The sequence below is a fragment of the Microbacterium sp. PI-1 genome, assembly GCF_004337555.1.
Lineage (GTDB): Bacteria > Actinomycetota > Actinomycetes > Actinomycetales > Microbacteriaceae > Microbacterium > Microbacterium aurugineum.
In genome coordinates this window covers 1-43,920 of sequence record NZ_SJYZ01000016.1, presented here as the reverse complement: position 1 = coordinate 43,920, position 43,920 = coordinate 1, and the positions used below count along the sequence as shown (strand labels likewise).

36 protein-coding genes and 1 pseudogene are annotated in these 43,920 nt (G+C 67.8%); 14 read left to right on the top strand and 23 right to left on the bottom strand.

The features are described from left to right. Positions 1–1,486, bottom strand: a pseudogene (locus tag E0W80_RS19205) (DUF11 domain-containing protein); the annotation flags it as partial. Positions 1,487–2,028: 542 nt separating this feature from the next. Here E0W80_RS19205 and E0W80_RS13595 point away from each other — a divergent pair. Then, entirely contained in the window at positions 2,029–2,664 is a 636-nt protein-coding gene (locus tag E0W80_RS13595) for a LuxR C-terminal-related transcriptional regulator (RefSeq protein ID WP_131493221.1), read from the top strand. A 370-nt stretch (positions 2,665–3,034) separates the two neighbouring features. Here E0W80_RS13595 and E0W80_RS13590 read toward each other — a convergent pair whose 3' ends face one another. Then, entirely contained in the window at positions 3,035–6,586 is a 3,552-nt protein-coding gene (locus E0W80_RS13590) for a hypothetical protein (protein WP_165875466.1), read from the bottom strand. Positions 6,587–7,439: 853 nt separating this feature from the next. Here E0W80_RS13590 and E0W80_RS13585 point away from each other — a divergent pair. The 4 genes from E0W80_RS13585 (at position 7,440) to E0W80_RS13570 (ending at position 12,582) form a co-directional block, all read left to right on the top strand. Further along, a complete protein-coding gene (locus E0W80_RS13585) occupies positions 7,440–10,037 on the top strand; it encodes a helix-turn-helix transcriptional regulator (RefSeq protein WP_131493217.1) in 2,598 nt (865 codons plus the stop codon). A 254-nt stretch (positions 10,038–10,291) separates the two neighbouring features. Further along, positions 10,292–10,762 (top strand): hypothetical protein, encoded by a 471-nt coding sequence (locus E0W80_RS13580; RefSeq protein WP_131493215.1) that lies wholly within the window; start codon positions 10,292–10,294, stop codon positions 10,760–10,762. A 223-nt stretch (positions 10,763–10,985) separates the two neighbouring features. Further along, positions 10,986–11,294, top strand: a complete 309-nt coding sequence (locus E0W80_RS13575) for a hypothetical protein (RefSeq protein WP_227991869.1) — start codon at positions 10,986–10,988, stop codon at positions 11,292–11,294. 268 nt (positions 11,295–11,562) lie between these two features. Further along, positions 11,563–12,582, top strand: coding sequence for an NADP-dependent oxidoreductase (locus tag E0W80_RS13570; protein ID WP_205802351.1), 1,020 nt, complete (start codon positions 11,563–11,565; stop codon positions 12,580–12,582). 18 nt (positions 12,583–12,600) lie between these two features. Here E0W80_RS13570 and E0W80_RS13565 read toward each other — a convergent pair whose 3' ends face one another. Together E0W80_RS13565 and E0W80_RS13560 are read right to left on the bottom strand one after the other, a co-directional pair. Next, complete coding sequence (locus tag E0W80_RS13565; RefSeq protein WP_276320542.1) at positions 12,601–13,914, bottom strand: MFS transporter; 1,314 nt, start codon at positions 13,912–13,914, stop codon at positions 12,601–12,603. A 73-nt stretch (positions 13,915–13,987) separates the two neighbouring features. Further along, entirely contained in the window at positions 13,988–14,893 is a 906-nt protein-coding gene (locus tag E0W80_RS13560; RefSeq protein WP_131493213.1) for a shikimate dehydrogenase, read from the bottom strand. 101 nt (positions 14,894–14,994) lie between these two features. Between E0W80_RS13560 and E0W80_RS13555 the strand changes: the two genes are divergently transcribed. From E0W80_RS13555 to E0W80_RS13545, 3 genes are read left to right on the top strand one after another with little or no spacing between them, the layout of a single operon-like run. Next, positions 14,995–16,782, top strand: coding sequence for a sugar phosphate isomerase/epimerase and 4-hydroxyphenylpyruvate domain-containing protein (locus tag E0W80_RS13555; RefSeq protein ID WP_131493211.1), 1,788 nt, complete (start codon positions 14,995–14,997; stop codon positions 16,780–16,782). A gap of 4 nt (positions 16,783–16,786) precedes the next feature. Then, positions 16,787–17,428 (top strand): TetR/AcrR family transcriptional regulator, encoded by a 642-nt coding sequence (locus tag E0W80_RS13550; RefSeq protein ID WP_240740535.1) that lies wholly within the window; start codon positions 16,787–16,789, stop codon positions 17,426–17,428. A 6-nt stretch (positions 17,429–17,434) separates the two neighbouring features. Next, entirely contained in the window at positions 17,435–17,896 is a 462-nt protein-coding gene (locus tag E0W80_RS13545) for a type II 3-dehydroquinate dehydratase (protein WP_131493210.1), read from the top strand. Between the two features lie 49 nt (positions 17,897–17,945). Here the strand turns inward: E0W80_RS13545 and dnaB are convergent, their stop codons facing one another. Then, positions 17,946–19,289 (bottom strand): replicative DNA helicase, encoded by a 1,344-nt coding sequence (dnaB, locus tag E0W80_RS13540; protein ID WP_165875465.1) that lies wholly within the window; start codon positions 19,287–19,289, stop codon positions 17,946–17,948. A gap of 561 nt (positions 19,290–19,850) precedes the next feature. On the opposite strand from dnaB, the gene E0W80_RS13535 reads away from it, so the two are divergent. Together E0W80_RS13535 and E0W80_RS13530 are read left to right on the top strand one after the other, a co-directional pair. Then, entirely contained in the window at positions 19,851–20,909 is a 1,059-nt protein-coding gene (locus tag E0W80_RS13535; RefSeq protein WP_240740534.1) for a hypothetical protein, read from the top strand. 105 nt (positions 20,910–21,014) lie between these two features. Next, entirely contained in the window at positions 21,015–22,505 is a 1,491-nt protein-coding gene (locus tag E0W80_RS13530; protein ID WP_131493206.1) for a chaplin family protein, read from the top strand. Between the two features lie 314 nt (positions 22,506–22,819). On the opposite strand, the gene E0W80_RS13525 is transcribed toward E0W80_RS13530, so the two are convergent. The 5 genes from E0W80_RS13525 to E0W80_RS13505 are packed head-to-tail and all read right to left on the bottom strand — an operon-like array spanning position 22,820 to position 27,125. Then, positions 22,820–23,155 (bottom strand): hypothetical protein, encoded by a 336-nt coding sequence (locus E0W80_RS13525; protein WP_131493204.1) that lies wholly within the window; start codon positions 23,153–23,155, stop codon positions 22,820–22,822. Positions 23,156–23,163: 8 nt separating this feature from the next. After that, positions 23,164–24,006, bottom strand: a complete 843-nt coding sequence (locus E0W80_RS13520; RefSeq protein ID WP_131493202.1) for a hypothetical protein — start codon at positions 24,004–24,006, stop codon at positions 23,164–23,166. Between the two features lie 21 nt (positions 24,007–24,027). Next, positions 24,028–24,891: an amidohydrolase family protein gene (locus tag E0W80_RS13515; RefSeq protein WP_131493200.1), complete on the bottom strand. Its 864-nt coding sequence runs from the start codon at positions 24,889–24,891 to the stop codon at positions 24,028–24,030. After that, entirely contained in the window at positions 24,891–26,087 is a 1,197-nt protein-coding gene (locus tag E0W80_RS13510) for a CoA transferase (protein WP_131493198.1), read from the bottom strand. Before E0W80_RS13510 ends, E0W80_RS13515 begins: the two co-directional genes overlap by 1 nt. Positions 26,088–26,120: 33 nt before the next feature. After that, complete coding sequence (locus E0W80_RS13505; RefSeq protein ID WP_131493196.1) at positions 26,121–27,125, bottom strand: alcohol dehydrogenase catalytic domain-containing protein; 1,005 nt, start codon at positions 27,123–27,125, stop codon at positions 26,121–26,123. 193 nt (positions 27,126–27,318) lie between these two features. Here E0W80_RS13505 and E0W80_RS13500 point away from each other — a divergent pair, with 193 nt between their 5' ends. Then, complete coding sequence (locus E0W80_RS13500; protein WP_131493194.1) at positions 27,319–28,395, top strand: ABC transporter substrate-binding protein; 1,077 nt, start codon at positions 27,319–27,321, stop codon at positions 28,393–28,395. Positions 28,396–28,704: 309 nt separating this feature from the next. Here E0W80_RS13500 and E0W80_RS13495 read toward each other — a convergent pair whose 3' ends face one another. The 6 genes from E0W80_RS13495 to E0W80_RS13470 are packed head-to-tail and all read right to left on the bottom strand — an operon-like array spanning position 28,705 to position 34,655. Further along, the gene (locus E0W80_RS13495) at positions 28,705–29,538 is read right to left on the bottom strand and encodes an ABC transporter permease subunit (RefSeq protein ID WP_131493192.1); all 834 of its coding nucleotides are present in this window, start codon (positions 29,536–29,538) and stop codon (positions 28,705–28,707) included. Then, complete coding sequence (locus E0W80_RS13490) at positions 29,535–30,368, bottom strand: ABC transporter permease (RefSeq protein ID WP_131493190.1); 834 nt, start codon at positions 30,366–30,368, stop codon at positions 29,535–29,537. Before E0W80_RS13490 ends, E0W80_RS13495 begins: the two co-directional genes overlap by 4 nt. Further along, positions 30,365–31,192 carry an ABC transporter ATP-binding protein gene (locus E0W80_RS13485; RefSeq protein WP_131493188.1) on the bottom strand — a complete coding sequence of 276 codons (828 nt, stop codon included), beginning with the start codon at positions 31,190–31,192 and terminating at the stop codon, positions 30,365–30,367. Before E0W80_RS13485 ends, E0W80_RS13490 begins: the two co-directional genes overlap by 4 nt. A 40-nt stretch (positions 31,193–31,232) precedes the next feature. After that, positions 31,233–32,207 carry an LLM class flavin-dependent oxidoreductase gene (locus E0W80_RS13480; RefSeq protein WP_131493186.1) on the bottom strand — a complete coding sequence of 325 codons (975 nt, stop codon included), beginning with the start codon at positions 32,205–32,207 and terminating at the stop codon, positions 31,233–31,235. A gap of 1 nt (position 32,208) precedes the next feature. Further along, a complete protein-coding gene (locus E0W80_RS13475; RefSeq protein WP_131493184.1) occupies positions 32,209–33,615 on the bottom strand; it encodes a dihydroorotase family protein in 1,407 nt (468 codons plus the stop codon). Further along, positions 33,612–34,655: a CocE/NonD family hydrolase gene (locus E0W80_RS13470; RefSeq protein ID WP_205802350.1), complete on the bottom strand. Its 1,044-nt coding sequence runs from the start codon at positions 34,653–34,655 to the stop codon at positions 33,612–33,614. The genes E0W80_RS13475 and E0W80_RS13470 overlap by 4 nt, the downstream gene beginning before the upstream one ends. Before the next feature lie 152 nt (positions 34,656–34,807). Between E0W80_RS13470 and E0W80_RS13465 the strand changes: the two genes are divergently transcribed. The 3 genes from E0W80_RS13465 (at position 34,808) to E0W80_RS13455 (ending at position 37,667) form a co-directional block, all read left to right on the top strand. Next, on the top strand, positions 34,808–35,788 hold the full coding sequence (locus E0W80_RS13465; RefSeq protein ID WP_131493181.1) for a putative F420-0 ABC transporter substrate-binding protein: 981 nt from the start codon (positions 34,808–34,810) through the stop codon (positions 35,786–35,788). A gap of 83 nt (positions 35,789–35,871) precedes the next feature. Beyond that, positions 35,872–36,858 (top strand): putative F420-0 ABC transporter permease subunit, encoded by a 987-nt coding sequence (locus E0W80_RS13460; RefSeq protein WP_240740539.1) that lies wholly within the window; start codon positions 35,872–35,874, stop codon positions 36,856–36,858. Beyond that, a complete protein-coding gene (locus E0W80_RS13455; protein ID WP_131493179.1) occupies positions 36,855–37,667 on the top strand; it encodes an ATP-binding cassette domain-containing protein in 813 nt (270 codons plus the stop codon). Before E0W80_RS13460 ends, E0W80_RS13455 begins: the two co-directional genes overlap by 4 nt. Positions 37,668–37,679: 12 nt before the next feature. On the opposite strand, the gene E0W80_RS13450 is transcribed toward E0W80_RS13455, so the two are convergent. The 7 genes from E0W80_RS13450 to E0W80_RS13420 form a co-directional block, all read right to left on the bottom strand. Further along, positions 37,680–38,123 (bottom strand): hypothetical protein, encoded by a 444-nt coding sequence (locus E0W80_RS13450; RefSeq protein ID WP_131493177.1) that lies wholly within the window; start codon positions 38,121–38,123, stop codon positions 37,680–37,682. A 354-nt stretch (positions 38,124–38,477) separates the two neighbouring features. Further along, positions 38,478–38,996, bottom strand: a complete 519-nt coding sequence (locus tag E0W80_RS13445; protein WP_131493175.1) for a hypothetical protein — start codon at positions 38,994–38,996, stop codon at positions 38,478–38,480. A gap of 288 nt (positions 38,997–39,284) precedes the next feature. Then, on the bottom strand, positions 39,285–40,298 hold the full coding sequence (gene cofD / locus E0W80_RS13440) for a 2-phospho-L-lactate transferase (protein WP_131493173.1): 1,014 nt from the start codon (positions 40,296–40,298) through the stop codon (positions 39,285–39,287). Continuing rightward, positions 40,295–40,966: a 2-phospho-L-lactate guanylyltransferase gene (gene cofC, locus E0W80_RS13435; protein ID WP_131493171.1), complete on the bottom strand. Its 672-nt coding sequence runs from the start codon at positions 40,964–40,966 to the stop codon at positions 40,295–40,297. Before cofC ends, cofD begins: the two co-directional genes overlap by 4 nt. Positions 40,967–40,976: 10 nt before the next feature. Beyond that, on the bottom strand, positions 40,977–41,990 hold the full coding sequence (gene fgd, locus E0W80_RS13430) for a glucose-6-phosphate dehydrogenase (coenzyme-F420) (protein WP_047524719.1): 1,014 nt from the start codon (positions 41,988–41,990) through the stop codon (positions 40,977–40,979). Continuing rightward, positions 41,987–42,817, bottom strand: a complete 831-nt coding sequence (gene cofE, locus E0W80_RS13425; protein WP_131493170.1) for a coenzyme F420-0:L-glutamate ligase — start codon at positions 42,815–42,817, stop codon at positions 41,987–41,989. Before cofE ends, fgd begins: the two co-directional genes overlap by 4 nt. Further along, positions 42,814–43,806 carry a TIGR03557 family F420-dependent LLM class oxidoreductase gene (locus tag E0W80_RS13420; RefSeq protein WP_131493168.1) on the bottom strand — a complete coding sequence of 331 codons (993 nt, stop codon included), beginning with the start codon at positions 43,804–43,806 and terminating at the stop codon, positions 42,814–42,816. The genes cofE and E0W80_RS13420 overlap by 4 nt, the downstream gene beginning before the upstream one ends. Between the last annotated feature and the right edge of the window lie 114 nt (positions 43,807–43,920).

Genomic DNA, 43,920 nt, shown 5'->3' with positions numbered 1-43,920 from the left:
CCACCAGCGGATCATCCACCACCGGATCCGTCACCGTCACCGTCCCCGTATTCGTCACCGCGAACGAATACGTGACCGTCTCCCCCGGCTCCGCCAAGCCATTCCCATTCCCCTCATTCAGAACAGCGATCTTCGTCAAGGCGAGCGAGGCATGAGCGATCGTGATGTCGACCGTCGCCGAGGATTCATCGGTGACCTGCTCCCCGACGCTGTTCTGGGCGACCACGGTCGCCGTGTTGACGAAGCTGGTCTGCTGCGCATCCGCCGCGGTGACCGTATAGCTGCCGGTGCACACCATCGACGAGTCCGCCCCGCCGGCCGGGCCCAACACGGTGGACGGACAGCTGACGTCCGCGATCAACGGGTCGTCGACCACGACCCCGGTGAGCTGCTCGACTCCGGTGTTGGTGACGACGAACTGGTAGGGAATCGTGTCGCCGAGCCCGTATGCCGCCGGCTGAGGATCGGTGCGGTCGACCTGCTTGACGAGGCTGATGTCGCCGAGTGGATTCACCGACATCACCTGCACATTGCGGATGAGGTGCACGTCCGTCTCTGCACCCGTCGATGCGGCGAAGCCGAACTTGTACGTCGCCGGCGGGCGCTCGTCCATGACGTAGGAGAGGACCGTCTGGTACGCCGTCCGGGTTCCTGTGAAGTCGATCTCGACGGTCACGACAGGGAACTCATCCGGCGAGACCGTCACGCGGACGTTGCGAACCGCCTCATCGGGCCCCACGGCATTGCGAATCTCTCCCGGCAGCGTGGAGGCACCGCCGGGAGGGCCCAGTCGTGTCGACGCCAGGAAGCAATATCCTTCGTAGCCATCGCCGGGCCCACGCAGGGTGACGGTGTTGCCGACGCGTGGCGGGGAGAGGTAGCCCGACAGGGCCGGACACCCGACGCCACGGCCTTGATCGTCGTTGGTGTTGTACCCCCAGGCGTCGAAGGCGACACCGAGGTATCCCCCCGCTACCCCCTCTTGCGATGTACCCCCGAAGACGAACGGCGCGTAACCCAGAGATGCTCCGATGCCACCGGTGCTCGTGAGCGACCGCGAACCGTCCGAGAGGAAGAAGGAGATTCCGTCCGCACCGCTGCCGCCGTACTGCGCCTGATCGAACTCGATCGCCAGTCCGGCGTTCGCCGGGAGTGCGCGATCGAACACCATCCCGCCGTTCCGGTTCTGACTCTCATCGTTGAGTTGGAGCCATCCCGGAAGGAGCCCCGGCGTCGGGGAACCGTTCGTGAACGTGCACGGGCCCAGGTTGGAGGCCCCGGGTGGCGGCGCAGCGGTGGCCCCGGTGATGCATGCCCCATCCAGCCCGATCGCTCGGACATCGGGAACGGTTTCACCTCCGAACGTCTCGTCCAACAGCACCGAGCCCGCAGCATACGCGGGGGACGCGAAGATCAGAGAAGCGGCGACGACGCTGACCGCGGCGAGCAAGGCGGCCACGCCTCGCGCACGTGATCGGGCTTTCACGACTCGCATCTTCACCACCGCACCAATCTCGTGTGAACAGCAGATGAGATCGACCATCCACGCGAATGCCGGTACTGCCACGACGAGACCCGCGGGTGGGTGGCCCGTGTGTCTGTGTCTCGGACAGTAGCGCGGGGAAGGGCCGCCCACAAGGCATGGTTGTCGACAGGCGTCGGATGCCACGGCACGGAGGCACCGGGTCGCTCCTACGCAACGCCTCCGGACAGCACGCAAAGCCGCTCGACGCACGATGCCGCCGCCAGGTTCTCCATGCCGGGGGAGACTCCCTGCGTATCCCCACAACTGGGGATTTACCTTCCGCGGGAAGCGCCATAGGTTGTGACCATCTCATGGTCCGGGCTGGACGACCGCCCATCTCCCCTCCCCCATGGTCGTCCAGCTCCGGCACGCGCGGGTCGACGTCGTCACACCGGCGACGACTACGCAACGGCTGGAACCGACTACGCAATTCTCGGCCCGCGGTGTACCCCTTTCGACGCAGGCGACCACCGCGGTCACGGTTCGGCATCGAATCTTGATCCGTGCCGATTCGCGTGGGGATCATCGACAACCAGCCGGCGCTCGTGCTGGGCATCACGGTCCTGATCAACGCGCAACCGGACATGACTTTCGTCTGCTCGGCACGCAGCGTCCGCGAACTGCTCTCGGCCGGGAAGACCCTCGACGTGGTGCTGGTCGACCCCGCGATCGGGGGGCCCCTTTCGCAGCCACCTCCCTGGGAAGCACTCGTGTCGCGCGGCATCGGAGTCCTGGTCTTCTCCGGCGTCTCACCGATGCTCTCCGCTGCACAGGTGCCGGGATCCGCCGGTGTGGAGAGCATGCGGAAGACCGATCCTCTCCACCGGGTCATCGCCGGTATCCGTGCGACCCAGCGGAACCGTTCAGCAGCGCGGGAGCTCGACTCGAGCACGAGGACTCCGCTCTTCGCACCCGAGGTCGCGTTGTCTCCCCGGGAACGTGAGGTGCTGGAGCTGTACGCCACCGGATACACGGCGGCGCAGGTGGGTGAGGCGCTGGGCATCAGTCGGAACACGGTCGTGGATCACATCAAAGGCATCCGCCGGAAATACGTGACCGCAGGTCGACCGGCCTTCACGAAGGTGGATCTCTTCCGGCGCGCCGTCGAAGACGGCCTCGTACCAGACGGCAGCGTCTGACGACCCCTTCCGGCCGCAGTGCGCCCGGGAGAAGAGCGGCGACGGTGGCTGGTGGCCTTGCTCCCCACGGCAAGGCCACCACACCGAGGCGCCTCCCCACGGCGCCACTCCGACGGCGGCCCCCCAGCCGCGCGTCGGAGCACTGACGGGCGTCCCCGTCTCCCCCAGTCACAACATCACCAGATCGAGCGCGACCTTGTTCCAAGAACCGTTCGACTTAAGTAGAACGTGCTACGGAATTCCGCATAGGAGCAGAAACTCGTCCCCTCAGTGAGTACCGACGGCTCCGGAGAGTCCGTTTGAGAGACGACAGAGCGGCGTGCCGCGTCGGTAGACATGGCACGCCGCTCTGTGACGTGATCAGCGGTTGTTACGCCTCGATCACCGGGCGCTTCATCCGTCGCGCGAGGAGGAGCACTCCTCCCGCGACCACGAGCAGCGCAGCCGCGCCGCCGATGATGCCCAGGCTGCTTCCGCCCGTCGACGCGAGGTACGTAGCCTCGTCAGCGGGGGTGGTCACATCGCTCTCGGGCGGATCGATCGGCTCGACGTTGTCGGGGACCTCGGCGTAGCCGGTCGCGGCGTTGTACACCTGACCGTCCTCCGCGTCCTGCTCCGTGACGGTGTACCCCTTCACGGCGTGACAGGTCATGGACTCGCCGGGCGCGAGCGTCGTCTGCGGGCACTCGACCGCGATACCGGCGTCCGTCAGCATCGGGTCGTCGACGTAGACATCCGTCAACTCAGCAGTACCGGTACTGGTGAGGTCGAAGGAGTAGTCGATCGTCTCACCGGCGTCAGCCCAGCCGTTGCCGTTGGTGTCGTTGAGCTGCGCCGACTTGACGAGCTCCAGGCCGGCCACGAGCGGCTCGAGCGGGATGACGACCTCGTCGGGCGGGCTCACCGGGTCTTCCGGGTCGCCCGGGGTCTCCGGAGGAACCGCGCCCGTCGCCGTCGCGATGTTGTGGATCTCGCCGGCAAGGGCGTCGACCTGCGTGATCGTGTAGTTCTCCGACTCGCACACCGCGGACTCACCAGCGGCCAGGGAGGTCGGATCACACGTGATCGCGACACCCAGCTCGTCCAGCAGCGGGTCCAGGACACGGACATCGTCCAGCGGCACGTTGCCGGTGTTGGTGACGGCGAAGGTCCACTTCACGACGTCGCCGGGATCGTTGATCCCGTTGTCGTTCGCGTCGTCGACGAGGACGTAGTCCTTGTCGAGCGAGAGCCCGGGAGCCGGAGTCGGCTCGGTCGGGACGATGACCTCATCGGGCGGGCTCACCGGGTCTTCCGGGTCACCCGGGGTCTCCGGAGGAACCGTTCCGGTCGCGGTGGCCACGTTCAGGATCTCTCCCGCTTCAGCGTCGGCCTCCGTGATGGTGTAGTTCTCCGAACGGCACGTCGCGGACTCGCCGGCGGCCAGGGACGTCGGATCGCAGGTGATCGCGAGACCCAGCTCGTCGAGCAGCGGGTCCTGGACACGGACATCGTCCAGCGGCACGTTGCCGGTGTTGGTGACTTCGAACGTCCAGGCGATCACGTCGCCCGGGTCGTTGATCCCGTTGCCGTTCGCGTCATCGACGACGACGTAGTCCTTGTCGAGCGAGAGCCCCGGGGCCGGGGTCGGCTCGGTCGGGATGATGACCTCGTCGGGCGGGCTCACCGGGTCTTCCGGGTCGCCCGGGGTCTCCGGAGGAACCATTCCGGTCGCGGTGGCGACGTTGTGGATCTCTCCTGCTTCGGCGTCGGCCTGCGTGATCGTGTAGTTCTCCGACTCGCACTCCGCGGACTCACCGACAGCCAGGGAGGTCGGATCACACGTGATCGCGACACCCAGCTCGTCCAGCAGCGGGTCCACGACACGGACATCGTCCAGTGGCACGTTGCCAGTGTTGGTGACGGCGAAGGTCCACTTCACGACGTCGCCGGCATCGTTGATCCCGTTGCCGTTCGCGTCGTCGACCAGGACGTAGTCCTTCTCCAGCGCGATGGCCGGAGTCGGGGTCGGCTCGGTCGGGACGATGACCTCGTCCGGCGGGCTCACCGGGTCTTCCGGGTCACCCGGAGTACCCGGCGTCACGTTACCGGTCGCGGTAGCCACGTTGTGGATCTCTCCCGCTTCCACGTCCGCATCGGTGATGGTGTAGTCACCCGAGCGGCACAGCACCGACTCACCAGGAGCCAGAGGAGCCGGGTCGCAGATCACGTCGATGCCGAGATCCTGCAGGAGAGGGTCATCCACGACGACGTTCTCCAACGCGACGTTACCGGTGTTGGTGACATCGAACGTCCACGCGATCACATCGCCCGAGTCGTTGATCCCGTTGCCGTTCGCGTCGTCGACCAGGACGTAGTCCTTCTCCAGCGCGATTCCCGGAGCCGGGGTCGGCTCGATCGGGACGATGACCTCGTCGGGCGGGCTGACCGGGTCTTCGGGGTCACCCGGGGTGCCCGGCGGAACGGTACCGGTCGCAGTAGCCACGTTGTGGATCTCGCCGGCTTCGGCGTCCGCCTCCGTGATCGTGTAGTCCTCCGAACGGCACGTCGCGGACTCGCCGGCGGCCAGGGACGTCGGGTCACACGTGATCGTGAGACCCAGGTCGTCGAGCAGCGGGTCATCCACGACGACGTTCTCCAACGCGACATTGCCGGTGTTGGTGACGTCGAACGTCCAGGCGATCACGTCGCCCGGGTCGTTAATCCCGTTATCGTTCGCGTCATCGACGACGACGTAGTCCTTGTCGAGCGCGATCCCCGGGGCCGGGGTGTCGAGGACGACGAGGTCGAACGAGACACTGGCCATCTTCACGAGGGAGATGTTATCCACGGCGAAGTCGTTACCGAAGCCGCCGGCTGCGTAGTTGCGCAGTCCGATCGTCGCCGTACCGAGCGAGTCGGCGACGAACGTGCCGACGTTCTGTCCCCAGACGACATCCTGGGTCAGGCAGGAGCTCTGCTTCGCGATCGGGAGGGACGAACCGATGTTCTTGGTCTCTTCACTGTCGGTCACGTAGAACGCAGACTGCACCGGCAGCACATTGCCCGCGCTGTAGCTGATGTTCGTCACGTGACCCTTGACCGTGTACGTGGCGCCGGGTTCCAGGCCGTTGACCGTCGTGGAGATGAGGTCGTGGGGCGTGGGGAACGACATCGAACCGTTCATCATCAGCACCTTGCCTGAAGCGGCTGACTGCTCGGTGGTGACCTGAGTGAGGTTCGCGGCCGGGCTCCTCATCGGATCCGCACTGCAGATCACCTCGCTGGAGGTGGCACCGGCGTTGGGGAGTGCGTCGTCGATCGAACGGACATCCGCCCAGAGCACGTTGTAGCGATCCGCGTCGGGACCACCGAAGTTGGTCGTCGGCCAGATCGTGTACTGCCCGTCGCAAGGTCCGTAGTACGGCGTCGAAGGGTTGCATCCCTCCGTCTCGTGGACCGTCGAGGGGTCGTCCCAGGCGTAGATCGTGTTCGCCGCGATCTGAGGCATCGACTCGCCGAGGTAGTCGAAGGTCCCGTTGTCGAAGTCGGTGACGAGGTTCGGTCCGTTGGTGTCTCGCGCGATCTTCACACCGGACAGGGTGCCGACGTAGTCGGCGGGTGCGACGACGCGCAGCTCGCTGTGCGCGCGCGGAATGGAATAGATCAGTGGATCGGGCGAGACCAGCTCAGCCGCTCCGCCGTCGACGACGAGCGACCATCCGGTCGGGATTCCCGACACCTGGTACGAGTCGAAGTCCGCGCCACTGAGATTGTCGTCCGTGATCGTCAGCGTGAAGCCGTCGGCATCCGCTTCGACGACCTGGTTCGGGGAGACGTCGACCGTCAGGCCGTCCTCACCCACGACCGTGGCGGCGAAACTCGGAGGGACGACCACGAGACTCGTGAGCACGGCGATCGTGCCCGCGAGAATCGTCGACAATAAGTATCGGGTTCGTGGTTTTCGTGATCCCATGGAGAAGGTACCTTTCGTACAGGGAAGCTTTTCGGCGCGCGGGAAAGAGAGCACGCCAGGTCTCGGCGGGCTGGAACAGACAACGCCGCATGCAAGTAGATGGGGCAACTCGCTGGGCGCTCGACGATCGGGTTCGATACCAGTACCCGAATGAGGACGGCTCCGTGCCCGGCTCCCCGCTATCCGTACGCGACTCCGTGGCTCTACGCGCCGTACCCGTAGTCAGACGGCATACGGTCCGCGTTCACCGGACGAGAGCATGACACGGGCGGGGAACCGTCAGGATGGGCCGCGGAAGACCGCCCGTGTCACATCACCTCGGCGAGCGCCGACGGCGATCCAACGGTGTTGGGCATCTCCAAGGTAGGCCCGGAGGGAGGCCGCGGCCGGTGCCGTACCGAGAGTGCCGTAGCCCCGCGCACAGGTTGCGTAGGTCGCGGCGAGGAGGCCGTAGTCGCTCCAGAACCTGAATCGGAAGCGCTCTCCCACCGTCTCGAGATCGCGGTACCGAGTGGACACGAAAAACGCACCTAAGTCGTCGGCGTGGTACGCAAAACACCAAGTTCCACCGCGCACGGACTGCGTGCGCGCCCAGACAGGTCCCTCTCGTACTGAAAGGTGTCCCTGGGTCAGCTCCCCCCGTGCGTGATCGCTCAACGACGATCGCGAACCCGCATGGAAACAGAATCCGACTCGGTAGCGCCGTTGTCATCTCATCCTGATCCGCGCGCGTCGCGGACGGCTGCGCGGCCGAACCCCACAGGAACACGGACTTCCGTCGCGCAGGGATCAGGTCTAGTTTTCGGTTAGGAGTGTCCGCGTGAGGAAGCGGGGTCGTGCCATGGTCATCGGTCGGGAGCAGAGCCTGGCCGCCGCGCTGGATCTGGTGCATGCCGGCGTCAGCGTGGACGTCGTCGGCGGACGAGGCAGCGGCCGCAGCGCCTTCCTGAGGGCGCTCCGCGCTCGGCTGGAAGAGGGCGAGTGGAAGGTCATCCAGGTTCGGGGCGTCGCCTCGCTGCGTCAGCATCCGCTCGCCGCACTGCACCTCGCCGGCATTCCCCCCACGGGGACGCAGCGCTCGACGAGTGGGCTCCACGAGACGGCCGAAGCTCTGCGACATGCTCTGCGGTTACCCCGCTCCGTGCTGTTCCTCGACGATTGGGACGACCTGGATGAGTCGTCCTGGGGCGTCGCCGAGGCCGTTCGTCGCTCGAGCGGCATCCCCATCGTCCTCTCCCGGCTGCAGGGGCTGCGTGCGCGCCACACCCCGACCGGCCTCGCCGCCTCCACCCTGGAACCCTCCTATGTGATCGACATGTCTCCTCTGCGCTTCGAGGAGATGGAGAAGGCGCTGGAGCATTACCTCAAGGGGCCCATCGAGGCGGCGACCATGAGCCGGATCTTCGCGAAGTCCGGGGGCAACATCGGGCTGGCATTGAGCCTGGTCGACGCCTGTATCCGCGAGCAGAGGATCGCGCTCCGCGGAGGGAAGGAGTGGGTCGCCACCCGCGACCTGTGGAGCTCGGGCCTGCGCGCGGTGCTCGAAGCGCACCTCGAGGATCTGGACGATGCCGCCCGGGACGCGATCGAGATCATCGCCATCGTCGGCGTGGCCGACATCGAGACCGTGCGCAAGCTCATCGACTGGGGCACGCTGGAGCTGCTCGAGGAACGTCGCATGATCACGTTCATCTCCAGTGGCGCGCGGCAGCTCGTGACCGTCGTGCCCCCGCTCATCGTGGAGTTCTTCCGCCACGAGCCACTGACCGCGCGACGCACCCGACTCACCGCCCTGATCGTCGAGCGCCTCGGCACGGCCGGATCCGCCTCGGCGATCCTCGCCGAACGTGAGAATCGCCAGCCGACTTTCGGGACGCAGGAGGCGCTGTTCGTCCGCTTGCTCCAAGAGCGCGCCCGGGCGCGCAGGATCGTGACGGCTTCCGAATGGGAGGCGAACCCCTCGGCGAGCAGCGCCGTGCGGTATCTGCGTGCACTGATGCACACGCACACCCCGACCGTCACCGAGACCGTCCGACACGTCTTCGACACCACCGACGCGAGCAACGGAGACGTTGCCGGACGCGCTGACTTCGAGAGCCTGCGGGCGGAGTGGACCGCCTACGTCGACCACGATCTGGACGGTGCTCAGCGGCGTCTGAGCGAGGCTTCGATCACGCTCGGTCCCTACGCCCGGATGCTCGACGCCGTCGACGTCCGCCTCCAGGCCAACCTCACACGCATCCCGGACGACTTCGGCGCACGGCTCGAGGTCACCGACGACCTGCCCGACGATGTGAAGCTGCAGCTGTGGGAGACGCAGATGCTGGTGCTCGTCTCCACGGGTCGGTTCAGCGACGCGCTCAGGGTGCACACTGCCACGGAGACGGTCGAGCGCCCACGAGACGCTTACATGATCCGCGTCCTGCACGGCCTCGCCCTGCTCGGGATCGGATCGCATCGTGCCGCGCTCGAGACCCTCCAGCAAGGGTTCGACGAGGCGCACGGGTATCTCGACATCGATGCACTCCGCGCGTTCGGCGCCGCGGTGATCCTCGTGCAGCTCCTCGCGGGTGACTACGCCGCCGTGGACGAGATCGTGGAGACGGTGTTCGCCGCCGGTGAGCCCTCGCCTCTGCCTCCCGGCGTTCAACTCTCGCTCTTGACCATCGCGTCCGTCGTGGCGATCCGACGCGGACAACTGAGCCTGGGAGAGAAGATCGCCCAGGAGATCAACGGCTCCTCCATTCTCGACGGCCCGCTACCCGGCCAGACCCACGCCTGGCCTCGTGCGCAGCTCCTGGCCTTCGATGGAAAGGTGCAGGCGGCCGCGGATGACATGTGGGCGTCGTCGCAGTCGCTGTGGGATCGTGGCGCACGGTTCGCCGCAGTGCTCGGCATGCTGTCCTCGCTCGAGCTCGCCCCCGTCGGGGAGCGCCTCGCGGTCGCCCGTCGCGCGCTCGACGAACTCCCGGACGCCCGCCTGCTTCAGGCGCACGGTGACTACGTCTCCGCCCTCGCCGAGGGCGACCCGGTCACGATGCTCGCGTGCGTGGAAGAGCTCGAGCAGGTGGGGCTGGTCGGCCTCGCCCTCTCGGCGTGCCAGATCGCGCGCACCACGGCGCTCGAGAGGGGCGATGACGCCACACGCCGGGCCGCAGACAGCGCGGCGCACGCGATTCGCGCCGCTCACGGAGACCGGGCCTTCGACACGGCCAGATTCGGGGCCGCGGCCGTCACCCTCACGGAGCGCGAGCGCGAGGTCGGCAGGTTCGCCGCGATGGGTCTCTCCAACCAGGAGATCGCCACGCGCCTCGTGCTCAGCGTGCGCACGGTCGAGAGTCACATGCATCGCATCATGCGCAAGCTCGACGTGTCGAACCGGAAAGCGCTCGCGCAGCACGTCGAGGTCCTGTCTTAGCTCTCCGCACAGAGAGAACGCACCGCGGAGTTCCGCCCTCCGGACCACGGAGCGGGCTGCTGTCATCACTGAATCATGGCAGCGCGGCTACGTGACCTTTGTGGCGACCGGTACTCGCAGACCGCTCCGTGGCGATACTGATCAGCTGCCCTTCTCGTCCGGAGCCACGACCCATGCCGCATCCCCCCTCTCGCCCGCTCACCCGATCCTCGAGGTCACGCCGAGCGCTTCGCACGCGCACCCTGTTCGCGGGGATGCTCCTGGCTGTGGGGGCGGCGGTGCTCGTCGCCGTGATCTTCGCTCCGTCCGAGGTCGAGCGCGTCTACGGCGAGACGAAGATCGCGATCGCCACGGTTCAGACCGAGGCGAGCGGAACGCTCCCGCACGTCACGCTCGGCGTCCCGGGCGACGAGAGGGAATTGGACCGGTGCGACGGCACCTTCACCGAGATGGTCCGCTATGAGAACCCCGGCACGGTGCCCACGTGGGCTGCCCACAACAACTGCGGTGGGGACGTCATCCTCCCGTGGGAGGTGGGCCAGCAGCTCTCCATCGACGGAGTCACCTATGCCGTGGTGGATGTCCGGATGCTGCCGAAGCGCGTCGCGACCTCGGACGACCTCATCGGAATACAGGGCGAACTCACCCTGCAGACCTGCCTCTACGGCCAGCAAATGATGAAGTTCGTCGGAGTGGAGAAGGTCTCAACGACCGCGAGTCGCTGACACGGCGGCTACTCGGCTCACACGTCGACTACCGCCGATCACGTCATCGGCGCGCGTGGTTTCGGCTCGAAGACACGGAGAACCACGCGAGGAGCACGGCATCGGAGGCATTCAACGCCGAGGAGCGAGGCTGGCCACCTAGCTTTGCTGAGTTCCCTGCGCTGCACCCAGAAACCCGACAGGCCGCGCAACTCACACTCAACCAGGAAAGCAAATACAGATCATGTCAACATCCACCGTCCCGAACGCTTCTGGTAGCGCAGTCCCCACGGAGGGCCTGCGCTCCAAGATGCTGGGATTGGCGAGCCTCGTCACGGGAATCGTCTCGTTCTTCGCAGGTATCACGCTCCTCGTACCGATCGCCGGTCTGGTCGCAGGGTTCTTCTCGCTTCGTCGCGAACCCGCAGGCCGAACGCTTGCCGTCTGGGGAATCATCCTCAACACGCTGGCACTCATCGGTGGCGTGATCGTCGCCGTCGGAATCATCCTGACCTTCATCGGTACCGGCCTTACCGCGTTCCTCCCCGCGTGACTCGGCAGCACCGCTAGCTGACTGCGCATCACGCTCGATCGTCGTCGGGGCTCGGCCCGGGCAACGGTCGAGCGTGACGTGTTTCCCGGAACGGTGCCCTACGTATTGACAAGCTTCGATGCATGCGAGATCGTCTATGCATCGAAGTTTTTCAATGCGACGGACCGGCCACGTGCGACGCCTGCTCCGCCGTCGGAGCGCGAACACCCTGCCCGGAGAACTTCCGGACACCATGCTCTCGCGCCAAGATCACCGAGAAGGAGAACGCATGAGCTCGTCACCCCTGCCCACCCCTCACGTCCCCCGTGTTCCCGCACGGATGAGGGCCATCGTGCTCGATCGCTTCGGCGGCGTCGATGAGCTCGCCCCTCGGACGATCGACGTTCCGATCGTGGGCGAGTCCGACGTCCTGATCAAGGTGTCCGTGGCGGGGGTGGCCTCCTGGGACGCCGTGGAGCGCCAGGGGGAATATGAGGATGCGTTCGGTATCGCCTCGACCTTCCCCTACGTACTCGGCTGGGATGCCGCCGGCACGATCGCCGCCGTGGGCAGCGCAGTCACACGCTTCGCGGTCGGCGATCGCGTCTATGCCGCGTCGATGCCCGTGCCGCGCGGAGGGTTCTACGCCGAGTACGGTGTCGTCGCCGAGGAGCACGTCGCCCACGTCCCCGAGCGCCTGTCGATGGCCGAGGCCGGCGTGATGGCGTGGGATGCCCTGACCGCCCTGAGCGGAATCGATCTGCTCGATCTCGCGCCCGGCCAGACGCTGATGGTGTTCGGTGCGAGCGGGGGCATGGGACACATGGTCGTGCAACTGGCGCAGCAGCGCGGCATCCGGGTCCTTGCCGTCTCCTCCGGCGCCGACGGCGTCGCTCTGTCCCGGAGCCACGGCGCCGCGGCCGTCGTCGACGGCCGCTCGCACGACGTCGTGGCAGCGGCGGAGGCTTTCGCGCCGAACGGGCTCAATGCGGCGTTCGTCACCGTCGGCGGATCCGTGCTGGAGCAGGCGCTTCGCGCGATGCACCCTTCAGGACGCGTCGCTTGGCCCCACGGCGTTCATCCCCTACCCGCGACACCACCCGCCGTGCCGATCCTCCACTTCGACGGCGACCGGAGCCATGCCGGCCTCGAACGACTCAACTCCCTCATCGACGCCGGCACGTTCACGCCGCACGTCGCGCAGCGGTTCCCCTTCACTCGTGTGCAAGACGCCCACCGCGCGCTCCGCGAACACCATGTGGGGAAGCTGGCCCTCGACGTCGCGGGCGACGACGCGGAAACGGCATGACCGCAGCAGCGGGAACGATCAGCCGGCGATCACTTTGATCCCCAGCGTGGCGGTCGGCACATCCTTGGTCTCACGAGCGGTGAGTGCCGCGAGCGTCACGATGAGGCACACCACTCCCGTGAAGATCGAGATGACGACCCATCCCCCTTGCTGAACGCCTCCGAGCCCGGCGACGATCGACGGAGCGAATCCGGCGAGCAGGAAACCGATCTGAGTGCCGATCGCCAGCCCGGAGAACCGGACCCGGGCAGAGAACATCTCACCGTAGAAAGAAGGCCACACCGCGTTCGCAGCCGCGTAGCCGCAAGAGAACGTGAGCACGGCCAGAGCGAAGGTGAGGACCATGTTGTCCCCGCTCATCGACAGCATGTAGAACGGCATGAAGACGGCGGAAGAGATCGCCCCGTAGATGAAGACCGGCTTTCGCCCGATGCGATCGGCGAGTGTGGCGAACAGGGGCTGCGTTCCGAGAGCGAAGACGTTCGCCACCACGACGAGCCACAGGGTGAGACTCTCGGCGAGTCCGACCTCCTTGCCGTAGGCGAGCGCCAGGTTTCCGAACACCGTGGAGACCGCGGCGATGAACGCGCACAGGATCACTCGCAGCACGTCCCGCCAGTGATATCGCATGAGGTCGAACAGCGGGATCTTCGCGATGTCCCCGTGGGCCTTCGCTTCTTCGAATGCCGGCGGCTCCTGCAGGGTGCGACGAATGTAGAACGTGACGACGACGACGACCGCGCTCAGCCAGAACGGTATCCGCCATGCCCACTCGTACTTGAACGGGTCTTCGTCGGGGATCAGCGTCACCGGGAGGAAGATGAGCGCTGCGAGGATCTGCCCGCCCTGTGTTCCCGACAGCGTCCAGGAGGTGAAGAACGAACGCCGATCGTCGGGCGCATGCTCCAGGGTCATCGACGACGCGCCCGCCTGCTCACCTGCGGCGGAAAGCCCCTGCATCAAACGACAGAGGACGAGCAGGATCGGCGCGAACCAACCGATCTGCGCGAACGTCGGGAGGCATCCGATGACGAAGGTCGAGATGCCCATCAGCACGAGCGTGAACATCAGGATCCGCTGGCGTCCCAGCCTGTCCCCCAGGTGGCCGAGGATGACCGCGCCGATCGGACGTGCGATGTAGGCGAACCCGAACGTCGCGAGCGACATGACCAGAGCTGCATTGTCCCCGTCGGGGAAGAAGATGTGCGGGAAGATCAGCGCCGCGGCGGTGCCGAAGATGAAGAAATCGTAGTATTCGACGGCGCTGCCCATGAAGCTCGCGACAGCCGCCTTGACGGGGGTCTTGTGACCCGTTTCCGCGTCGACGGGCAGGTCGGGGGCATCAGAGGGCGCTGCGCTGGGTGGATGCGACACTTGTTGACTCCTTTGTCATGGTGATGATCACTTACGGGGCGGCGATGAGTTCTTCGAAGTGCCGGTGCATGCGCGGAAGGTCCGGGGCTCGGCCGGTGACCAGGTGGAAGGTGTCGGCCGCCTGACCGACCGCCATGTGCCCGCCGTGCATCGTGCGGCAGCCGGCAGCCGCGGCGGCGCGGAGGAGCTCCGTGTAGAGCGGTCGATACACGATGTCGGCAACCCAGTGCCGCGCGTGAAGCAGTGTGAGGTCGAAGGGCGCTCCGGGATGATTGTGCATCCCGATCGGCGAGCAGTTCACGATGCCCTCGGCTGTCCGAAGCAGATCGGCAAGGTCATCCGGGCTCGCCGGGACCGCCGCGCGACCGTGCCTCTCGGAGACGGACTTCGCAAGGCTCCGGGCGCGATCCGAGTCCAGGTCGACGATGACCAGTTCCTCGGCACTCAACCGCATCAGCGCGTCGGCGACGGCCGCCCCCGCGCCGCCGGCAGCGAGCTGAATGACTCGCCCTCTCCGGACATCGTCCAGTTCCGCGCGAAAGGCCCGCTCGAACCCGGTGGTGTCCGTGTTGAGGCCGACCCGTCCGTCCGCGGTGAACAGCACCGTGTTCACCGCGCCGACGGCAGCGGCAACGGGGTCCAGGGAATCGAGGAGAGGAATGACCGCCTGCTTGCAGGGATAGGTGATGTTCAGCGCGCTGAATCCCAGACGTTCGGCCCAGTCGAGCACATCGGCGAGCTTCTCCGCGCCGAACCCCGACGACCCCGACGCATCGAAGTCGATTGCTCGATCGACGAGATTCAGGCCCTGGGCTCTGCCCTCCTCCATCTGCAGCAAGGGCGTCAAGGAGGGGAGCACTCCCTCACCCACCAGCCCCATGAGAACCCCGGTCGATGCGTGGACCGGCTCGGTCGCGAGGCCGAGGGATCTGATCATGGGGCATCCGTTCGTAATGGACTAACTGGTTAGTACACTTTGACGCCCACCGGCCGGCATGTCAACCGTGGGCTAATTAACCGTCTGGTACATTGAGCGCCATGCGCACTTCGATAGCGACCGTCTGCCTCTCCGGGGGCCTCGTCGACAAGCTCCACGCCTGCGCCGCCGCAGGCTTCGACGGCGTCGAGATCATGGATGCCGACCTGGTCGCGGCCGTGGAGTCGCCGGAGGAGATCCGCGCGCTGTGTGCGCGTCTGGGACTGACGATCGACCTCTTCCAGCCGTTGCGTGACTGTGAAGGCGTCGATGACGCGACGTTCGCGGACAATCTGCGCCGTGCTCGCGCGAAGTTCGAGGTGATGCGCCGACTGGGGGCTTCGATGGTGCTCGTGTGCAGCAATGTCGGAACGGCCACGATCGCCGACCCCGAGGTCGCCGCGCGGCAGCTGGGGCAGCTGGCGGACGCGGCGGCGGAGTACGGCATCTCGATCGCATACGAGGCGTTGGCCTGGGGGCGGTTCGTCGATGACTACCGGGACGCGTGGAACATCGTCGAGCGTGCCGACCGCGCGAACCTGGGCGTCTGTCTCGACAGCTTCCACGTTCTGTCGCGGGGCCACGACCCTGCCGGGATCGAGGGCATCGATCCCGCGAAGTTGTTCTTCCTGCAGCTGGCCGATGCACCGTCACTCGACATGGACGTCTTGTCGTGGAGCCGCCACCACCGCCTCTTCCCCGGCGAGGGACAGTTCGATCTGACGACCTTCCTCTCGCACGTCCTGTGCGCCGGCTACACCGGTCCGCTGTCGCTCGAGGTGTTCAACGACACCTTCCGTCAGACCGACGTGACCCGAACGGCCGCGCATGCGCATCGCTCCCTGCGTTGGCTGTACAACAGCACCGTTCGTGCGAACGGACAGCCGGACGCGCAGGTCGCACCGCCACAGCCCCCGCACGCGGTCGACTTCGTCGAGATCTCCGGCTCCGATCTCTCGTCGGTCGAGCAGATCCTCGACCAGCTCGGGTTCGACTTCGAGGGCGGACACCGCACGAAGGCCGTACGCCTCTGGCGCGCGGGCGAAGCGAGCATCGTGCTGTCGGAGGAGCCTCGCGCCGGCGAACCGCACATCGAGGGGATCGGCTTCACGGTGACGGATGCGCAGGCGGCGAAGCGGCATGCCGTATCGATCGGCGCGACACCGCGGTTTCGTCGCACCCGCGCCGGTGACGCCGAGCTACCGACCGTCTCCGCTCCGGACGGCACCGGGATCTACTGGAGTTCCGCGTCCACGGCAGAGTCGTGGGTCGCCGAGTTCGAAGGCGGCCAGACCTCCGAGATCGACTCTCTCCACGGCGTCATCGATCACCTCAACGTCGCCCTCCCGTGGCATGAGTTCGATGAGGCGGTCCTGTTCAACATCGGCGTTCTCGCGCTCGACCCGGGGACGTCTGCGGATCTGGCCGGCCCCTACGGCCTCGTGCGCAGTCAAGTGATGCGCACGCCTGACGGATCGGTCCGCCTCGCCATGAATCTCGCCCCTCCCACGGCGCCGCTTCAGCCTCGCCACATCGCGATACGGGTCGATGACGTGGTCGCCGCCGCCGAACGTGCGCGACGCTCGGGCTTGCCCTCGCTCCCGATTCCCGACAACTACTACGACGACCTCCACGCACGCTTCGGCCTCGACGACGAATTCCTCCACCTCCTGCGCGAACTCAACCTTCTCTATGACCGTGATGCGAATGGCTCCTTTCTGCACTTCTACACCCCGACCGTCGGCAAGGTCTTCTTCGAGATCGTCGAACGGCGCGGTGCCTACGACGGATACGGCGCGGCCAGCACCCCGGTCCGGCTTGTGGCTCAAGAAGACCGCAGGGCAGGATAGCCATGTGAGCGAACGAGTGGTGCGGCATCGCGACGCCGAGCGGACGCGGGCCGAACTCCTCGCCGAGGCGACAGCGGCCTTCGCACAAACGGGATATTCCGGAACGACAGTCGATGACATCGCGCAGCGGAGCAGCACCACCAAGCGCATGATCTACTACTACTTCGGGAGCAAGGAGCAGCTGTACCTCGCCGTCCTGGAGAACTCCTACCGCGAGATCCGCGAAGCCGAACAGCGACTGCACGTCGATGGACTCGAGCCGGTCGCCGCCCTCCGCCAGATCGCGGAGCTGACCTACGATCACCACCTGGAACACCGGGACTTCGTCCGCCTCGTCGCCGTGGAGAACATCCACTACGGACGTTTCGTCACGCAGGTGGACTCCCTCCGCGAGCTCAACGCACCGGCCGTCGAACTGCTCGACGACATCCTCAGACGAGGGCATGAACGCGCCCTCTTCCGCCGTGACATCGATGCGCTCGACGTGCATCTGCTGATCAGCTCCTACTGCGTCTTCCAGATCGCGAATCAGCACACTTTCGAGTATCTCTTCGACACCGACCTGCACTCGCCCGGCCGTCGCGACCACCTCCGCCAGATGATCGGCGACGTTGTCGTGTCGTGGGCGACCGCACCGACGGAGTAGTCGCCGGTGTCGACGACGAATCCTCTCGCTTCCCCCGACCGACGCCTGCTCCTGCTGAACGGCCCGAACCTGAACCAGCTGGGCCTCAGGGAACCAGAGCTGTATGGTACCGAGACCCTCGACGACGTCGCGCGGATCGCCGCAGCCACGGCACGAGCACTCGGCTACGACATCGAGACCGTCCAGAGCAATCACGAAGGCGTCCTCATCGACGCGATCCACGCGGCGCGGAACCGAGTCGCCGGCATCGTCATCAACCCCGGCGGCCTGACCCACAGTTCCGTGTCACTTCGGGATGCGCTCTCCGCTGTGGCACTCCCGTTCGCGGAGGTGCACGTCACAGACCTGGACCATCGAGAACCCTTCCGCCGCTTCTCCTACCTCCACGACATCGCAGCCGTCCGCGTCGTCGGGCAGGGAGTGAGAGGGTACGCCGTCGCCGTCGAGGAACTCGTCGCCCTGCTCTGAGCCCGTCGAGCCTGCACAGCGCCGGGATGTCGCGCTGCGCGCCGGGGCGTCAGTTGAAGTCGCCGCCGGGAGCCATGTCGGCGAAGCGTGAGTAGTGACCCTGGAACGCGACGGTGATCGTGGCGGTCGGGCCGTTGCGGTGCTTGGCGACGATCAGGTCGGCTTCACCGGGTCGCACGTCTTTGTCGTAGACGGAGTCGCGGTGCAGCAGGATGACCATGTCGGCGTCTTGCTCGATCGAGCCCGACTCTCGCAGGTCGCTGATCGCGGGCTTCTTGTCGGTGCGCTGCTCGGGGCCACGGTTCAGTTGCGACAGGGCGATGACCGGAACCTGGAGTTCTTTGGCGATGAGCTTCAGGCTTCGCGAGAACTCCGAGACCTCCTGCTGTCGCGACTCGACGCGCTTGCCCGACGTCATCAGCTGCAGGTAGTCGATGATGACCATGCGCAGCCCCTCGCGCTGCTTGAGGCGACGGCACTTGGCGCGGATCTCGACGAGCGTCATGTTGGGGCTGTCGTCGATGTAGAGCGGCGCGTCGTTGATGCGTCCGCGGGTCGCGGCGACCGTGGTCCAGTCGCGGGGGTCGAGGTTTCCCTTGCGCATGTTCTGCAGTGGGATCGCACCCTCGGCGCTGAGCAGGCGCATCGCGATCTCGCTCTTGCCCATCTCGAGGGAGAAGAAGACGGAAGGAAGGTCATGGCCGATGGAGGCCGCACGCGCGAAGTCGAGCGCCAGCGTCGACTTACCCATGGCGGGTCGCGCGGCGACGACGATCATCTGACCGCCGTGCAGACCGTTCGTGAGTTCGTCGAGTTCCTTGAAGCCGGTCGGGACACCGGTCATCGAACCGTCACGACCGCTCGCTGCCTCGATCTCTTCGAGCGCGGCATCGACGGCGATCTGCAGGGGGACGTAGTCTTCCGCGGTCTCGGATCCGGTGATCGAGTAGATCTCGGCCTGCGCGTTGTTGACGAGGTCGGTCGCGTCACCCTCGCCCGCGTAGCCCAGCTGCACGATGCGGGTGCCGGCGTCGACGAGTCGGCGCAGGATCGCACGCTCCGAGACGATGCCGGCGTAGTAGCCCGCATTCGCCGCGGTGGGGACGATCGAGGTCAGGGTGTGCAGGTAGTCGGCACCGCCGGCGCGACCGAGCTCGCCCGTCTTGATGAGCTCGTCGGTGACGGCCACGACATCGGTGGGCTCGCCGTGCGAGTACAACGAGAGGATGGCCTCGAAGATCAACTCGTGCTTCGGGATGTAGAAGTCGGCGCCCTTCAGCGTCTCGATCACATCGGCGACCGCGTCCTTCGACAGGAGCATTCCGCCCAGAGCACTCTGCTCGGCGAGAAGGTCGTGGGGAGGCGTGCGCTCCGGCCCGCGCGACGAGCCCATGCGCTCCTCTGAGATGTCGGCGATCGACACAGTCTTCCCTTCGATGCGACGTTTCCGATGCGATGCCCTGATGAGGCGTCTCGACGGCTGAGCCGTCTGATCCTCGACCGTCACGCCGTCCTGCACAGCGAAACAGGTGCCTCCGACATTCGGTCGCTCGCTCACGCTACGAGCGACTCTTTCCCCATGCAACACGGCCTGTGGATAACCATGTGGAAAGCGTGCGGACAAAGTCGGAGTGTCTGTGCACAACAGGTGTGGATAACCCCGTGGAGTGCTCCGACTTCAAAGTTTTTTATCGTGCCTGAGCAGGGCTTTCCTGTTTCCCCACCCTGTGGATGGGAATCAGTTTAAATCGGGCGTTGAAGGTTGGCCCCGTCGGGGATGGGATGTGTAGAACCTGGGGAAAGTCAAGCCGAGATTTCGTCGGGCGCGTCACGGGCCGACATCGGCAGAAACTCGCGGATACCCCCCTAGACAGACGGTCGCGACGCGAGTATCGTCACCCGCAATCGACGCATCTGCGCCGAGGTGACGTTGCCTTCGGAGGGGGAGGTCGACGTGGACGTTCGGGCCACCCGACGCGGCGTTCCAGCCGCCGTCCTCTGGGGTGCCCTGGGAGTGCTCGCCTGGGCGACTCTCGCCGTCTTCCTCGGAGGCGGGTCCGCGCATGCGGACGACCGCGACGATGGCCCACTCGACGGACTCACCTCGCTCGTCGGCGACACCGTGTCGAGCGTGACAGCTCCCGTGAAGCCGGTCGTCACGGAGGTTGTCGCTCCGGTCGTCACAAAGGTGGTCGCGCCGGTCGTCACCAAGGCCGTCGCCCCCGTCGTCACCAAGGTCGTCGCCCCCGTGCAGCAGACCGCACCGGCGGTCGTCGAGACCGTCACGGAGACGGTCGCCGCGACTCCGGTCGTCGGCACCGTGACAGCGCCCGTCGTGCAGGCGGTCACGGAGACGGCGCACGACGTGGTCGCCCCCGTCACGGCGGTGCTCTCCGACGCACCGGTCTCGCAGATCACCGATCCACTCCTCGACACCGTCGCCGGCCTTCCGCTCGTCGGAGGACTCGTCACCGATCTCGGCGTGATCACCACCGTCGACGACCTGGTCGACGTCGTCGACGACACCACGGCCATTCTCGGCGGCGTGGTGGATTCGACCGTCCCGCCCGTGCTCGACGCCCTGGACCCGACGACACCCGATCCCGCACCGGGTTCCGGAGTGGTCGTGGAGCCCTCGACGCCCGGCGCCACCACGGTCGCGCCCAGAGATGAGGCCGCACCCGGACCGGCGCCGTTCTCGGCGTCGTCCCGGGTGCTCGCCGGCGCGGCGTTCGTCGCGACCGCTCCGACAGTGTCGGCCGGGTCTTCCGACGCGCTCGGATCCGGCGCCGACGCCACCGGTGCGCCCGAAAACTCTCCCCCGGGAACCCTCCCGGGCGGCCCTGTTCCCGCGTCTTCCTCCGCCGGTTCCGGCGGAGGGGCAGGCGCTGCCCACGCGCGTCTCAGCGACGTGGATCCTTCTCCGCTCCGTGCTGGCGAGCGGACCTCCGGCGCATCCGACGACGCTCTTCCGACGTCGCCGGTCGCCGATACCGACGTCTCTCCTGACTGACGGACCGTCACGTCGTTCCTTCGGGGACGACAGATGCCGTGCTGCGCGCGCACGTCGATCGCGCGCACCCATCAGACGATCCCATCATCAGTCAGGAGAACGATCATGCGCACGTACATCAAGCGGGCCCTCTGGGGCACGCTCATCGCCGGGGGCATCACGCTCCTCGGTGCGACGGCCGCCAATGCGGCCGAGACGACCGGAGAGGACGGGTTGCTCTCGGGCACCCAGGCGGAGACAGCGATCACCGCCCCGATCACGGTCGTCGGCAACGCGATCTCGGTGCTGGGCGACACTGTCGTCTCCGCACCGGCACCCGCGCCCGCACCGGCACCCGCCCCTGCACCGGCACCCGCACCCGCACCGGCACCCGTCACCAGCGGGTCGGACGGCACGGCATCCGGCACCCAGGCCGTGGTGACCGTGAACCTTCCCGTCACCGTGTCGAACAACGCGGTGAGTCTGGTCGACGACAGCGCCTCGACCAGCGCCCCGGCCGCGGCTCCCCAGACCCCGGCTCCCCAGTCCGGGACACCGGCCGAGGCGCCTCTCGTGACCACGAACGGCGTGGACGGCGTGCTCTCGGGCACGCAGGCGCTCCTCGCGGTCAACGCACCGATCACCGTCACGGGGAACGCGATCTCCCTGCTCGGCGACAGCGCCAGCACCGGTACAGGCACGCAGGGAGCCGCAGCACCGGCACCCGCCACCCCCGCCGACGCAGCCACCTCCGGCGAGGACGGCATCGGCAGCGGCACACAGGTCGTCGCCCCCGTCACGGCACCGATCACGGTGTCGGGGAACGCGATCTCCCTCCTCGGCGACAGCGCCAGCACCGGTACAGGCACGCAGGGAGCCGCAGCACCGGCACCCGCCACCCCCACCGACGCAGCCACCTCCGGCGAGGACGGCATCGGCAGCGGCACACAGGTCACCGCCCCCGTCACGGCACCGATCACGGTGTCGGGGAACGCGATCTCCCTCCTCGGCGACAGCGCCAGCACCGGCACGGGCACGCAGGGAGCCGCAGCACCGGTCACTCCGGCCACCGGCGGGAACACCACCAGTGGTTCCGACGGCATCCTCGGCGGCACCCAGATCACCGCACCCGTCACCGCCCCCGTGGGCGTGACCGGCAACGCGATCTCGCTGCTCGATGACGCGACCGTCACCGGCACCGGCGGGAACACCTCCGCACCGGCCACCCCGACCACCGGCGGCATCACCACCAGCGGTCTCGGCGGCCTCCTCGGCGGCACCCAACTGGCACTGCCGATCAGCCTGCCGATCACGCTCGGCGGCAACGCCATCTCGGTGCTCGGCGAGGCCACGGTGACGGACCCGGGCACGGACCCCGGTACCGACCCGGGAACCGACCCCGGCACCGACCCGGGAACGGATCCCGGCACCGACCCCGGAACGGACCCCGGCACTTCGACCGGTTCCGCCACCGCTTCGGGCGCGGCGTGGACCGGCCAGTCGACGGGGCTCGCGATGACGGGCGGGGGCTCACCGGCAGGACTGATCGTCCTCGCCATGATCCTGCTCGCCCTCGGAGGTGCGGTCCTTCTGCGACGTCGCGGAGCGTCGGCGTAAGGAGAGACGCCGGCGGTGCGGCTGTCCTCGGGGGAGGAGACCCCGCACCACCGGTGCGCCGACGCGTCATCACCCACCCCATTGCGACGGGTTCGTAGCCCCCGGCTCCCCGTCGCCCGACGCCGGCGCAGAATGGGCGGATGCCCCGTGGAAATCCCACCACGGGGCATCCGTCGCGCCCGCGCAAAGCATCCGAGGTCCACTTGTCGGGAGCCTGGGCAGATGCAAGGAGAAAGTAGCCTCGAACGCCGCCTCCGTACGGATTCTCCCGACAGGTGCGCCGCCAACCGGCGAGGAGGCCGCGCGGGGCGAAGTCAGGGGATGTCGTCGACCTCGCCGTAGGAGATGATCGCCGCGCGATACCGCTCCACGAGGTCACGCCATCCGAACCCCTCGGTGTACTCGTGCTCGTAGACCGCCTCCGTGAAGTGCCAGAGCAGATACGGATGCGCGCCCAAGCCGTAGAGCGCACCGTAGTCACGGTCCACGAAGGCGACACGCTCCTCCGGGGTCAGCACCCGGTCGTCGGCGACGGCGTCCGTACCCGCTCCTCCGGCGAGCCAACGATCGACGAAGCCCTCGGTGTCGGCCACGTACGCGTTCACGTTCGCGGTGCTCATCTCGACGGCGCGGATGAACTTGTTCATCATGTATCGGCTCACGACGCGGCCCCCCAGAGGAAGAAAGGACTGGAAGCGAAGCGCGAGGTCGTGGCCTCGGCGAGCTCCGCCGGTCGACCCTGCATCGCGGCGAGCGCGGCGACGATGTTCACGTACTGGTAGGTGACGTTGCCCGCGGCCATGATCCGGTCGAAGCGGCACCCGGCGATCGCTCCTTCGAGGTCGCCGTCACGCATCCAGGCGACGGCCTCGGCATCGAACTCGGGATCGGGGGAGCCGTTGAACGTGCGCGGTCCCCCGACGTCTGTGGCCATGTGCCCCGAGGTGAGCAGCCCCACCCTCGCATCGCTGTCCCACGACTCCACCGCGGTGCGCAGGTGGTGCCCGAGAGCGGCGAAGCGCGCGGCGGTCGGCAACGGCGGCAGGATCGAGTTCGCATGGATCGGCACGATCGGCAGGTCGAGCTCGGGCCGCACGTACTGCAACGGGAGCACGAAGCTGTGGTCGAGGCGCCACTCGTGCGACACCGAGAAGTCGATCGTCTCGGGCAGCACCTCGCGGCCGGTGATCTGCGTCGCCAGCTCGGGGCTGCCGGTCAGCTCGGCGTACTCCATGCCGAAGGTGCGCACCTCGTTCTCGTAGGTCCCGTGGTACGACGCAGCCCGGCCGACGATGAACGCAGGCGAGTTGTCGGAGAAGAACTGGCGCACGTGATCGGTGCCGAGCACGATGAGCGTGTCGACTCCGGCGTCGGCGATGGCCTCGCGGATGCGCCGGAAGTTCGCCTCGACCGCGATCAGATCATCAGGCATCGGCTCGCGCATCGCCCGCCACAGCAGCGGGTTGTGCGGGGTCGCGGCGGCCATGACGAGTTCAGCCACGATCGGCTCCTTCCCGGGTGCTCACAGTCGGAACAGCTTCCGTGCGTTGTCGAGCAGGATCTTCCGGCGCGACTCCTGTTTGAGTCCGAGCGCGTCGAACTCGGTCATCCAGCGATCCGCGGTCATCACGGGCCAGTCCGACCCGAAGAGGACACGGTCGGAGATCAGCGAGTCGGCGTAGCGGACCACTTCCGGCGGCAGATACTTCGGCGCCCAGCCGGACAGATCGAGGTACACGTTCGACTTGTGCCAGACCATCGCAAGGTTCTCGAGGTGCCACGGCCAGGCCGGGTGGGCGCTGATGATGTTCAGTTCGGGGAACTCGGCAGCCACGTCGTCGATGTAGGGCACGGGGCGGGCGTTCTCGAGCCGGTAGCCGCCACCGCCCGGGGTGCCCGCGCCGGCGCCGGGGAAGCCGGAGTGGAACATCACCACGAGCCCGAGTTCGGCGCAGGTCTCCCAGATCGGGAAGAACCGCCGATCGTTGGCGAGGAACTTCTGCCGGGACGGATTGAGCTCGCCGACGCCCTTGATGCCGTACTCGTCGTGCATTCGTCGGATCTCGGCGACCGCGGCCTCGCCCTTCCACGGGTCGATGCCGGCGAAGGCGAGGAAGACGTCGGGGTGGTCCTGCTGCGCCTTTCCGAGGAGATCGTTCGGCGCACCCTTGATCCCGCTCGTGGTCTCCGAGTCGGAGTTCACGATGACGGCCATCATCTTGCGTTCGCGATACTGATCCGCCTGCTCGGCGAAGGACACGACCGGCCGCTCGCGCCCGAAGTGGGCGGCCATCTGGGAGTGCCTCCGGCCCATCGCCGCGATGAACTCCTCGGTCTGCGGGTGGGTGTGGACGTCGATCGCGACGAGGTCGTCGATGCCGGGCATCAGGCAGCCCCTTCCTTCGCGGGTGCGGGTTCGGAGTCGGTGGCCAGGGATCCGGACCGCAGCCCGGTCAACGCTTCGGTGTCGGCCCCGAGTGCGGGTGCATAGCGCAGCTCCGGCCGACCGGAACGCTGGAAGCGGATGCTGGGGGCCGGCACGCGCAGTGCGCCGTCCGGCCCGTCGATCTCCTCGACCAGCCCCATGCTCGCGATCTGCGGGTCATCGAACAGATCACCCATCGTGTTCAGCGGCCCATGCGGGATGTCGTGCGCGGCGAGCCGGTCGAGCCAGTATTGGCGGGGACGGGCCGCCGCGATCTCCTTGAGCACCGCGTCCAGCTCGTCGTAGTTGCGCACACGCCCCTCACGGGTCGAGAAGCGCGGATCCTCGGCGAGGTCGGGCCGCTCCAGCACGTCGAGCAGCCCGGTCCAGAACTTCTCCGGCACCGACATGTGGATCACGAAGGCCTTGTCGTCTGACCCCCGGCACGCGTAGGCCTGCGCCCGACGCGGCCGCGAATCGGGCGAGGAGACCTGCCCCGTCTCGAGGAATGCCGACGCCGACTCGGTGAGGAAGTCCAGCAGTGCGCCGACCATCGTCACCTCGACATGCTCCCCGACCCCGCTCACATCGCGAGCGTGCAATGCGGCGAGCACCGCTTGCACGGCCGACATTCCGGAGAGCAGATCGGAGAACGCCGGGCCGAGCGGGCGGATCGTGGACGCGGGGACGACCTGGCTGTACATGCCGCCGGTGGCGGAGATCACGGTGTCGTAAGCGGGACGCTTCGCGGCAGGGCCGGTGGGACCGAAACCGGTGATGGAACACGAGATGATCCGCGGGTTGCGGGCGTGCAGGTCCTCCGGACCGAATCCGAGCCGCGCGGCGACACCCGGACGGAAGTTGTCGAGCACGATGTCCGCGTCATCGACCAGGGCGAACAGCGCGGCGAGGCCCTCAGCGCTCTTCAAGTCGAGCACGACCCCCCGCTTGCCGCGGTTGTACGCAGCGAACTGCGGGCTCATCGTCGCCCGCCCCTCCCACCGGCGCATCGGGTCGCCCTCGGGCGATTCGACCTTGACCACGTCGGCACCGAGGTCGGCCAACAGCTTCGCCGCAAACGGACCCGAGATGTACTGACCGAGTTCGATCACGCGGATCCCGGCCAGCGCTCCGGCGCCCGGCAGTGCAGTGCTCATCACTTCTGGTCTCCTCTTCGATACCGAGGGCGGTCATCGCACATCGACGATGACCTTCCCCTCGCTCTTGCGGGGAAAGTCGCGATACGCCGTGGCGACGTCGTCGAACGCGTAGCGGCCGCCGACGAGCGAGGGCATCGCACCGGCCGCCGCGAGTGCGAGCGCCTCAGCCACATCGTCGTAGCGGGCACTGGCCACGCCGGCCAGCCGCTTGCGGCGCAGGTAGAAGTCGCGAGCGTCGATGCGCAGATCGCTGTCGACGGAGGCGGCGCAGAACACGGCTCTGCCTCCCCACCGCAGGGCTGAGATCCCGGCGCTCAACGTCGGAGCGTGCCCGGACACGTCGAGGACGACGTCGAAGCCCTCTCCTCCGCTGACCGCAGAGGCCAGAGCCGCAGCATCCGGAGCCTGGATGATCTGCTCCTCGCCGAGCGCGGTGAGGACACGGCGAGACGCGGCGACGACGTCTGCGCCGCGAGCGAGGGCGATCGCGACCGCCGCGCGGCCGAGTGTCCCACCGGCACCCGTGATGAGCACCCGCTCGCCTGCCGTGAGTGCGACGGTGCGGACGGCGTTGATCACGATGGACGCGCTGTGGACGACGGCGGTCGCCTGCGCAGCGTCGAGGCCCCGACGGTCCATCGCGTTGCGCGCGGGGATGACGACGAACTCCGCTGCTCCCCCGTCGCGATGCACGCCGACGACGGTCTGACGCGGGCAGTCGGCCTCGTCGCCCGCCTGGCAGTGCGCACAGACACCGCAGGCGATGTTGGGCTTGACCACGACGGCCTGGCCGATGCGCTCCGGATCGACACCCGCTCCGACAGCGACGATCTCGCCGGCAGGATCGATCCCGAGGATGCGGGGCAGCTGCGCCTGCGCGCCCGGCCCGGTGCCGGCGATGACGTTGAGGTCCAGCTGATTCACTCCGACGGTGTCGACGCGCACGAGCACTTCGCCGGTGCCGGGCGTCGGCACAGCAGTCTCCGCGACGGTCAGACCGTCCAGATCATGGCGGCTCAGCACAGCGGCTCGCATCTTCACCTCTTCATCGCGGGAATCTGTTTCGGATACTGTATCCAATTTTCATCACGGACGTCTAGACCCTGTTCGAGCACGATATCCCCCAAACGATGGACACCGGAACCCAAATTGGATACCGTATCCCAAAATCCGCGTGAGGCGCCCCACTCCACGGAGGAGTCGCACGCACTTGCCCGAATGGAGAGTCATGCGCACGACACGAAACAGACTCGGCCTCGCCGTGGTCGGCGGCACAGCAGCACTGATGCTGCTCGCCGCCTGCGCCTCGCCGACGCCGACACCGGAAGAACCCGTCGAGCTCGGCGACGGTGAACCCGGAGCCGCCGAAGACACCGACATCACGGTGGCGATCCCCTTCCCCGACGTCACGATGTACTCGATGTACGTCCTCGCGACGGATCTCGGCTACTACGAGGAGGAGGGCCTCACCGTCGAGGTCATCACCGCCGACAACGTCACCGCCGCCGTCGCCAGCGGCAGTGCCGACATCGGCGTCGAATCCACCGGCACCGTGATCGACGCCATCCGCGGCGGCGTCGAGATCGACCTGGTCTCCGGGCACTACTGCCGGCAGAACTTCGACTTCGCGGTGCAGTCCGACGTCGAGAGCGTCGAGGACCTCGACGGCACCTCCATCGTGCTGGCGGGCACCCCCGGCGATCCGGCCGAGTTCCAGCGAGCCCAGGTGCTCAAGGAGGAGGGCTGGGACGTCTCGTCCGTCAACACCGAGGTCGTCTACCCCGGCCCCGGATCGGAATCGTGGACGGAGTTCTTCGTCAACGACAAGATCTCGCTGCAGCCCTTCTACGCGGATGATCGCGCCGCCCTCGAGGAACACGGTGCGAACATCGTCGTCGAATCGCTGCGCAACTGGGCCAACGACGTGCAGATCGCCGGCACCCAGTGGGCGCAGGAGAATCCGAACACCTTGGTCCGGTTCCTGCGCGCCACGCTCAAGGGCACCGACTTCATGACGGCTCCCGCGCCCGGCGAGTTCCCCGAGAACGCGGAGGAGGCGTTGGACATCTACGAGGCCAACGACTTCGACGTCGCGGAGCTGCGTGAGTCGGACAGCGTCTGGATCCTCGACGGACACCTCGCCTGCCCGAACCTGTACTTCGACGGCGAGGCGTGGGACACCACCATCGAGACGCAGAAGCTCGAGCCCCTCGACTTCGACGACGCTCAACTGGCGTACCTGTTCAAGGCTCAGGAGCTCCTCGGCCTCGACAACGCAGGACCGGCGACACTGCCCTACCCGTGACCGACAGGCTGTTCCCGTCGCGAAAACGCACGCTACTTCGCTGTTTGGCGTGACATATCGCGACGGGAGCAGCTTTCGGCACCCGTCACACGAAGAGGCCCCACCGTTGCGCATGGCGGTGGGGCCTCTTCGCATGTGCTGCGGGGCTCGTGCCCGGGGCTCGTGCCCGAGGTTGCGGGACGGAAAGTGCACCTTCGAGGTGTGTCTCAGGTGCGGTTTTGATCCCGCAGCAAGAAAGGGGCGGACGACGCGACGAAAGACCCGGCCCCCGTCGCGCATGAGACGGGGACCGGGAGTCGAAGCGGCGGATCAGCCGACGATCTTGCGCTCGTCGTACCAGGGAGCGAGTCGACGGCGGAGAACCGAGATGAGCAGCAGCGTGAGGTTCGCGATGATGACCATCACCACGACCATCGCGATCGCCTCATCCATCCGGAACTGATAGGCGGCGAACTCCAGCAGGTGACCGAGGCCGCCGGTCCCGCCGAGGAACTCACCGAGCACCTCTCCCGTGAAGCCGAGTGCAGCACCGCGCTGGATCCCGGAGAGGCTGTAGGGAAGCGTGGCGGGGAAGATCACCTTCCAGCCGAGTCCGATCCCCTTGGCGCCGTACACCCGTGCCGCGTTGACGAGCGATGGGTTCACGGTGACCGCGCCCTCCATCGTGTTCAGCAGGATGGGGAACACGGCCAACAGGATGACGAGCGCGATCTTCGACTCGCTGCCCAGCCCGAGTCCGAGGATGAACAGCGGGGCCAACGCGACCTTGGGGGTCGAGTACAGCACCCACAGGAACGGCGCGACCATGAAGCGCAGCACCGGCGACCAGCCGACCGCGAGCCCCACGACCACGCCGACGACGATCGCGATGGCGAGGCCGATCAGGAGGTTCGTGACGCTGAACACGAACGCCGACCAGAACTCCGGGTCGACCATGAGCTGACCGAACGCGACGGCGATCGCACTGGGGGCCGGCAGGAACGCGGCGGGAATCCACTGGAACCAGCTGACCACCGCCTCCCAGAGGAGCAGCACCGCGGCGACGACGCCGATCAGGAGCAGCGTCCACCTGCCCTCCCCGGAGCGCACCACGCGCCGTGGCCGCACGATTCGGACCGTTCCGGTTGCCGAGACCACGCTCATCGCTTGCCCTTCCTCGTCCACGGTGCGACGCCGCGTTCGATGGCCGTGACCACCTGCGTCATCCCCACGCTCCACAGCACGACGACCGCGATCGCCGCGAACGCCTGATCGGTCTGATACGTGTTCGAGGCGCGGATGATGAGTGCGCCCATGCCGCTCGAAGAACCGGCGAGCTCCGCCACGACCATGCCGATCGTGGCGAGCACCACCGCCTGCCGGAGGCCCGCGAACAGGAACGGGATCGTCGACGGCAGGTAGACCGAGCGGTACAGCCGCATTCGTCCCGCGCCATACACACGCGCGGCGCGGATGATGGAGGGGTTCGTGGTGCGCATACCGGCGGCGACGTTAAGCAGGATCGGGAAGATCGCACTGATCGTCACGAGGAAGATCACCGGACCGATCCCGAAGCCGAACCAGGCCTTCGCGAGCGGCTGATACGCGATCGACGGCGTGGCGTAAATCGTCCAGGCGATCGGCCCGATCACCCGATCGACCGGGAGCGAGGTGCCCATGAGGAGTCCGACCGGGATGCCGACGACCACGGCCAGCGCGAAACCGGTCAGCCATGCCTGCGCCGAGACCCCGGCGTTGGCGGCGAGTGATCCGTTGGCCACGATCTCCCCGAACCCCTGCGCGATGGCCAGGGGCGGAGGGAGGAAGACCGGGCTGATCCACCCGAGCACACCCACCACCAACTGCCACAGCACGAGGAGGAACACGACCTCGACCGCGATGACGGCGGCCTTGCCCCTCGCGCTCAGCCCGGCGAGCCAGGCGGCGACACCACCCCTGCCGAGATTCGGACCGGTGGCCAGGAGCGCGGTCATTTCGACACCGCCGCCGCCGTCGCCTCCCCTTCCAGCGCCTCCCAGAGGTGGTCGCGGAGTTCGAGGAAACGTGGGTCGTGCTGCACCGAGCGCTCCGAGCGCGGGCGCGGGATGTCGGTCGTGATGATCTCCTTGATCGCCCCGGGGTGGCTCTTGAAGACGACGATGCGGTCGCCCAGGAGGATCGCCTCCTCGATCGAGTGCGTGATGAAGAGGACGGTCTTGCCCGTCGCCTCGATGAGCTTCTCGATCTCATCGCGCATCACCTCGCGGGTCAGGGCATCGACGGCGCCGAGCGGCTCGTCCATCAGCAGGATGCGCGGCTCGGCGACGAACGCGCGGGCGAGGCCGACACGCTGCTGCATGCCACCGGAGAGCTCTCGGGGATACGAGGACTCGAACCCCTTGAGCCCGACCATGTCGATGGCCTCCTGCACCTTCGCCCGCCAGTCGGCGGTGCGCAGGCCCTTCTGCATCTCGAGTCCGAACTTCACGTTGTCGAACACGGAGCGCCAGGGCAGGAGCGCGTAGTCCTGGAAGACGACGGCCCTGTCCGGCCCTGGCCCCTCGACCTGCTGCCCATCGACGAGGACGGATCCGGTGCTCGGCGCGACGAGGCCGGCGATGACGTTCATGAACGTCGTCTTGCCGCACCCCGACGGGCCGAGCACCGTGATGAACTCGCCCTCGAACACGTCGAGGTCGACGTTCTCGATGGCGATCAGCTTCTTGCCCGTCCGCGCGACGTCATAGCTCACCGAGAGCCCGGTGACCGAGATCAGCGGATCCGCCAAGTCCCGTACGGTGTGGTTCACGTCAGTCATCGTCGACCTCTCGTCTCATCGCCGCGCGTCGGTGCGCGGCTTATCGCAGCTTAGGAAGCACCTCGGTGCCGAGGAGTTCGATCTGCTCGAAGAACCGATCGAACTTGAACCGGAAGTCGAACACGAGGTGCTCGGTGCCGACCTCCTCGAACCGCCGGATCTGCTCGACGGCCTGGTCGGGGTCACCCACGATGAGCTGGCCCTCGAGGTCTTCGACGGTTTCGAAGCTGCCGGACGGCGGCTTCACCGCGAACTTGGCCTTGTTGGCCCAGGCGAGAAGCCCCGGGATGTTCACGTGCTTCAAGGCCTCCTCGCGCGTGTCCTCGATCGAGGTCGGCGGGATGACGGCGACGGTCGGCATCGGTCGGCCGTTCTCGTCGGTCATCTCGCGCATGGTCTGGATGCGCTTCTCCATCGTGAGGAGTCCGGTGCGTCCGGGCATCCATCCGTCGGCGAACTCCGCCGCGAGACGGGCCGAACGCGGGGTGGCGCCGCAGTACCAGAACGGGATGCGTCCTCCCACGGGCTTCGGCTCGATGGTGACGTTCTCGAACGAGAAGATGCCGTCGTCGTAGGTGACGTCGTTCTCGGTGAACACCCGGCGCAGGATCTCGGCGTTCGAACGCACCATCTCGACGCGGTCCAGGTCGCCCCAGCCGATCGCCTCGAACTCGTGGTCGAAGGTTCCGGCGCCGAAGCCGAGGATCAGGCGCGGGCCGAGCAGCTGCGTCATCGTCCCCGCCATGAGCGCCGTGACCAGCGGGTGACGGAACGGGATCAGCGATCCGGTGCCGAGCTCGATCTTCTCGGTGACGGCGCCGATGGCGGTGAGGGTGGTCAGCGCGTCGTAGAACGTGCGGTTCGGCTTCTCCATCTCCCCGTGCGGTTCGAAGACCAGGTGGTCGCGCACCCAGACGGAGTCGAATCCGAAGCTCTCGGCGAGCTTCGATCCCTCGAGGAGCTTCTCCTTGCTCGCCTCCTCGCCGAAGTGCGGCAGCAGCAGTCCGAATTTCATGTCAGTTCCCTTCCGCGGCGAACGCCGCCCTGTCTTCCGCCGATGCGGCGAGCTTTCCGAATGTGCGGTCGCCGGTGACCTCGTCGCCGACGTAGACGTCGACGCCGCGCACGAGGGTGCGCTGGATGCGGGCACTGATGGTGCGCCCGTCATACGGGGTCCAGCCGATCTTCGACAGCACGCCGTCGTTGGTGATGGTCCACTCCTCGGAGAGGTCGGCGATCACGATGTCGGCGTCCGCCCCGATGGTGAGAGAGCCCTTGACCCCTTCCAGCCCGAACTTGGCGGCGGGGATGTGGGCGACCATGTCGATCGCGCGCTGCAGGTCGAGCTCACCCTTGTTCACGGCGTCGAGCATGAGCTCGTAGTAGTACTGGATGCCGGGCGTGCCGGTGTGCGAACTCCACATCTTGGTCCACCCGACCTCCTTCTCCTCGCGGGTGTGCGGGGCGTGGTCGCTCGCGGCGATGTCGATCGTCCCGTCACGCATGCCCTCCCAGACGGCGGCGCGGTTGTCGTCGGGCACCCAGTAGCTGAGCGCGTACGGTCCGAGTGTCTCGACGTCATTCCACGTCGACAGGAACGGTGCCCAGTGGTTGACCTCGCAGGTGACGTCGATGCCGTTCTGCTTGGCACGGCGCACGGCCTCGATCGAGCGTCGGGTCTGGATGTGCGCGATGTGCACGGGGCAGCCGGAGGCCTCCGCGAGACGCAGCACGACGTCGATCGCGGTGTCCCAGATCACGCCCTCGCGAGCCGCGTAGGCCGAGGCGTAACCCTCCGGGGTGTTCTCACCACGGGCGAGATAGGCGCCCTCGATGTAATCCATGAGCGCCTGGTCGTGCGGGTGCACGATGAAGCGCTTGCCGGTCTGGGCGATGTGATCCATGATCTCGAGCAGGTGCCCGTGGTTGTGGATGCCGGTACCGGAGGGGTGCGGATAGTCGCGGCCGGTGTCGACGACCATGTAGATCTTGTACGCCCGGATCCCCATCTCGCTCATGCCGGCGATCTCGTCGAACTTCGTCGGCGCGGGGTTGTGGTTCCAGTCGACGATCGATGATTCCTCGTACCGACGGAACACGTCGGTCAGCGTCGCGACGTCGGTCGTCGGCGGCTTGAGGTTCGGCATCCCGAACATCGTGGTGACGCCGCCGGCCGCAGCCTGCAGGCTCGTCGTGTAGATGTCGTCCTTGTGCTCGTAACCGGGTTCGCGGGTGTGCACATGCACGTCGACCATTCCGGGGAGCACGAGCTTTCCCGCGGCATCGATCGTGCGCGCGGCCGGGATCTCGGTGCCTCCCGCGACGATGCCGGCGACCTTGCCGTCGGCGACGAGCAGGTCGGCCTGCACCGGCCCTGCGGGGGTGACGACGGTGCCACCGGTGATCTTCAGATCCACGCTCATCGCCCGACCTCCTCTTTGCTGACGGATTCTGTGGTGATGGATTCGCCGATCGCGGGCGACGGCGACGACCGGTGGATGAGATGCGCCGGCCGCACGTACCGGTCGAACCACTCGACGATCACCGGAGTGGTCTGCTCCCAGTAGGCGTCGTAGGCGGCGTAGTGGGTGGTGTGCCGCTGCATGATGAGCTGCTTCGGGCCACGGGCGGCCTCGTACAGCGCTTCGGCGTGGTCGGTGGGCGTGGTCGCATCGCCTTCGACGCCGATCACGAGCAGCGGCGTGGTCAGGCGGGACGCCGCGTCGATGGGCCGGTAGGCGAGGATGCCCTCGGCGCACGCCAGCGGGACGGTCGTCGGGATGCGGTCGTCGACATCGGCCTTGATCTTCGTGGCGCGACGCTCGGCCGTGGGGATCATGATCTCCTCGCGGGGGTGCACGATCCGCCCCTTCCCCTCGGTGACGCGCAGCCGGCGGTCTTCGGCGAGGGACTTCTGGAAGTCGAGCCATTCATACTCGCTGCGCATGCGGTGCAGCCAGTCCTCACCGTCGGCGACGGGCACCTGGCTCACAGCGGCCTTGATGCGCGGGTCGGCGTCAGCCAGGAGCACGGCGTTGCCGCCTCCCGTCCCGCCCGTTCCGAACACCCCGATCGCGTCGGCGATCACGTCGTCGCGCGTGGTGAGGTAGGTCACGGCGTTCACGAGGTCCTCGAGCTGCCAGGCCGGGGACAGGTAACCGCGGTCGCCCTCGGAGTCGCCGAAACCGCGGTAGTCGATCACGAGCACGGCGAAGCCCGCCTGGACGAGGGCTTCGTGATAGCGGACGTAGAGCTTGGCGTCCTTGAGCCCGAGCCAGCCCGGTCCCTGCACGAGCGCACGGTAGGGGCCCGCGTGATCGGGGGTGCGCCACACGGCGGAGATGCGCTGACCCTCGCTGAAGTACGAGACGGGTGTGGTCTGCATGGGTTCCTCTCGGCTGAACGCGGCGTCGCGATCGGCGATCTGCGCCGCTGCGGTGGGGCGACTCCCATCATCACCCATTTTGGATCCAGAATCCAGTATTGATTTGGATCCAGAATCCGCGCTAGCATGACCGCATCGCGTCGACCCGATTGGCCGACGCCGGTGGTCCCGACTTGGACTGCGAACGTGCTCTCGCTTGCGCCCTTCCCTTCCTCGTCTTCCGGAGAACCATGCCTGCCACCACCCGCGCCCTCGCCGCCACCCCGCTCCTCGCCCTCCTCGTCGCCGCCGGATTGAGCGGATGCAACGGCGCTCCCACAACGCCCGCCGCCGCCGCCGATCCGAAACCCCTCGTCCTCGACAACTGCGGCACCGAGGTGTCTGTGGAGGTCGCCCCGCAGCGGATCCTCACCATCAAGTCCTCGACGCTCGAACTCGCCCTGGCGCTCGGCGCCGGCGACCGCATCATCGGCTCCGCCTTCTCCGACGGACCCCTGCCGGACGATCTCGCAGCGAGCGCGGAAGGCATCGACGTCGTCTCCGACAAGGTGCCGTCGAAGGAGGCCGTGCTCGAGCTCGAGCCCGACCTGGTGTTCGCCGGGTGGGAGTCGAACTTCTCGGTCGACGGTGCCGGCGAGCGCGCCGACCTGCAGAAGCTCGGCATCACCACCTACGTCGCGCCCGCCGCCTGCAAGGCGCCGGGCTACATGCCCGACCCGCTCACCTTCGACGCCGTCTTCGACGGTTTCGCCGAGGCCGGCAAGCTGCTCGGCGAACAGGATGCCGCGTCCGCGCTGATCGCGGAGCAGCGCGCCGCCCTCGACGCGATCGCCCCGGACGAGCGCGGACTCACGGCGCTCTGGTACTCCTCGGGCACGGACCAGCCGTTCGTCGGTGCGGGCATCGGGGCACCGCAGATGATCATGTCGGCGGCCGGCCTCGACAACGTGTTCGCCGACGTGCACGACACCTGGACGTCGAGCTCCTGGGAGCTGATCGCCGAGGCCGACCCCGACGTGATCGTGCTGGTGGATGCCGCGTGGAACACCGCGGAGTCCAAGATCGCGCTGCTCACGTCGACCCCGGTCACATCCGAGCTCGACGCCGTGCAGAACCAACGGTTCGTGATCGTCGACTTCCCCGCCACCGAGGCGGGGATCCGCAACGTCGACGCCGTGGAGTCGATCGTGACCCAGCTCGGAGAACAGTGAGCGTCACTGTCCCGTTGCGGGCGGCGGTCCCGGTCGCGGCGGCATCGACCACCCACCCGAGACGGCGGCGCACGGTCTCTGCCATCGCCGTGCTGCTGCCCGCCCTCGCCGTCACCGTGATCGCGGCCGTCGCGATCGGACCGGCCGACATCACCCCTGGCGAGCTCCTGGCGAGCGTGTGGTCGCACCTGACCGGGGCGACCAGCGGCCTCACCCCGATCCGCGACGCGATCATCTGGGAGGGACGTGTGCCCCGCGTGCTCACGGCGGCCGCCGTCGGTGGTGGTCTGGCCCTCTGCGGTGCCGTGATGCAGGCACTCACCCGCAACCCGCTCGCCGATCCGTATCTGCTCGGGCTGTCGTCGGGCGCGTCCACGGGCGCGGTGATCGTGATCGTCCTCGGCGCCGCGGTGGCGCTGCCGTTCGCGGCCTTCGCCGGTGCGGTGCTCGCTCTCGTGCTGACGCTCGGCCTCGCCCGCGCCGCCGGCTCCGCGGGACCGACCGCCGTGGTGCTCGCGGGGCTCGCGGTGTCGGCCGTGCTCGCCGCGCTGACCAGCCTGGTGATCTTCTGGAGCGCGACGAACGACAGCTACCGCGAGATCCTCAGCTGGCTGCTCGGCTCCCTCGGCGGCGCAGACTGGGCGGATGCGACCTTGGCCGGTGTCGCCGTGCTCGTCTGCGCCATCCCCCTGCTGGCGTCGGCCCGTCCGCTCGACAGCCTCGCGCTCGGGGACACCGCCGCCGAAGCCCTGGGCGTGCCGGTCACCCGGATGCGGGTGCTCCTCTTCCTCTGCACGGCCCTGTTGACCGGTGCGCTGGTCGCGGTCAGCGGCTCGATCGGATTCGTCGGGCTGATCCTCCCGCACGCGGTGCGTGCGGTCGTCGGCGCCCGGCATCGCGCGCTGCTGCCGGTCTCGTTCCTCGCCGGGGCGGTGTTCCTCATCTGGGCCGACACCATCGCCCGCACCGTGTTCGAACCGCGCGAGCTCCCGGTCGGGATCGTGACCGCGCTCATCGGCGGACCGGTGTTCGCGCTGCTGATGCTGCGGATGCGGAGGAACCGGACATGACCGATCACCGAGACGGGCTCGACGCCCGGCGCATCCGCTTCCGTCGCGGCGATCGGCTCATCCTCGATGGGATGCATCTCACCGCACCGGGCGGGGCGGTGACCGCTCTGCTCGGCCCGAACGGTTCGGGCAAGAGCACGCTGTTGCGACTGATCGCCGGCACGCTGCGCGGCGAGGTCGAGTCGGTCCGCCTGCACGGGGACTCGCTCCTGACGATGACGCGCCGGGAGCGCGCGCAGCGGGTGGCCCTGGTGGAGCAGGAGTGGTCGGCGGCCGAGGGAATGACAGGACGCGACATCGTCGCACTCGGGCTCCTTCCGCACCGGGGCTGGCTGTCGTTCGAGAGCGAGGCGACGGACGCCGCGGCCACGGAGACGGCACTGCGCCGTGCCGGTGCCCTCGCGTTCGCCGACCGCGATGCGGCGACCCTCTCCGGCGGCGAGCGCCAGCGCGTGAACCTCGCCAGGGCCCTGGCGCAGCGTCCGGCCCTTCTGCTGTGCGACGAACCGACGAACCATCTCGACATCCGCGCCCAGCTCGACGCCCTCACGCTGCTGCGCTCACTCGCCGGGGATGGGATGACCGTCTTCGCGGCACTGCACGACCTGAACCATGCGGCGGCCTTCGCCGATCGGATCGTGGTCGTCGCGAACGGTCATGTGCAGGCGGCCGGGTCGCCACAGGAGGTCCTCACCCGCGAGCTCATCGCCCGGGTGTGGAACGTCGACCCCGTGGTCCTCTCCCGACCGGACAGCGATCGCCCCCTGATCGTGTTCGACGAGGCGCCGGTTCCCGTCCTGGGACGGTGACGATCGCCTGGACTAGACGAGCAGGGCGCGCGACGGCGCGGAGTCCGCAGCGAGGACGAACGCGCTCAGCCGCCGGGAGATCGCTTCCGCCTCCGCTTCCTGCCGGTGCAGGAGCTCGTGGGTGAGACGGTCGGCCGGCGTCGGATCCGGCGACCCCTCGAACGACATGGGCAGCGCCGCGCACTGCGTGTGCCCGCACAGCAGATGCGCCAGTTGGTGGACCACGACGTGCAGCCGGTACCACCGCGGGTCGGATTCCCGGAGGAGGATCCGCGCGCGATCACCGTTCACGAGCACGAACGGCGCGATGCGCGCCCACTCCCTCTCGCCGAGCAGCTCGACCTCGATGTCCACCCCCTGCAGGACCGACACCCGGTCCGTGATGCACTCCACGCTTGCGCCGCATTCGACTTCCAGCTCCTCGAAGAGCTGAGTCACTCCGTTTCGTCCGTTCATGAGGCCCCTCCGCCCGATGAGCTCGCACCGTGATCGGCCGAGCATTGCTCCCACTGATGAGACGGGTCGAGGGCACGTCTCATTACGCCGATATATTGGCGACTTTCGTCCAGATCTCTCGCCGAACGTCTAAGCCGCGGCTCACCCCTCTGCGTGCGCAGGACTACGCGGCGGCAGCCCCGTCGGGTTCGACGTCGTCGACGACAAGAAGCGCAACATGATCAAGCGCAACGACACCCGCCTGAAGCAGTGGTGAGGCCTCGCGACCCAAGACGATAAGCACACCCTCAACCACCGCGCCGCCGTCACCCTCAACACCGTCATCGCATGGACCCGTGCATTGTCAGACACGCCTTAGTCTCCGAAGCTGAAGGGAACAACATCCTCAGCGCGGATCGAGACAACATCCAGATTGGGATCACTGTGGAGTGCCCGAAGAGTTGTCGGCGACGCGGCGATGACGATCGAGTCAGGATACAACCGCGAGCCCCACGCGAAGGTCGCGTTCTCGTCCCAGACGAACCCAGGGATGCGGTTTCCTGCGACGATGTCCGAGCTCGTGAAGGACTTTGTGTCGTACAGCTCGCCCATCACCGTCACGGTGCGATCGCCCGAAGGTGCACCTCGATAACCAACCCACTCGAGTGCCGTGAGCTGAAGGCCGGCAAGATGGTCTGAAAGGGCAGTGGCGGTCTGTTCGTCCAGCACCCCCATCGCTGAGCTCAGGTCACCTGAAACCTCTTCGACGCTGACGTCGTTGGTTCGGAACTCTTCCCAACCAGAAGATCGATCCTCGTAGTCAGGTTCTCGCAGTTGAGACCAGCGAACGGAGTTGTCCTGAGCGTCACGCATGGGGAGGAACAGCCGGAGCATCCCCAAATGGCTGTGGGACACCGGGATGAAGTCGCGAGCGATGCGACCTCCACCAACAGCTTGGATCTCTATCAACGCCTTCCTCCGCGTTCGTCGTGAGCTTTCGAACGGGCGACCAGCGTCACCTCTTGACGTCCCATTCAAGCACCCGCGTCACCAACGAGCGCCTGGTTGAGACAAGGCGCTCGTTGAGTTTGACATTACGGTCGGTCGCAGGCGACCGACGTCTCGTTCCCCTTGACAGAGCCGTAGTAGTGCGGACCAGAACTGCTGCCGCTCACACGCACGTCAGCCGCGCCACGGTATTTCTGTGTCGAGGAGTTCGAGCACGGCTCCGGCGAGCGCGGCGGCGGTGTCGCGGTCGCGCATCCAGAGCGGACGAACCGGGGCGGAAAGCCCCTCGGCCTCGAGCGCGGCGGCGAGCGCGGCATCCTCTTCGGCGATCACCCACGCATCGAGCAGACCCCCGGATGTCCGCGCACCGTAGTGGCGCCCGACCGCATCGGCGGCAGCGGGGATTCCGACCGCGGCGAGACACGCATCAGCCATCCCCCGCACCGGAGCGCCGGCGATGATCGGGGAAACCCCGACGACCGCTCCGGGAGAGGAACGCACCGCCTCGGCGATCCCGGGGACGGTGAGGATCGGGCCGAGCGAGACCACGGGGTTCGAGGGCGCGAAGAGCACGGCGTCCGCCTCCGCCAGAGCCTCCCGCACCCCAGGCGCGGGCGCGGACCGCCCGATGCCCGGCCAGTCGAAGCCCTGCGCCGGGAGACCCGCCCGATGCCGCGTCCACCATTCCTGGAAGTGCATGCGCCCCTGGTCGGTCGTCACGTGCGTGTCGACCTCGGAGTCCGTCATCGGGAGCAACCGGACACCGAGCGGCCAGCGCCCGGCGAGGCGACCCACGACCTCGGCGACCGTCGCACCGTCACGAAGCCACCCCGTGCGCGCGACATGCGCTCCGAGGTCGAGATCCCCCAGCGTGAACCACGGCCAGCCGACCCCCCAGGCTCCCAGTTCCGCTGCCACTCGCTCGCTCTCTCCGGCTCGGCCCCACCCCCGCCCGGTATCGTTCACCCCGGCGAGGGCATAGATCATCGAGTCGACGTCCGGCTGCAGGCGCAGACCGCTGAGCCACAGATCGTCACCGGTGTTGATGATCACCGTGATCCGGGCGCGGGTGCCGCCTTCCCCGTCGGGCCAACGTCGGCGCGCAGCCTCTCGCACGCCGACGACGAACTTCGATCCGCCGACACCGCCGGCGAGGACCACGACGCGTGGTACCGCGGGGACTTTCATGACGCCAGCACCAGGGGCCGATCCACGAGCGCCGCGGTCCGCGGCCCGAGACCGGCGCGGCGTGCCGCACGGAGGTGCTCGGCATGATCGAGGTCACGCCTCAGTCCGCTCAGCACCGGGAACCCGACCTCCGCGAAGCCGGCCTCGTGATGGGCGACGGCCGAGCGATCGCCGAAACACGGGCGCAGCTCGAAGCCCGCCCGGGCGGTCGCGAGCACGGTGCCCGTCCCCTCCGCATCCGGAACGAACGCCCGAGGATGCGAGGACGCGAAGGCGAGTGCCCTGGCCAGTTCATCTGGGCGCAGCGCCGGGAGGTCACCGAGCATCACGGCCCGCGGACGAGCATCCGGTGCCGCGCTCACACCGAGCGCGATCGCCGCGCCCAACCCCTCTCCTCGGTCCCGCACGACCCGCACGCGGGGCAGCACGCGGAGCGCGGTGGCGGTGATCTCGTCGCTCGTCACGACGATGACCTCGGCGACCCGCTCACAGGCCGCGGCGGCCTCGACGGTGTCCAGTGCGATCGCCCGAGCGAGCGGCTCGCGCTCGACCCCCGGCAGTCGCAGGCGCGACTTCCCGATCTCGGCCCGCTTGACCGGGATCACGACCACCCACTCACGCACGGGTGCCCCCGGCACCGAGGACCCGACACCACCACCGCGGAGCATGTCGGCGTCCTCAGCCGCGCAGTCGGGGCGCGATGTCGCGCTCGAAGAGCTGCAGGAAACGCCGCTGGTCATGACCCGGCGCATGGAAGACCAGGTGGTTGAAGCCCCAGTCGATGTACTGCTGGATCTCGGCGGCCACCGCATCCGGGTCGTTCCCGACGATCCAGCGCTTCGCGATCGTCTCCAGCGGCAGCGCGTCGGCGGCCTTCTCCATCTCGACCGGATCGGTGATGTCGTGCTTCTGCTCCTTCGAGAGCGACAGCGGCGACCAGAAGCGGGTGTTCTCCAGTGCCGCGTCGCGCGTCTCCTCATAGGACAGCTTGATCTCGATCATCCGGTCATACGTGTCGCTCGAGCGCTCGGCCTGCTCGAGCCCTTCCGCCACCGCCGGGAGCAGCTGGTCCACGTAGAGCTCGCGTCCCTTGCCCGAGGTGCAGATGAAGCCGTCGCCCGCACGCCCGGCGTAGCGCGCGACCATCGGCCCGCCCGCGGCGATGTAGATCGGGATACCGCCCTCGGGCCGGTCGTAGATCGAGGCGTCGTGCGTCGAGTAGTACTCGCCGTCGAAGTTCACCCGGTCCCCGGACCAGAGCGCCCGCATCAGGCGCACCGACTCCCGCAGTCGTGCATAGCGCTCCTTGAACTCGGGCCACTCCTGCTCCCCCGCGCCGCGGAACCCCGTCGCGATCTCGTTCAGCGCCTCACCGGAGCCGACCCCGAGGATGATCCGGTCCTGGTACAGGCAGCCCAGGCTCGCGAACGCCTGCGCGAGCACGGCTGGGTTGTAGCGGAAGGTCGGAGTCAGCACCGAGGTGCCGATGCGGATGCTCGACGTGCGCTCGCCGACCGCCGCCATCCAGGTCAGGGAGAACGGGGCGTGCCCGCCGGTGTGTCGCCAGGGCTGGAAGTGGTCGCTGGCGAACACGGACTGCATGCCGTGCGCCTCCGCCGCCACCGAGATCTCGACGAGCTCACGGGGGTCGAACTGCTCCGCGCTGGCCTTGTATCCGAGGGTCAGTGTCATGTCGCATCCTTCTGTTCGTGTTCGTGCGGTTCGTGTTCGTGCGGTTCGTGTGCGTGGACGGCGGCCAGGGCGGCGGCGTAGCCGTCGCGGTACCCCTGGTCGAGTGCTTCGGCGGCGCCCAGCCAGAAGAGGTCGCGCTCCGAGGGGCGCACGATGCTCGACGCACCGGGCAGGGTGAGGGGACCGACGAGATCGGGGCGTCCGCGCACCACGGCGACCGGGTTGCCGCTCGCCTTGCCCTTGACGAGGTCGGAAGCCGCAGCCAGCTCGTCGGCGAGGCACGGGGTCGTGACACTGAGCACCTTGCCCGCCTGATCGGTCGTGCCGCGGAGGTCGGCGATCATCCGCACGCCTCCGCCACCGATCGCGACGTCGGTCTGTCCCTCTCGCCAGGGACGCCCGAGGGTGTCGCTCAGGATCACCCCCACCTCCGCCCCCGTGGCCGCACGCAGGCCCGCGGCGAGCGTCCGCGCCGAACGGTCGGGGTCTTCGGGGAGCAGCAGTACCCAGCCGTCGGGAGTGTTGCTGGCATCGACACCGGCGGCCGCGGCGACCATCCCCAGGCGGTTCTCGACGATGCGCATGGTGTGGCCGTCGGCGGTGCGGGAGGCGACGAGGCGCACGGTCTCGGCGGTGATCGCCTCCTCGCGGTCGGCGGCCTGCACGTAGCGGCCCTCGGCCTTGGACACGATCTTGGAGGTGACCACGAGGATGTCGCCGTGCGCGAGCTCGACGCCGGTGTCGAGGATCAAGGCCACGAGGTCGTCACCGGGCTGCACCTCGCCCATGCCGGTGAGGGCGAAGACGGTGATCGCGGGGGCGCTCATGCGTGCACCTTCGGAAGGACGTCTCGACCGAACACCTCGAGGAACGACCTCTGGTCGGGGCCGACGTTGTGCAGGTAGATGCGCGTGAAACCGAGGTCGGCGTAGCGCTGGATCTGCGCCCGATGCACGTCGGGGTCCGCGGAGATCAGCATCGACGCGCGCAGGTCCTCCGCCGTCACCCCGCGCACCAGCTGTTCGAAGTCATACGGCGAGCGCACGTCGCCCCGGCGCATCCGGAGACCCGCGATCGGCCACTCCGACAGCGCGTTCGCGAGCGCCTGCTCCTCGGTCGGCGCCCAGGAGAGGCGGAGCTGGAGCACCTTCGGGAGACCGTCGGGATCGTGGCCCGCCTCCCGTGCACCCTCGGCGAACCGCGCGAGCAGGGGTTCGAGACGTTCGACCTCGGCGGAAGTCGTGATCAGCCCATCGGCATTGCGGCCGGCACGACGTGCGGTGGCGGGCCCCGCGGTGGCGATGTAGACCGGCGGCGCGGTGGGCGGCATCGTCCACAGTCGGGTGGTCTCCATCCGGAAGTGCTCACCCCGATGGCGCGCGTCCCGCCCGGCGAGGGAGGCGGTGAAGAGTTTGCGGATCAGGTCGACGGCCTCGAACATGCGGTCGATCCGCTCGGCGGGCTCAGGCCAGTAGCCGCCGACGATGTGCTCGTTCAGCGCCTCCCCCGAACCGACGCCGAGCCAGGCGCGACCGGGGTAGAGCGCCGCAAGGGTCGCCGCGGCCTGCGCGACGACCGCGGGGTGCGTGCGGAAACCAGGGGTCGTGACACCGGGACCGAGGTCACCGGTGGTGTGGGCGCCGATCGCGCCGAGCATCGTCCACACGTGCGCGGCGTTGCGATGGCGAGGCAACCAGGGCTGGAAGTGGTCGGTCGCCATGATCCCGCGGAACCCGTGCGCCTCGGCGAGGACGCAGTTCTCGATCACGGCGGTCGGCTCGACCTGCTCGAGCATCGCGGCGTATCCGATGTGCATGTCGGCCTCCTCGCCTCTCTGTCTCCATTGAATGGATACTGGATCCAAAAGTCAAGCGTGTGAGCTTCCGGGCCGCGTCGAAGTGCGAAAACGCGCCTCCGGACCCGCCCTGAG

Coding starts and splice junctions, on each gene's coding strand:
- E0W80_RS13555 (WP_131493211.1), top strand. CDS start 14,995: ATGCGCACTTCGATAGCGACCGTCTGCCTCTCCGGGGGCCTCGTCGAC.
- E0W80_RS13515 (WP_131493200.1), bottom strand. CDS start 24,891: ATGCCCGGCATCGACGACCTCGTCGCGATCGACGTCCACACCCACCCG.
- E0W80_RS13560 (WP_131493213.1), bottom strand. CDS start 14,893: ATGATCAGATCCCTCGGCCTCGCGACCGAGCCGGTCCACGCATCGACC.
- E0W80_RS13470 (WP_205802350.1), bottom strand. CDS start 34,655: ATGGGTGATGATGGGAGTCGCCCCACCGCAGCGGCGCAGATCGCCGAT.
- E0W80_RS13465 (WP_131493181.1), top strand. CDS start 34,808: ATGCCTGCCACCACCCGCGCCCTCGCCGCCACCCCGCTCCTCGCCCTC.
- E0W80_RS13580 (WP_131493215.1), top strand. CDS start 10,292: ATGCTCCTGGCTGTGGGGGCGGCGGTGCTCGTCGCCGTGATCTTCGCT.
- cofD (WP_131493173.1), bottom strand. CDS start 40,298: ATGAAAGTCCCCGCGGTACCACGCGTCGTGGTCCTCGCCGGCGGTGTC.
- E0W80_RS13480 (WP_131493186.1), bottom strand. CDS start 32,207: ATGAAATTCGGACTGCTGCTGCCGCACTTCGGCGAGGAGGCGAGCAAG.
- E0W80_RS13495 (WP_131493192.1), bottom strand. CDS start 29,538: ATGAGCGTGGTCTCGGCAACCGGAACGGTCCGAATCGTGCGGCCACGG.
- E0W80_RS13570 (WP_205802351.1), top strand. CDS start 11,563: ATGAGCTCGTCACCCCTGCCCACCCCTCACGTCCCCCGTGTTCCCGCA.
- dnaB (WP_165875465.1), bottom strand. CDS start 19,289: ATGGGCTCGTCGCGCGGGCCGGAGCGCACGCCTCCCCACGACCTTCTC.
- E0W80_RS13455 (WP_131493179.1), top strand. CDS start 36,855: ATGACCGATCACCGAGACGGGCTCGACGCCCGGCGCATCCGCTTCCGT.
- cofC (WP_131493171.1), bottom strand. CDS start 40,966: ATGCTCCGCGGTGGTGGTGTCGGGTCCTCGGTGCCGGGGGCACCCGTG.
- E0W80_RS13475 (WP_131493184.1), bottom strand. CDS start 33,615: ATGAGCGTGGATCTGAAGATCACCGGTGGCACCGTCGTCACCCCCGCA.
- E0W80_RS13500 (WP_131493194.1), top strand. CDS start 27,319: ATGCGCACGACACGAAACAGACTCGGCCTCGCCGTGGTCGGCGGCACA.
- E0W80_RS13420 (WP_131493168.1), bottom strand. CDS start 43,806: ATGCACATCGGATACGCCGCGATGCTCGAGCAGGTCGAGCCGACCGCC.
- cofE (WP_131493170.1), bottom strand. CDS start 42,817: ATGAGCGCCCCCGCGATCACCGTCTTCGCCCTCACCGGCATGGGCGAG.
- E0W80_RS13575 (WP_227991869.1), top strand. CDS start 10,986: ATGTCAACATCCACCGTCCCGAACGCTTCTGGTAGCGCAGTCCCCACG.
- fgd (WP_047524719.1), bottom strand. CDS start 41,990: ATGACACTGACCCTCGGATACAAGGCCAGCGCGGAGCAGTTCGACCCC.
- E0W80_RS13445 (WP_131493175.1), bottom strand. CDS start 38,996: ATGCTCCGGCTGTTCCTCCCCATGCGTGACGCTCAGGACAACTCCGTT.
- E0W80_RS13485 (WP_131493188.1), bottom strand. CDS start 31,192: ATGACTGACGTGAACCACACCGTACGGGACTTGGCGGATCCGCTGATC.
- E0W80_RS13450 (WP_131493177.1), bottom strand. CDS start 38,123: ATGAACGGACGAAACGGAGTGACTCAGCTCTTCGAGGAGCTGGAAGTC.
- E0W80_RS13525 (WP_131493204.1), bottom strand. CDS start 23,155: ATGATGAACAAGTTCATCCGCGCCGTCGAGATGAGCACCGCGAACGTG.
- E0W80_RS13505 (WP_131493196.1), bottom strand. CDS start 27,125: ATGCGAGCCGCTGTGCTGAGCCGCCATGATCTGGACGGTCTGACCGTC.
- E0W80_RS13490 (WP_131493190.1), bottom strand. CDS start 30,368: ATGACCGCGCTCCTGGCCACCGGTCCGAATCTCGGCAGGGGTGGTGTC.
- E0W80_RS13530 (WP_131493206.1), top strand. CDS start 21,015: ATGCGCACGTACATCAAGCGGGCCCTCTGGGGCACGCTCATCGCCGGG.
- E0W80_RS13510 (WP_131493198.1), bottom strand. CDS start 26,087: ATGAGCACTGCACTGCCGGGCGCCGGAGCGCTGGCCGGGATCCGCGTG.